Origin of the sequence: Streptomyces sp. NBC_01525 (genome assembly GCF_045040405.1) — a bacterium.
In the GTDB taxonomy this organism is placed as follows: Bacteria; Actinomycetota; Actinomycetes; order Streptomycetales; family Streptomycetaceae; genus Streptomyces; species Streptomyces benahoarensis.
Genome location: NZ_CP109397.1, coordinates 6,147,746 through 6,205,416, shown reverse-complemented (window position 1 = coordinate 6,205,416; position 57,671 = coordinate 6,147,746). Strand labels below are relative to the sequence as shown.

Genomic DNA, 57,671 nt, shown 5'->3' with positions numbered 1-57,671 from the left:
GCGGTGCCGTGCGCCGCCAGGACCAGGGGGCCGGATGCCGGGACGGCGGTCCGGGGGATGGTGAGGGCCACCGTGACCTGGCGGTCGCCCTGCGGCGCGGCCACGCCGATCCGCGCGGTCACCGTCCCCTCGGCGCTCACCACCCCGACCCGGCCGAGCAGCGAGGTGATGCCTGCGGCCACCGGTGTCGTGGCGCCGATCGGGAACGCCCGGCTGCGTGCGCCGACCGCAACCGAGCCCGGGATATCCGTAGTGATCCGCGCCGTGGCCTGCTGTTCACCGATCCAGGGCATCTGGCAGGTGTACACGAGCGTGGGCGCGGCGGGCCGCGCGGCCGCCGCCGGGGCGCCGCCCGCCCCCACGGCGGCGACGGTGGCCGCGACGGCCACCACCGGGCACAGCGCGCGCCGCGCACCCGCCCCTCGGCGCCGCTTCCAGTCCGGACCTGTCGTCGGTGTCGGTGTGCTGTGCCCGGCGGCCATGTGCCACCCCCCGTGGGTCGGTGCGTCGGTGATCCGGTCGGTACGAGATGACCGGCTGTTCCCGCAATCAGGACGCTTGTCCGGTGGCGGGTGGTTCCGGGACCGGCGCCCGCGAGGGGTGCTGCTCCCGGAAGTCGTGAGCCAGGTGGTCCTGGAGGCTGGCGTGGCGGAACTGGTAGACCGCACCGGCCCGGCGCAGTACGCCGCGCCGCCGGGCGTCGTCCAGGAAGGCGATCAGGGCCCAGGGCACGCGGCCGGTGAGCGGCAGCCAGATGCGGGCGAGGGCCACCCACTGGCCCCAGGCGGTGAAGCTCAGCCCGTATCCGAGGCCGCCGCCGAAGGCGCCCTCAAGGCCGAAGACCAGCCCGGCCAGCACCCCGCGGACCGGCCCCTGGCTGAGCCCGGCGGCGAACCCACCGGGGATCCCGAACACCAGCAGCCACACCACCATATGGACGACAACGTTCCGGCGGTTGGTGTGCAGCAGGTCCGCGGCGCTGACCGCCGTATCGGTGGCGAGGGGCACCTCCACGCGGGTCATGACGCCGAGGACCAGCCCGGCGCCCAGTCCGAGCTGGAGCGGGAGCAGGACCGCGCCCAGGGGCCCGCCGTCGAGTCCGTCGTCGAATCCGAGCGGCGCCACCACGCACCGGTCGGCCAGCACCAGCGCCAGCCCGGTCGGCACCCCGAACGCGACGCCCAGCAGGAACCGGCGGCCGAACGGCGCGGACCGCTCCCGGCCCCCGCCGAAGAGCCGTATGCGCAGATGTGAGGGGGTGACCGGTGTCCCCCGGGCGAGGCGGCCGTACACCATCCCGAAGACCAGTCCGACGACGGCACCGTGCAGCAGGCCGACCAGGAGGCCGCGGGCGGACGCGAATCCCGGGCCGTGCGCGGTGGCGACGAGGTCCACCGGGAGGTTGCCGATCCCGGTGGTCAGGCCGAAGGCGAGTGCGGCGAGGAAGCCGATCACGCGCATGCGGGTGGCGCGGGACACCGTGAGGCCCACCTCCCACCAGGCGAGGTCGCGCGTACCGCGGGCGTGCAGATCCGCGGCGAGGTGGCCGAGCCACTTCCGGGCGCGTTCGGGTTTCCACCGGCGCCCGGTTTCGGCGGCGCGGTCGTCCGGTGCGCGGTCGTAGACGGCGGGGAGGAAGGCGGCCAGGAGGTGGGCCCGCAGGGCCGCAGGGCCCTTGAAGCGTGCAGTGTCCAGGAGTTCGGCGGGGTTGCGTCCGGGGATGTCGCTGTAGACGGCGCGGGCGAGGGAGACCATCAACGGGGTGGTGAGCACCGCGCCGAGGTGGGCCGCGCCGGGGGCGGGCGGCTCCTCCCGGAGCTTGTCCAGGACCGGCTTCCACCCGTGCTTGTCCGGGTCGCCCCCCGCGGGCGGTCCGGCGGCGCGGCGCAGGTAGGAGCCGTAGTCGTCGACGGTGAGGGGGCACAGCTCGACGACGGCTGCCTTGCCGAGCACACCGGTGCCTTCCACGGCCGCGCGGTACTCGTCGGGGCGGCTGGTGAGCAGCAGGGGCAGGGTGGTGCCGCGCAGGACGCCGAGCGCCCGGGGCCGCAGCCCCTCGGCCAGTTCGTCGAGGCCGTCGAGCACGGGCAGGATGCGGCGCGCGTCGACGAGGGCACCGGCGAGGGTCCCGCCGTGCCCGTCGGGGGTGGCGAGAAAGGGGTGGTCGCGCACCAGTTGGCCGCTCATCCAGTCGCGCAGCGAGACGGTGGACGGGTCCCACGACCCCAGGCCGAAGAGCACCGGTACGGGTGCGCCGGGCTTACGGGTGGCGAGCCGGTCGAGGACGAAGCGCAGGGTGAGGACCGACTTCCCGGAACCGGCCTCACCGAGCACCACCAGGCGGCCGGACGGCACCGATGCGTGGACCGCCGCGATCTGCGTGACCCCGCCGTCCAGCGGGAGCGGTGCCGCGGTCGTGGCGGACGGGTCCTCGCGGATGTTCTCCCAGTGGTCGAACAGGTCCCGGGCGGGGGTGCACCGGAAGCGCACGTTCAGCGGGAAGGGGTGGTGCACCTTCCGTTGTTCCTGTTCCTTGCGCCACTGCTGGTCCAGATCGCGGACGAGCCGTGCGGCGGCCGCCCGCACCTCCGGCGGATCGTCCGGCTCGGGTGCGTCCGCCTCGGCGGCCGTCGGCAGGGCGGTGAGCGCGTCGGCGCCGGCCGGCAGGCCGATCAGGCCGTGGAGCGCGTCGCGCCGGTCCTCGGGCAGCGGGTACCAGCGCTCCACCCGGCTCGCCGCGAGGCGGCCGGGCCCGTCGCCTTCGGGGTGCTCGCTGACCACCCCGATCACACAGCCGTCGCTCCACACCGCGGCGCCCGACATGCCCTCCCACGGGGAATGGTCCGGGTCGTGCCCCGGCCCGTCCACGGTGATCTCCAGGAGACCGGCACGGAGATACGACAACGGGGTCGCCGAGCCGCGGGCGTGGTGGGTGTCGCGGTACCGGGACCCGGCGCGTTCCGTGGCCGCGGGGTCGCGGCGCAGCCGGAAGCGGGGGAACCCCAACGCCTCGCACGCCACGGGCGCCGTGATGCGGGCGAACCGCACCGGCGGGACCGAGGGGCCGCCGGGGAGGCCCGTCCCGTCCACGATCCGCAGGACCGCGACATCGATGCCGGTGTCCGTCCAGACCGGCTCGCCGGGCAGTTCGGCCGTGCCGCCGTCCTCGGTGACGAAGCGCAGCCGGACCGATGCGGCGTCGCTGACCACATGTGCGGCGGTGAGCACGGCGCCGTCGCTCACCCGGTAGCCCGATCCCCGCCACGGGGCCCCCGCGCTCCGTTCGGTGAGGATCTGGACCACGCGCCGGGGGTCGGGGCCGCCCGGCGCGTACGCCCCGGTGTTCACGACTCGTCGGGCTCTGCGGTTCCGGCGACATAGGCCGAGGAGCCCGAACCGTCCGGGCCGGTGAGGGTCGGCCGCAGGGCGAGGGTGAGGCGCTGGGTCGAGGTGGTGGCGACGGTCGCGTCCGCGCCGGTCTCCATCACCCAGAACTTGACCTTCGCCCCCGCGTGCCCGGTGCGCTCCAGCGCCACCGAGACCTCCAGCTCGATCGTCCCCAACTCGAAGCGGAGCGCCTCCCCTTCGGCCGCGGCGACCGCCTGTTCCAGCTCGTCCCGCAGATCCCTGATCACACTGGACAGCTCGATCACGCCACGCCCCCTTCGCCGAGCACACCGGTTGGCCAGGACTGTAGTGGCGCGGTGGGGCGCCGCACAGCGCTCCTTCGGCCGCTTCGGAAGCGGGACGGCGCGGCGGCGTACGGGCGCGGCAGGGGGCGCACGCCGGGCGCGGGGCGGGTGGGTACGCGGCCCCGGCCTGCCCGTTGGCGGCGCCGGGTACCGGACACGGTCGGCGGCGGACCGCGCACCCCTCGACCCATATGGCACCGAGTGCACCGAGAACTCCCGCACTCGGCACTCGGTGTCGTATGTAAGTCCACTTCGCCCTCATCGAACCTTCACCATCGGCCCCGTTGCCCATGAGTAAAAAGCGAGGCATGTGCGACCACGAACTGATCCCGCCGCGGGCGGACATGACCGAGGATCAGTGGCTGCGGGATGAGACCGTGCGGCCCGCGAAGGGCGCGCCGCCGCTGCGGACGACCGGCCGCACCGTGCCGTGGGTGAACCGGCGAACGCTGCTGGGCGGCGCGGTGGCGGGCGCCGCGCTCGGTGTGCTGATGGTGCCGGGCAACCACGACTGCTCCGGGCTGCTACCGGGCAGCGGCGGCGACCCGTCCCGCGGCGACCCGCTGGAAGATCGTCCTGGGCCACCACCCGTACCTGAACAACGGCAAGCACGGCAGCGCCGGACCGTACGACGGCTTCACGAGCGGGCACTACACCAGCGGCGTCCACCTCAAACCGTCGACGTCGCCACCCGGAAGGCCACCCGCGCACACCGGATCCGCACCACGACGCCGGTCGGCGGGGCGCGGGCGGGGGCGGGGGCGCCGGTGTAGCGCGGCCGTGGAGCCCGTGGCCGGGCGAGCCGGGCGCGTTTCCCGAAGCTGACGGGCATGCCCCGGCCGGGGCAGCGGGACATGCGGCGGGCCGCACCCCGGCCTAGGGTGAGCGCATGGCCGCGTCCCGGTGGATATCGGCCCTGGTCAACGGCGCGCGGCCGCGGGCCCGGGGCCCGCTCGTCCGCGCGGCGCCGCACCGCCCGGACCGGGCCGCGGCTCCGCCCCTCCCCCTTTTCCGTACGCCCGTGGCAGCCGGGCGACGGGCGCTTTGGTGACCGCCGGGAGCGGCGGGGATCCCGGCCGCCGCTACGACCCGCTGGCCGCCCCGGGGGTGCGCGCGGTGCCCGAGGAGGCGCCGGGCGTCTCGCACCATGAGCCGATCGGCCTGCGCCGCCGCCTCGACCTCAATCTCATGGGCACGTTCGACTGGGATCTGAGCAGCGGCCACATGAACCTCGACGACGGCGCGCTGAGGGTGTACGACCTGCGGGCCGACGAATGGGACGGCGAACCGCTGTCGCTGTCCGCGCGGGTCCCGCCGGAGGAGGGTGCGCGGCTGGACCGGGTGCTGTCGCTGGCGCTCCAGGACGGCGCCTCCTCGTACGGCGCGTACTTCCGGGTGCGGTACCGCGACGGGACGACGCACTGGGCGCACTCCCAGGGCCGGATCCTGCGTGACGCGGACGGTATGCCGTACCGGGTGATCGGGGTGGTGCGGGAGGCGTCGAACGAGCTGGCGGACTCGGCGCTGCTGCGGTCGTTGCAGCAGGAGCGGCAGCGGCAGACGGTGATGGTGCAGCAGACCACGGCGGCGCTGGCGCGGGCGATGTCGGTGGCCGATGTGACGCGGGTGCTGACCGGCCCGGGCGGGGCCCGGCGGTTCGGGGCGGACGCGCTGGTCCTCGGGCTGGTGGCGGGCGGCCGGTTCGAGGTGATCGCGGCGGCGGGACTGGACGGCGACGTGCCCGAGGAGATGCTGCGCTCGCGGCTGGACGACACGCTGCCGCTGTCCGACACGGTGGCGTCGCGGCGCCCCAGCTTTCTGCGCACCCGCGGCGAGATGATCGCGCGGTTCCCGCGGCTGCGCCCGTACGGGGAGATGCTGCCGCCGGGCAGCGCGTCGTTCCTGCCGCTGGTGGCGCAGGACACCGTCGTCGGGGCGCTGGGCCTGTTCGGCCACGAGCCGTCGGGGCAGTCCGCCGAGGCGCGGAACCTGGCGCTGGCGCTGGCGGGTGTGGTGGCGCAGTCGTTGCAGCGGGCGACCCTCTTCGACCAGGAGCGGGAGTTCGCGACGGGCCTCCAGGCGACGATGCTGCCGCGCCGGGTGCCGGAGATCCCCGGCGGCGAGGTGACGGTGCGGTACCACCCGGCGAGCGTGGGCCGCGACATCGGCGGCGACTGGTACGACGTGATCGCCCTGCCGCAGGGCCGTACGGGGCTGGTGGTCGGCGACGTCGAGGGGCACGACACCCACGCGGCGGCGGTGATGGGGCAGTTGCGGATCGCGTTGCGGGCGTACGCGAGCGAGGGGCATCCGCCGGAGACGGTGCTGGTGCGGGCCTCGCGGTTCCTGGCCGAGCTGGAGACCGACCGCTTCGCGACCTGCACCTACGTCCAGGCGGATCTGGATTCGGGGGCGCTGCATGTGGCGCGGGCCGGGCATCTCGGGCCGCTGATCCGGGACGGCTTGGGGCATGTGGACTGGCCGGAGATCCGCGGCGGGCTGCCGCTCGGCGTGGCCACCGCGTTCGGGCACGACCACTTCCCCGAGACGCAGCTGTTCCTGGAGCCCGGTTCGACGCTGCTGCTGTGCAGCGACGGTCTGGTGGAGCAGCCGGGGCAGGACATCTCGGTCGGCATCGACGCGCTGACGGCGGCGGTACGGGCAGGTCCCGAGGAGTTGGGGGCGCTCGCCGATCAGCTCGCGGAGCTGCTGTGGTCGGCGCCCGGGTCGGAGGACGATCTGGCGCTGTTGCTGCTGCGGCGGGTGCCGGACCCGGGCACCCGCGCGGTGCCGCGGCTGCGGCTCCATGTGCACCAGGCCGATCCGTCGGGCGCCGCCGATGTCCGGTCGGCGCTGCGGCGCACCGTGGACCAGTGGTGGGCCGGGCCGGTGATGTACGACATCGAGGTGGCGGCGAGCGAGCTGATCGCCAACGCGCTGACGCACACGGAGAGCGGGGCGCTGGTGACGATGGAGCTGCTGCCCGGGGAACCGCGGCGGATCCGGCTGGAGGTCGAGGACCGCTCCAGCCAGTGGCCCCGGCGCCGCAGCCCCGGCGAGACGGCCACGTCCGGACGGGGCCTGATGCTGGTGGAGGCGCTGTCCGACTCCTGGGGCGCCGAACCCCGCGGCTCCGGCAAGGCACTGTGGTGCGAGTTCGTGGTCCCGGACGGGGAGGGTCCCACGGACGGGGAAGGAGCCACGAACGGGGGGTGAGGGCGCCCCCGCGCCCCCGCCCCCCGGCCCGTCCCGTAGGGGCCTGGCCCGCTCCCCCGGCCGGCCCCGTACGGGGCCGGGCCGCCGCCCTACGGATCAGGAACGGCGGCCGGTCACCTCCCCTGAGGCACGCCCCTACGGCCCGTACCACAGGGTCGTGATGTTGCAGAACTCCCGGATGCCGTGGCCGGACAGCTCCCTGCCGTAGCCCGAGCGTTGGGCGCCGCCGAAGGGCAGGCCGGGGTGGGAGGCGGTCATGCCGTTGAAGTACACGCCCCCGGCGCGCAGGTCGCGGGCGAGGCGTTCCTGTTCGGCCTCGTTGCGGGTCCAGGCATTGGAACTGAGGCCGAACGGTGTGTCGTTGGCGAGGGCCACCGCCTCGTCGAGGTCGGCGACGCGGTAGAGCGAGGCGACCGGGCCGAACGCCTCCTCGTGGTGGATGCGCATGTCGGGGGTGATGCCGGTGAGGACCGTCGGCTCGTAGAACCAGCCCGCGGGGTGCTGCGGCGGGCGGCGGGCGCCGCAGAGCGCGGTGGCACCGCGGTGCACCGCGTCGTCGACCAGCTCCTCCAGATCGGAGCGGCCCTGTGCGCTGGCAAGCGGTCCGACGTCGGTGTTCTCGTCCATCGGGTCGCCGATGGTGAGCGCGGCCATCGCGGCGGTGAACCGTTCGGCGAACGCGTCGTGGATGTCGGTGTGCAGGAGGAAGCGTTTGGCGGCGATGCAGGACTGGCCGTTGTTCTGGACCCGGGCGGTCACCGCGACACGCACCGCGGCGTCGAGGTCGGCGGAGGGCAGCACGACGTACGGGTCGCTGCCGCCGAGTTCGAGCACCGTCTTCTTGATCTCGTCGCCCGCGACGGAGGCGACCGCGCGACCGGCCGGTTCGCTGCCGGTGAGGGTGGCGGCCGCGATCCGCGGGTCGCGCAGTACGCCCTCCACCGCGCCCGAGCCGATCAGCAGGGTCTGGAAGCATCCGGCGGGGAATCCGGCCCGGCGGAACAGTTCCTCCAGGTAGAGGGCGGTCTGCGGGACGTTGGAGGCGTGTTTGAGCAGCCCGGTGTTCCCGGCCATCAGGGTCGGCGCGGCGAACCGTACGACCTGCCAGAGCGGGAAGTTCCACGGCATCACGGCGAGGACGACGCCCAGCGGGCGGTAGCGCACCACCGCGCGGGCCGCACCGGAGTCGCGGACGTCGGCGGGGTCGGGGTGCTCGTCGGCGAGGAGGGCGGCGGCGTGGTCGGCGTACCAGCGCATGGTCTTGGCGCACTTGGCGACCTCGGCGCGGGCCGCCACGAGCGTCTTGCCCATCTCGGTGGTCATGGTGCGGGCGACGGTGTCGTGGTCCGCGTCCAGCAGGGCGGCGGCCTTGTGCAGCCACCCGGCGCGGGTGGCGAACGAGGTGCGCCGGTGCGCTTCGTACGCCTGCTCGGCGAGGACCAGGCGGTCTTCGAGCTCGCCCGGGTTGAGCGGTTCGAAGGTCTTGAGCGTTTCGCCGGTGGCCGGGTTGACCGTGGCGATGGCCATGAACAGCACCTCCTCGGTGGGACGGGACGATCGGCTCGGCGGTGGTACGGGCGCGCGGCCGTCTCAGCTCAGCGGCGACGGTGCCGGTGACGGATCCGGTACGGGATCGGGCCCCGGCGGGCGCGGGATCGGGGACGGCGACGGCTCGGGCCCCGGCGGCCCCGGCACGGGACCCGGCGGCGGTTCGGGGACGGGCCCCGGCGGCGGCCCGCCGGGCTCCGGTGTCGGCCCGTCCGGATCGGGAGGCGGGCCCCCCGGATCGGGGGGCAGCGGCACGGGCTCGGGCATCGGCACCGGCGCGGGGCCACCGGGGTCGGGCGGGGTGACCGGATCGGTCGCGGCGGGGCCGTACCGCCCGTGGCCCGGGGCGCCGGGCGCCACCCGGCCGCCGCCGCGGGCCCGGGGACGGTACGGGATCGGTTGCGGCTGCACGGCATGCCTTTCGGAGGTGGACTCTGCTACGTGCGCGGGTACCCCCGTATCCGAGTCTGGCCCGTTCCCGGCCACCCCGCACGCCCGGCGGGGCCCGTCCCTCGGGCCGCCCCGCACGCCCGGCCGGGCCGGGCCTCCGGCGGGCCCGCGCCCGTACACCCGTTACGGCTGCGGGTCGAGGGCGTCGTAGCGGGCGAAGGCGCGGCGGCCCAGGCCAAGGGCGGTGACGGTCAGGACGCAGGCGAGGCCGCCGCCGATGACGGCGACCGTCGGGGAGGTCAGATCGGCGGCCGATCCGGCGAGGAAATCACCGAGGCGGGGGCCGCCCGCGACGACCACGATGAAGACGCCCTGGAGGCGGCCGCGCATCCGGTCCGGCGTCGCGGCCTGCAGCATGGTGGAGCGGAAGACCATCGAGACGGTGTCGGCGCAGCCCGCGACGGCCAGGAAGAACAGGCCGAGCCAGAGGTTGCGGGCCAGGCCGAAGCAGGCGACGGCCGCGCCCCAGGAGGCGACGGCCAGCAGGATCGCCAGCCCGTGGCGGCGGATGCCGCCGAGCCAGCCGGAGAACAGCCCGCCGAGGACGGCGCCGACGGCGGGCGCGGCGGCCAGCAGCCCCACCGTCTTCGCATCGCCCGCGAACCACAGCACCGCGATGGCGGGGAAGAGCGCGCGCGGCTGGGCCAGCACCATCGCGGAGAGGTCGGTGAAGAACGTCATCCGCAGGTTGGGGCGGGTGGCGAGGAACCGCAGCCCGTCCAGGACAGAGGCGCGGCGCGGCTGCTCACCGTCGCCGTCGCCCTGCTCGGGCCGCATCGCGGGCAGCCGCCACATCGCGTACAGGGAGGCGCCGAAGGCGGCCACATCGATCAGGTAGGCGGCCTGATAGCCCCACAGCCCGACGATGACGCCGCCCAGCATCGGGCCGCCCATCATGCCGAGGTTGCTGGTCAGCGAGTTGAGGGCGTTGGCGGCGGGCAGCTGCTCGACGGGCAGCAGCCGCGGGATCATCGACGAACGCGCCGGGGAGTTCATCGCGAAGCACACGGCCTGGAGAGCGACGACGCCGTAGAGCAGCGCCACATGGTGCCGGTGGGTGAGCGCCGCGGCGGCCAGGACGACGGAGAGGACGGTGGCGCCGCTCGCGCTGTACAGGCCGAGTTTGCGGCGGTCGACGGTGTCGGCGATGGCGCCGCCGTAGAGACCGAAGACGACGAGTGGGACGAGGGAGCAGAGGCCGACCAGACCGACCGCGAAGGTGGAGTGTGTGAGGTCGTAGACCTGGAGGGAGACCGCGAGCGCGGTCATCTGCTGGCCCATCCAGGAGATCGTGTTGCCGCACCACAGCCGCCGGTAATCCGGTGAGGTGCGCAGCGGTGTGAGGTCGGCGAATATGCGTGAGCGCAGCGGTACGGGGTCTGTGGAGGATTTCGTTGCATCGGGCACGCGGAAGTAAAACATGCCCGCGGTGCCGGGCGGCGGGCAGTTTTCGAGCCCGTCGGTGCCGGTACGTCCCAGTCAGGCCGACGGCGTGGCCGGCCCGGGCCGAGGCGAGGGACACGGATTTTTTCCAGCAGAGCTTGTGCGCAACGGGCGAGCAACTCACCCTCATGGTCAGTGAGTTCATGGCGACGCACCCACCTCACCGTGATCCACCACTCGATGATCTCCGAAGACGGACCCCAACGGAAATCCCAGGATATTTCCCACCCGATGCGCCACTTCAGCGACTTGAGGGGGGAACCTTTTCGCAGTGCGAGTGCTCATATATGAGGCGCAGGTGTGCGCATGTACGCATGTCTGCATGCGCACTCACGCACACCATGAGTCATGCACGGCCTGAACATGACGAACGTCAACCTGTGCCGCCCAGGTGGCACTTGGGATCCGAGAGGTCTGCTGGATGAAGATTCGCCGCGCCCTGACGGCCGCCGCAGCGGCTGCCGTGATAGCGCCCGCCGCCGTACTGGCCGCGCCCGCCGCCGCGTTCGCAACGGAGCCGGTGTCCGAGGCCGGTCCCCGCACACCCGCCTCTCCCGACTCCCCCGATGCCGCAACACCGGCGGACCGGACGGCGGATTCCGCAACGAGCGGTCCCGCCCCGGGGAAGTCGCCGAAAGCCGCCGGGACCACCGAGGGGACCATCGGCGCAGGTGGTGCCACCGGTGGAGGCAAGGACGCCGGTGATGCCGATGGTGCGGGTCAGTCCTGCGCGTTCGAGTCCGACCAGTTGCAGGTGGCCGTCCACGGGCTGCCGCGCCGGCTGGCCGCGGGCGGCGCCTGGACCCCCTTCTCCATGACGCTCACCAACACCACCGGCAAGCCCCTGGAGAAGGTCCAGCCCTTCCTCTACGTGTCCTCCGCCGAGGATGTCGACCGGCCGTACTGGGAGCTGGAGACCGAGTACCGCGACGCCAAGACGGGGCGGTGGAAGACCTTCCATGACGCGGAGCCCGACGACCTGTTCGGCTTCTTCGCCGTCGGTCCGCGCAGCACCCTCACGCTCCAGCTGCGCACCCGCATGGTCAAGGACGCCAAGCCCGGCGCCGGGTACGCGCTCGCCGCCGGCGACTACCGCAACCGCGACGGTTCCTGTGGTTCGGCCAAGGAAGCCTGGTACGACTTCGCCCTCCTCCCCGCGGGCGCGAAGCCGACGCAGCCCCCGGCCACCGAGCCGGGTGAGCCGGGCAAGCCGGGTGGCACGGCCGAGCCCGGCCAGAGCGGCGCGTCCGGCGGCGGTACGGGTGGTTCCGGTGCCACCGGTGGCACCGGCCCGCAGGGCGGCGGCCACCTCGCCACGACCGGCTCCTCGTCCGCCCTCCCGGCGATCGCTCTCGCCGGCGGAGCCGCGATGGTGGTCGGCGCGGGTGCGGTCATCGTCGTGCGCCGCCGGAAGGGCATGGCCGGGCCGGGCGCCACGGACGTCACCGCGTGAGCCCAACCGTCGCTCCAAGAACCTGACAACCCAAGGATCCACGGCCTCAGAGCTCAATCGCACTGGCAGCAAAGGCTCCAAGGGTCCGAAGAACCAGGAAAGAGATCTTCATGAATCTGCGCCGCGCCCTGTCGGTCTCGGCCGCGACGGCCGCCCTGATCCCCGTGGCGGTGGCCGCCGCGCCCGCCTCCCAGGCGGCCCCTGCCGCGGAAATCCCGAAGTGCTCCGAGCTCGGGAAGAACAACAACGCCTTCGTGGGCCGCACGTTCGGCATACCCGAGTCGATCACTCTCGGCACCGACTGGACGACCTACACCGCCACGCTCACCAACGCCTCGGCGAAGAATCTGAAGTCGTTCGAACTCAGCGCCGAGCTGGGCAGCTACGTCTACAACGAGGGCGAGCACGACCTGAGCCCGTACGGCGATCTGCAGTACTGGGACACCTCGCAGCGCGCCTGGAAGACGCTGCGCCAGGCCAATGGGAACGCCGGCGGCACCGTCCCCGGCCCGAAGACGCTGAAGCCCCGCGAGTCCGTCCACGTGCAGCTGCGGTTCAGGGTGGGCAAAGACCTGCCCATGGACCATGCGTACGACGCGTTCACCGGCCTCACCGGTACCTTCGCCGACCGCTACCACGACATGGACTGCACGTCCCACGGCGTTGCCGTCGGGGGTTTCTCCCCCCGCACGGGCTGAAACAGAACGTGCTGCGGTGGGACGTTGACGCCCGGGGCCGTGGCGGGCCCCGCCCAGGGCGTTGCCCGGGCGGGGCCCGAACCGATTCCCTAGAGGCCGTCCCCCAGCCCGTACACCCGCCGTGCGTTGCCCGCCGCGATCAGTGCGGCGATGCGGGCGGCGTCCTCGTACGACCAGGCGCCGGTGTGTGTCCAGCCGTCGAGGACGGTGCGCAGCGCGGTGCGGAAGACGGCGCTGCCGACGGTGTACAGCTCGGGCAGGCCGTACGCGTCGGTGGAGAAGAGGAGTTTGCCGAACGGGGTCAGTTCCAGGAATTCGGCGAGCACGGCGGCGGCGTGGGCGCCGGTGTGGCCGAGGGTGAGGCCGACGTCGGCGTACACATGCGGGTACACGGCCGCGAGGTAGGCGGCCTGGCGGTGGTACGGGTAGCAGTGCAGCAGGACGAGCGGGGTGCCGGTGTCGGCGGTGGCGCGGACGAAGTCGGTGAGCAGGGACGGGTCGGCGTGGTGCAGACGCAGGTCGGGGTCGCCGAAGCCGGTGTGGATCTGGAGCGGCAGGCCGGTGGCGACGGCGAGTTCGAGGAGGTGGCGCAGGAGGACCGGGTCGGTGAGCCGGGCCGGGCCGGGGCCGGCGAGCCAGGCGCGGGCGGCGGCGTGTACCGCGTCCGGGCCGGGCGGGCGGGCCTGGAGGGCGAGGCCGTGGCGGTAGGCGGCGACGGTCTTGAAGGCGACGGCGTGCGCCGCGGCGTCGCGTACGGAACGGGCCAGGGCGTCGGTGAACTCCTCGGCGTCCGCGGCCTGTTGGGCGGCGCGTTCGGCGAGGGTCTCCAGGCGGACGACCTCGTGCCCGGTGCCGTCGCCGGATGCGGCGGTCTCCGCGGGGCCGGTGAGCGGTCCGGGAAGTCCGGTGTCGACGAGATAGGCACCGATGCCCGCCGCGGTGAGCAGACGGCGGCGGGCCTCGTCGGGGCCGAGTTCGGCGCGGCGGGCGAGGTAGTCGGCGGGCGGGCAGTGCGGCGGCAGGCCGAGGGCGGGCGGGCACCAGCGGCGGACCGCGAACCCGGCCTGGGTGTCGAGGTAGCTGGTGCCCGGGGCGGGCGGCCGGTCGGACTCGGTGAGGTATCCGGCGAACTCGTCGGCCTCCGGGTGGTGGCGGATCACGCCGTGGCAGTGGTGGTCGACGAGCGGCGGCAGGCCGTCCGGCGGGGCGGGCGTCACCAGCGCCACCGGGTCTCGGCGGCGATCTCCTCATCGCCCTCGCCCGCGAACCGCGCGGCCTCCGCCCGGCGCACGGCGAGCACCGCGCCGTGCAGCACGTCGCCCATCGCCTCCCGCAGCGGCGCCGACTTCTCCAGCTGGTCGGCGGAGTCGGTGAGGGTGGTGGGAAGGCGGACGATGCCGCGGCGGCCACGCTCGCGGACGCCGAGGACGCCGGGGTCGCCGCTGACCGGGTCGGGGAGACGGCCGCCGGAGGTCAGGCCGTGGAGCCCGGCGGCGAGGACCGCGCCGACGACGAGGTAGGGGTTGGCGGCGGCGTCGAACGGCTTCAGCTCGGCGTGGCCGCCGTCCGGGTCGTCGGGCGCGCCGGTGACCAGCCGCAGCGCGGCCTCGCGGTTCTCCACGCCCCAGCACTGGTAGACGCCCGCCCAGTGCGACGGCTGGAGGCGCAGATAGCTGGCGGGTGACGGGCAGCCGAGGGCGAGGAGGGCGGGCAGTGCCTCCAGGACGCCGCCGAGGAACGCCGCCGCGTCGGGCGCCAGGCCGTGTGCGGCGGCGGGGTCGCGGTGCAGGGAGCGGCCGTCGCGGTGGAGGCTGAGGTGGAGGTGGCAGCCGTTGCCGACGAGCCCGGCGACGACGGTGGGGGCGAAGGAGGCGCGCAGCCCGTGGCGGGCGGAGACGGCGCGGACGGTCTCGCGGACGAGGACGACGTCGTCGGCGGCGCGCACCGGGTCGGCGGCGGCGGTGGAGACCTCGAACTGGCCGGCCGCGTACTCCGGGTGGAGCTGGAGGACGTCGAGGCCCTGGACGGTGAGCGCCTCGGTGATGTCGCGGAGGTAGTCGGAGAGTTCGACTACGCGGGTCATGCCGTAGGCGGGCCCGGCGCAGGGGAAGTCGAGCGGGGCCTCCGGGTCGGTGGCGGCCGGGGTGCCGGGCTCGGGGGCGCGGGTGACGACCCATTCGGTCTCGAAGCCCATCCGCAGCCCCAGGCCGTGCTCCGCCGCGCGGTCGGTCATCCGGCGGGCGAACTGCCGCTGGCAGGCGGGATGCGGGGCGCCCAGCTGGTCGTAGCGGTCGGCGGGTGCCCAGGCCCAGCCGGGCTGTGCGGCGAGCGGGGTGACGCGGTCCAGGTCGGGGAAGAGCCGCAGATCGCCGTCGGGGCCACCGATGTGGGCGGATTCGGTGATGGCGTCGTCGGAGGTGAAGACGTCGAAGACGGGGGACATGCCGACGCCACGGTGGGCGACCTGCTCCAGGCGGTGTGCCGGGACGGCCTTGACGCGGGTGATGCCCGCGTTGTCGACCCAGGTCAGGGCGGTGTTGCGGACCCCTTCGGCGTCCAGCCGCGCCGACAACTGACGTGCCTGTGCCGACTGTTGTGCCGACCGCGATTCCATGGTGCGTCCTTCACTCGCGTGTGCCGATGTCTCGGCGTCCGGTGCCCCCGGGGTGCGTACGCGGCGCGGCGCCCGGCCCGCGGGGCGGGTGGGCTCTGCGCCCGGCCGTGACGACAGGACCCGGGTCAGGGGCAGTTGAACTCGCACCATACGCACTTGCCGCCGCCCCGCGGTTCCACTCCCCGGACATCGGCCAGCCGGTCCACGAGCAGCAGACCGCGTCCGGAGACCCCGGCCTCGCCCGGTTCGCGGCGCCGGGGCAGGTTGCTGGACTCGTCCTCGACCTCCAGCCGGAGCCGCCGTTCGGCGCTGTGCGGCATCTCGACGGTGCTGACGGCGGAGCCGTCGGTGTGCAGCAGGGTGTTGGTGATCAGCTCGTCGGCGACGAGTTCGATCTCCTCGGCGCGGTCCCCGGCGCCCCCGGCGCGGACGGCGGAGCGGATCATGTGGCGGGCGACTCCTGCGGGCCACGGCGGACCTCTGCGGCCAACTCGCGGATGCCGTCGTCGAGATCGGTGCCGGGCGTCTCGACGAGGCCGTCGGTGCAGAGCAGCAGCGTGTCACCCGGAGCGAGCTGCACCGTGGTGACGGGGTAATCCAGACGGGTGAACTCGGCGGAGAGTCCGAGGGGCAGGCCACCCGCGACGGGCAGCGGTCGGCAGAGCCCTTCGGCGTGCCGCAGCAGCGGGTCGATGTGCCCGGCGCGGACGAAGCGGGCGGAGCCGGTGCTCAGATCCGCGTCGACGTAGACGCAGGTGGCCAAGCGGTCGGTGTCCAGTTCCTTGAGGAAGGCGGAGGCGCGGGCCATGACGGTGGCGGGGGCGTGCCCCTCGGCGGCGTAGGCGCGCAGCACGATACGGAGCTGGCCCATGAGGGCGGCGGCCCGGGTGTCGTGGCCCTGGGCGTCGCCGACGACGGCGGCGCGGCCGTGCGGCAGCGGGATGACGTCGTACCAGCCGCCGCCGATGTCGCGGCCGAGGCGGACGGAGCGGTGGCGGACGGCGATCTGGGCGCCGGGGACACCGGGGATGCGGCGCGGCAGCATCGCCTGCTGGAGTCCGGCGGCGAGGTCGTGTTCCTGGTCGTGGAGCATGGCGCGGGCCAGGCTCTGGGCGATGCTGGAGCCGAGGGCGACCATGAGGGCGCGTTCCTGCTCGCCGAAGTCCGACTCGCGCGGGAAGAAGATGCCGATGACGCCGATCGGGCGGCCCTGGGCGATCAGCGGGAGGTAGGCGGCGGAGCCCACGTCGAGGGGTTCGATGGCGGGCCGGATGCGGGGGTAGCAGTCGGCGAACTCGGCGCGGCTGCCGACGAAGCGCGGGGTGAGGGTGCGCACGACCTCGCTCATGGGGAACTCGTCGCCGATCCGGGTGAGCCCGAGTTCGGGGATGAAGCTGCCGGCCTTCCCCTCGGAGATCAGCCGGATGCGGCTGGATTCGACGAGCCCGAGGATGACGTTCTCGGCACTCAGGCGGCTGAGGCCCTGGTCGTCGGCGAGGACGGCGATGACGTCCTGGACGGTGCGGGCGTGGGCGAGGGCGGCGGTGGTGCGCTGGACGACGTCGGTGTGGCGGCGGCGTTCCTCGTCGACGGCGATCCGCTCGGCGGCGTGGCGGTACTCGTCCTCGGCGTCGCGGACCACGCCGATGATGCGGCAGGGGCGGCCGGTGTCGTCGCGGCGGATGCTGCCCTGGCTGTGGGTCCAGCGGAGCACGCCGTCGCGGTGACGGACGCGGAAGTAGGCGCCGTAGGAGTCGCTGCCGTCCTTGAGGGCGCGGGCGACGTGGGCGTCGAGGCGGGCGGCCTCGCCGGGCGGGACGCGGTCGGCGAGGGTGGCGGGCCGGTCGTCGTACGCCTGCGGGGGCATGTCGAAGAGCCGCAGCGCGGGCGAGTCCATGTGCAGCAGCCCCCGGTCGAGGTCCCAGTCGAATCCGCCCATGTGGTTGGGGGCAAGGGTGAGATCCGGGTGGGCGGGCCAGCCGTCCGGCACCGACACGGTGGGCCGCTTCGCTCCCCGGTCAGCCATGCCGCCACTGTCCCATGCGCCCCGGTATCAGGGCTTTCCGATCGCCCCTCCTGCACCGGCCGACCCACGCCCCCCGTGACTGACTTTCGCATCAGTCAGTCACCACAACGCGAGAAAACCCCTGCTCAAAGCGGGTTTAGATCACTTGACTCCCTCTCACCGTTGCGATGGTCTCAACGCTGCTGCTACGGTCCCGGACCATGACGGACGACGCCGCAGCCCGGGTACCGGATGACGCCGGGGCGCTCACGGAACGTGTCCGGCAGGCGATCGACGGGCTGGGATGCAGCCGCCGCGAGGTCGCCCGCCGGATCGTGATGGACCCCTCGAAGCTCTCCCGGTCGCTCAACGGCGGCCGCCGCTTCACCGTCGCCGAGATCGTCCGGATCGCCGACATCACCGGCGTCGACGCGGGCCGCCTCCTCGGCCCGGCGCAGCGCCCCGCGCCGCCGCCCGCGGCCGGTCCGGTGGCGGTGCCGGACGGCGGCCGCCCGCTCCAGATCGTCCGCGAGACCGTCCGGCTCATCGCCGAGCACGGCTTCCACGGCGTGCGGGTCGCCGACATCGCGGCGGCCTGCGGCACCAGCACGGCGGCCGTGCACTACCACTTCCCCGGCCGCGACGAGCTGCTGGAGGCCGCGGTGCGCTGGTGCATGGACGAGGACACCGCCCGCCGGGCCGCGGGCCTCGCCACGGCGGCCGACGCCCGCGCCGAGCTGCTGCATCTGATCGCCCTCCAGACGCCCCGCACCGACCAGCAGCGCCGTCAGTGGCTGGTCTGGCTGGACCTGTGGGCGCAGGCCGCCCGCTCCACCGCGATCGGCCGCCTCCACGAGCACTACTACCGGCAGTGGCGCACCACCGTCGCCGATGTGCTGCGCCGCGGAATCGGCCAGGGCGTCTTCCGCGATCTGGACCCGGAGTTCACCGCGCTGCGGCTGACCGCGCTGATCGACGGTCTGGCCACCCAGGTCCTGGCCACCGCGCCGGACAGCACCGGCCCCGACACCATGCACGACGCCCTGCTCGCCTTCGTGGCGAGCGAGGTCACCGCGGACTGAGTCCGCGCATCCCACCGGCCGCCGCCGCCCGGCGCCGGCCTCCCCTGTCCCCCTCCGAAGGGAATCCCGTGAACCACGAGGTCATCATCACCTGTGCGCTGACCGGCGCGGGCGACACCGTCGGCCGCTCCCCGCACGTCCCGGTGACGCCGGAGCAGATCGCCGCCTCAGCCGTCGAGGCGGCCGCGGCGGGCGCCGCCGTCGTCCACATCCACGTCCGCGACTCCGAGACCGGCGCGCCCTCGCGCGACCCGAAGCTCTACGCGGAGACCGTCGCGCGGATCAAGGACACCGGCACCGACGTCGTCATCAACCTCACCGCCGGGATGGGCGGCGACCTCGTCGTCGACCCCGACGAGCCGCTGAAGCACCTGCCGGGCACCGACCTCGTCGGCGGGCTGGAGCGGCTGCCGCACGTCGAGGACCTGCTGCCGGACATCTGCACCCTGGACTGCGGTTCGCTCAACTTCGGCGACGGCTCCAACCTCTACGTCTCCACCCCCGACATGCTGCGGGCCGGCGCCAAGCGCATCCAGGAGCTGGGCGTGCGGCCGGAGCTGGAGATCTTCGACACCGGTCAGCTGTGGTTCGCCAAGCAGCTGCTGGCCGAGGGCCTGCTCGACGACCCGACCGTCTTCCAGCTGTGCATGGGCATCCCGTGGGGCGCCCCCGCCGAGCCCGGTGTGCTCCAGTCGATGGTGAACATGCTGCCCGAGGGCGCGCAGTGGGCCAGCTTCGCGCTGGGCCGGATGCAGATGCCGTGGGTGGCCCAGTCGATCCTGCTCGGCGGCAACGTCCGGGTCGGCCTGGAGGACAACCTCTACCTCAGCCGGGGTGTGAAGGCCACCAACGGCCAGCTCGTCGAACGCGCCGTGCAGATCACCGAGTTGCTGGGCGCCACGGTCGCCACCCCCGACCAGGCCCGCGCCCGCCTCGGCCTCAAGCCCCGCGGCTGACCGTCCCCTTCCTCCCCACCTGGAACACCTGGAGTTCCCCATGACCGACACCACTCCCGCCCCCTGCGCCCCTGAGGACGTCCGCCGCGTCGCCTGCATCGGCGCGGGCGTCATCGGCGGCGGCTGGGTCGCCCACTTCCTCGCCCGCGGCTACGACGTGACCGCCTGGGACCCGGCCCCCGACGCCGAGGACAAGCTGCGGCGTCTGGTTGCCGCCGCCTGGCCCGCGCTGGAGCAGCTCGGCCTGGCCGAGGGCGCCTCGCAGGACCGGCTGACGGTCACCGCGACGCTCGCCGAAGCCGTCGCCGACGCGCAGTTCGTGCAGGAGAGCGCCCCGGAGAAACTGGAGCTGAAGCGCTCCCTCCTCGCCGAGCTGGACGCCGCCACCCCGCCCGGCGTGGTCATCGCCTCGTCGACCTCCGGCTACCCGATGACCGACATGCAGCCCCAGCACGGTGACGGCGCCGACCCCGGCCGCCTGGTCGTGGGCCACCCGTTCAACCCGCCGTACTTGATCCCGCTGGTCGAGGTCGTCGGCGGCGAGAGCACCGCCGCGGACGCCGTCGCGTGGTCGTCGCGCTTCTACGACGTGGCGGGCAAGTCCGTCATCACCATGGACCGCGAGCTGCCCGGCTTCATCGCCAACCGCCTCCAGGAGGCGCTGTGGCGCGAGGCGCTGCACATGGTCGCCAACGGTGAGGCGACGGTGAAGGACATCGACGACTCGATCACCGAGGGCCCGGGTCTGCGCTGGGCGTTCATGGGTCCCTGCCTGACCTTCGCGCTGGCCGGCGGCGAGGGCGGCATGGGCCATATGCTCGACCACTTCGGCCCGTCGCTGAAGTCGCCGTGGACCCGCCTGGAGGCCCCCGAGCTGGACCGCGAGCTGCGCGACGCGATGGTCGACGGCTGCGAGGAGGCCGCCGGGGAGCGGACGTACGCGGATCTCGTCGCCGAGCGCGACCAGGGCGTCATCGACGTGCTGCGCGCCACCGGCCGCCTGGGAGGCACCGCCCGATGACGGCCCCGCTCCCCCTCTTCCGGCAGACCGTCCGGGACGAGTGGATCGACTACAACGGCCACCTCAGCGAGGCGTACTACGTCCTGGTCTTCGGCTTCGCGACGGACGCGCTGATGGCTCAGACCGGGCTGGACGACGCCTACCGCACGCGGTCGGGCTGCTCGCTGTACACGGTCGAGGCGCATGTGCGGTACCTCGACGAGGTGGCGCGCGGCAGCGAACTGACGGTCCGCACCTCGGTGCTGGGCGCCGACGCGAAGAAGGTGCGGTTCGCGCACGAGATGTTCGTGGGCGAACCGGGTGACCACCCGGTGGCGACGGAGGAGCTGTTCGCGCTCCACGTCGACCAGGGCACGGGCCGCTCCGCGCCGCTGCCCGAGGCGACACACCGGACGCTCACCGGGCTCGTGGTGCCCGCACCCGCCTGGGCGGGACGCGGCATCCGCGAGGTCTGACGCTCCGCCGCCGGGGCCCTCGGAGGACATCCTCCGGGGCCCCGGAGGATGCGGTTCCGGCCCCGGCGCACGCGCCCCCGGGTACGCCTCCGCGCCCGAACTCCGGCCGCGACAAGGGGATTTGGAGGAGACGTCCCCCACGAAAGGCAAGTAGGAAAGTTTCCTAACAATGACGGGCCGACGTCTTGACCCGTACATGACCCGGCGTCAGGATTCCTCGGGAACGGCTCCCCCGTGCCGAACCAGGAGACGGACATGACGCCCACCCCCCGCGCCAAGAAGCCCCTGCACAAGAACCCCCGTATCGGCATCCCGGCGGCCGCCGCCGCCCTCGCGCTCGCCGGCGGCGTGCTGATGTGGTCCCCCGCCGGGCGCGCCGACGCCTCCACCGACCACGCGGCGGGCGCCTTCACCGTCGTCGCCGCCGGGGACATCGCCGAGCAGTGCACCGCCGACAGCAGCGACTGCGAACACCCCAAGACCGCCGCGCTGGTGAAGAAGATCAACCCGAAGTTCATCATGACGATGGGCGACAACCAGTACGACGACGCCCGCCTCAAGGACTTCACCCGCTACTACGACAAGACCTGGGGCGCCTTCAAGAACAAGACCCACCCCATCCCGGGCAACCACGAGACGTACGACCCGGACGGCGAGTTCAAGGGCTACAAGGCGTACTTCGGCGACATCGCCTACCCGAAGGGCAAGCCGTACTACAGCTACGACGAGGGCAACTGGCACTTCATCGCCCTCGACACCAACAACCTCACCTCCGCCGAGCTGAAGTGGTTCAAGGACGACCTCAAGTCCACCGCCAAGAAGTGCGTAGCCGCCTACTTCCACCACCCGCTCTTCTCCTCCGGCGAGCACGGCAACGACCCGGTCAGCCGCCCCGTGTGGAAGGCGCTCTACGACGCCAAGGCGGAGCTGGTGCTCAACGGCCACGACCACCACTACGAGCGGTTCGCCCCGCAGAACCCGGACGGCAAGCGGGACGACAAGAACGGCATCGTCGAACTCCTCGGCGGCATGGGCGGCGCCCACCCGTACAAGATCGAGGAGGTGCAGCCCAACAGCCAGAAGCGGCTGACCAACACCTTCGGGGTGGTGAAAATCGACTTCACCGACACCGGCTTCTCCTGGGACCTGGTCGGCACGGACGGCAAGACCAAGGACAGCAGCCCGTCCTACACCTGCCACTGATCCCGAAGGCGGGCACCGGGCACCATGTATCTCGCGACCACGGACGCGGCCACCACGGCGACCAAGGTGACGCGGGGCCGCGTCGGCGGGCCGGTACTGGCCCTCGGCGCGGTCAGCCTCGTCACCGACATCTCCTCGGAGATGGTCACCGCCGTGCTGCCGCTGTACTTCGTCATCCAACTCGGCCTCTCCCCCCTCCAGTTCGGCTTCCTCGACGGCCTCTACAACGGGGCCACCGCCCTCGTCCGGCTGCTCGGCGGGCACGCCGCCGACCGCGGCGGGCGCCACAAACTCGTCGCCGGATGGGGCTACGCCCTCTCCGCGCTCTCCCGCCTCGGACTGCTGCTGTCCGGCGGCGCCACCCTCGGCATCGGCGCCTCCCTCGCCGCGGACCGCCTCGGCAAGGGCGTCCGCACCGCCCCCCGCGACGCGCTGATCTCGCTCAGCGCCCCGCCCGACGCGCTCGGCCGCGCCTTCGGCGTGCACCGCGCGATGGACACCACCGGCGCGCTGCTCGGCCCGCTCGCCGCGTTCGCGCTGCTGTGGGCCACCGCCGACGCCTACGACGCGGTCTTCGTCGTCAGCTTCTGCGTGGGGCTGCTGGGCGTGCTGATGCTCCTCGTCCTCGTCCCCGACCGCGCGACGGCGCCCGTGCCGCCGCCCGCCGCGCCCCGGCCGCGCGCCGCGCTGCTGGCCCCGCTGCGCGACGCGGCGTTCCGTCGGATCTTCGCCGCCGCCGCACTGCTGGGCGCCGCGACCATCGGCGACTCGTTCCTCTATCTGCTGTTGCAGCGGCGGCTGGAGTTCGCGGTCAGTTGGTTCCCGCTGCTGCCACTGGGCGCCGCGGCGGTCTATCTGCTGCTGGCGGTGCCCGCCGGGCGGCTCGGCGACCGCATCGGCCGCCGGGTGCCGTTCCTCGTCGGCCACGCCGCCCTCCTCGGCGGCTACCTCCTGCTGCTGACGACCGGCGCCGGACTGCCGCTGCTCGCCGCCGTCCTGCTGCTCCTCGGCGTCTTCTACGCGGCCACCGACGGCGTCCTGATGGCACTCGCCGGACCGGTGCTCCCGGCCGAACGCCGGGCGAGCGGCATGGCGCTGCTCCAGACCGGCCAGGCGCTGTGCCGTCTGCTGGCGGCCGCCGGGTTCGGCGCCGCCTGGACGCTGTGGGGCACCCGCCCGGCGCTGATCGCCGCGTTCGTCGCGCTGGCGGTGGCCCTGCTCGCGTCGGCCCTCCTGCTCCCCCGCACGGAAAGGCACCTCACGCCCGCATGAACCCGCCTCAACGCCCGGCCCGATCCGCCGAGTCCGCCGAGTCCGCCGAGTCCGCCGAAGGGCACGAGACCCCGGGCGGGGAGCCGGACGCCACCTCCCCGGGCGTCCGGCCCGCGCCCTCCGGGGCCGCGGCCCGGTTCGCCGCGCTGCCGCTGCGGATGCGCGTCCTCGCGCTGGCCGTGACGGGGGCGCTGCTGGCCGGTGTCGCCGTGGCCTACACCGTGGGCGCGGCCCGCCGGGCCGAACCGGCCGACCCCGTCTCGGCGTTCGGCCTCGACCACGGCCAGCTGTACTTCCGCTCCACCGGCGCCGGTTCGGGACAAATCGCCCGGCTGCCCGCCACCGGCCGCACCGCCGTCTCCCCCGCCACCGCCCGCGAGCCGGGGCAGCGCACCACCGGCGGTCCGCGCTGCGACCGCTTCTACGCGGCGGCCCGCACCGGGCTGTGCCTCCAGCGCCGCCCCGGCATCCCGCCGCGCTCGTACGCCGTCGTCCTCGACGAGCACCTGCGCGAGAAGCGCCGGATCGGGCTGACCGGCATCCCCAACCGGGCGCGGGTCTCGGCCTCCGGCCGGATGCTGTCCTGGACGATGTTCGCCACCGGCGACTCGTACGCCACCACGTCCTTCTCCACCCGCACCTCGATCCTCGACACCCGCACCGGCTATCTGATCAAGAACATGGAGGGCGTCCCCCTCACCCTCGACGGCCGCCGCTACCACGCCCCCGACGTCAACTACTGGGGCGTCACCTTCGCCCGCGACGACAACACCTTCTACGCGACGGTCTCCACGGCCGGCAAGACCTACCTCGTCAAGGGTGACCTGCGCACATGGCGGGCCCGTACGCTCCGCGAGAACGTCGAGTGCCCGTCGCTCTCCCCCGACAACACCCGCCTCGCGTTCAAGAAACGCGTCCGCGACGGCGCCCGCGACCCGTGGCGGCTGTACGTCCTCGATCTGCGCACCTTCAAGGAGCACCCGCTCGCCGAGACCCGCAGCGTCGACGACCAGGCCGCCTGGCTGGACGATGCCACCCTCGCCTACGCGCTGCCCGGCAAGGAGACCGGCTCCAGCGACATCTGGACCGTCCCCGCCGACGGCCACGGCTCCGCCGCCCGCCGCATCCCCGACGCCTCGTCCCCGGCGCGGCTGCCCTGACCCGTACGCGTACCGGCGCCCGGACGGCGCACAATCGAAGGGTGAGTGACACGGAGAGGGACACCGGACGGACCGCCGATACGCCATGCCCGGCGGCCACCGGCGACGAGGGCGGCGACCCGGCCTGCTGGCTGGACCGGGTCTGCGAGGTCTGCGGGCGGATCGAGGACCGGGCGGATGGCGGGCGGGACGGCTGCCGCTTCTGCGCCGAGGAGGCGGCGGGGCGGGCGGACGCGGAGTCGGCGCGCACGGGCTCGCCGGAAGCCGCGTCCGGACGGGAGAGAGCCCCGGGATCCGCGTCCGGGCAGGGCAGCGCACCGGGTGCGGCCGGGCCCGAAGCCGCCGCCGCACCCCCGCCTTCCGCACGGCGCCGCGACCGGGACGCCGACGGACGGGCCCGCAACGCGCGGCCCCGCGACGGGCTCGGGCGTCCGCTGCCGTACGGCGCCCCGGGCGTGGCCCGCCAGCCCGAGGGCGTCGTGCGGACGCCGGACGCGACGCTGACCGAGGCGCAGCGGCTGCTCGACGCCGGGATGCCGTTCCATGCGCACGAGGTGCTGGAGGACGCCTGGAAGACCGCCCCGCATCCGGAGCGCGCGCTCTGGCGCGGCCTGGCACAGCTCGCCGTCGGCCTCACCCATGCGGCCCGCGCCAACGCCACCGGCGCCGTCACCCTGCTCGACCGCGGCGCGGCGGCCCTCACCCCGTACGCGGACACCGCCCCGTACGGCATCGACGTCGCGGCCCTGACCACCTGGGCCCACGACCTGACGGCGCGGCTGCGCGGCGCCCCGACGGACCCGGTCCCGGCGGCCGGTTCGGCGCCCCGGCTGCGCGCCTGAGCCGGGGCGCCTACGGGAGGCGGCGGACGGTTCCGATGACTGGGGCCGTGGCGGGAAGCGGCGGACGGGGCCGTGGCGGTGCGCCGGTGAGGGGCCTGCGCCACGGCCCGCGCCGCCGCCGGGCCCGTCCCCGTTACGGCGTGTGCGATCCATCCGTCTCGTCCGCCCGGCGGCGGAGGTGCTGCCGCCGGGCGAGCACCGCGCCCATGGCGAGGAGGGCGGCGCCGACCCCGCCGCCCCACAGGGCGAGCGCGTCCCGCCAGGGCGAGTTGCCGTCCTCGTCGGTGCGGGCGGTGTGCGCGGCGGGCTCCGCGTCGGGGCCCTGCGCCACCGCGCGGGTCATCGAACTGATCGGCTCCGCGGTGCCCACGCTCGCGAAACCCCAGTCCAGCAGCGCGGCGGCCTCCTTGTAGACGCCGTTGGCCTCGCCGGACCGCGGGTTCATGACCGTCACCAGCAGGGTGTGTCCGTTGCGCCGGGCCGCGGCGATCAGGGTGTTCCCGGCGTGGGTGGTGTAGCCGTTCTTCACCCCGATGATCCCCGGATAACGGGGCATCCCGCTCGCGCCGGACAGCAGCCGGTTGGTGTTCTCGATGCGGGTGACGCCGTTGGCGGTCGGGAAGTCGGCCCGCGCGGTGGAGCAGTAGCGCGCGAAGTCGGCGTTGGCGAGCCCCGCCCGGGCGAAGACCGTCAGGTCGTACGCGGACGAGACCTGGCCCGGGGTGTCGTACCCGTCCGGGGACTTCACGGTCGTGTCCTTGGCGCCGAGCGCCCGGGCCTTCGCCTGCATCTCGCGGGTGGTGGTCTCCCAGCCGCCGTTCATCGATGCCAGGACGTGCACCGCGTCGTTGCCCGACCGCAGGAACACCCCGCGCCACAGGTCGGCCACCGAGTAGCTGCTGCCCGCCTCGACGCCGACGACGCTGCTGCCGGAGCCGACACCGTCGAGGTCGGCGGGCTCGACCCGGTGCACCGCATCCGCCGCGAACTTCGGCAGCGCGGTGACCGCGAACAGGGTCTTGAGGGTGCTGGCCGGCGGCAGCTTGCGGTGCAGGTCCTTGGCGGCCAGGACGCTGCCGGAGTCGGCGTCCGTGACGGCCCACGACAGGGCGGACAGGCCCTCCGGGAGGTTCGGCACTCCGGGTGCGTCGGCCACCTGTACCCCGGCGACGGCCGGAGCGGGCGGGCGGTGCGCGTCGGCCGCGAGGGCCGGGGCCGGTATACAGGCCGACGAGACGCCGGTGGCGACGAGCACCGCCACTGCACCGGCCTTCCGGAACAGGAACGCATCGAGTGACATAACGATCACGCTATGGAGATGCCGGGCGTCCCGCAGGGCGGCTGGGCCAGTCGGACGAAAGACGGACCGTCACGGCGCGCCCCCACGCACAACGACCCGCCCGGTGCGACGGGGGATGCACACCGGGCGGGTCTCCACACCTTTCTACCGCATCGCAGAACACTTATGCCTCGGAAAGCGTGTTCGTCGGCGGCTCACCACGTCACAGGCAGCGAGATCAGGCCACGTGCGCGCAGGGTCCGGCGGTGGGTGAGCGACGCGCGCGGAACGTCCAGCCTCAGTCCGGGGAACCGTTCGATGAGCGCGGACAGCGCGACCGCCGTCTCCATCCGGGCGAGCGGCGCCCCCAGGCAGTAGTGGATGCCGTGGCCGAGGGCGAGGTGGCCGGAGAGATCACGGGCGAGGTCGAGGCGGTCCGCGTCGGGGAAGCGGGCCTCGTCGCGGTTGGCGGAGCCGACGGAGAGCAGCACGCAGTCGCCCGCCGGGACGCGGACGCCGCCGATGTCCAGGTCCTCGCGCGGGAACCGCCGGATGGCGAGCGGCCCCGGCGGATCGAAGCGCATGAACTCCTCTACCGCGTTCGGCAGTTCGGCCGGATTGCGGTGCAATGCGCGCAACTGCTCGGGGTGGTCGAGGAGGGCGAGGACGGCATTGCCGACGAGGTGGACGGTGTTCTCGTATCCGGCGAAGAGGATGAGGAAGGCCAGGGAGGTCAGTTCGTCCTCGGAGAGCCGGTCGCCGCCAGGCGCGGCGCCGCTGTCCGGGGCGCCGTCCGGGGTCCCGTCCGGGGTGTCGCGAACCGCGATGAGTTCGGAGAGCAGGTCGTCGCCGGGCTGGGCGCGCTTGGTGGCGATGAGGCCGGTGAAGTAGGCGAGCAGGTCGCCGATGGTCTGCTTCACCAGCTCCGGACGGGAGGGATCGGGGGTGACCAGCCGGTCGGTCCAGGCACGGAAGTCCCGCCGGTCGGCGCGGGGTACGCCGAGCAGGTCGCAGATCACGATGATCGGCAGATGGCCCGCGTAGTCGGCGATCAGGTCGGCGCGCCCGGCCGGTTCGACGGCGTCGAGGAGGTCGTCCGCGACGCGGCGTACGGGTGCGCGCAGCGCCTCGACACGGCCCGGGGTGAAGGCGCGGACGACCAGTCGGCGGACCCGGGTGTGGTCCGGCGGGTCCATGTTGAGGAGGTTGGCGTCGAGCGCCGGGGGCAGCGCGAAGCCGCGGTAACCACCGGGCGCGGCATGGCGTTTGTCGAGGGAGAGCCGCGGGTCGGCGAGCGCGGCACGGACGTCGTCGTAGCGGGTGACGAGCCAGGCGGGTTGTCCGTCGGGGCCGGTGATGCGGTGGACGGGGCCGCTCGCGCGCAACGCGGCGTACGCGGTATGCGGATCGTCGAGGAGAGGCGTCACGTCAACGGGGTCTGCGGGGCCGGTCTCGGCGGTGTTCTGCATGGTGTCCGACTTTAGGGCCCTCCTCCGGGGGGGTCTTTCCGGTGCGGTCGTCGGGGGCGGTGCGTCCGGGGCGGTGCGTCCCCGACGGGTGGCGACGAACGACCGCTCCGTATCGGGTATATGACGTGTCGTCGCAGAGGGCGGAGTCACGCGGCCCGGCCCATCGGCGGGTGGTCCCGGAGGGTTCCGGGCGGCGGCTCGCCCCGAGTCGGTCCCGGCCGGCGCGGTCTCGACGCCGGAACCGGGCGTGTTGCCGACGCGCGTGCCTGCGGGTGAGGCGGGGGCACGGCGGCAGGTCAGGTCACTCCTGCGGCCGTGCCCCCGTGCGTCACTCCTCGGGACAGACCTTCATCACCGCTTGCAGGGACTGGATGCTCTCCCGCAGTTCCTTCGAGCTGAGGAGGGCGGCCCGGACGTCGGGGTGGACGTCGGGGCCGAGGCCGTCGCCGTCGCGTTGCTGGGCGTCGGCCAGGGTGCGGAGCGTGTCCGCCCGGCCGCGTATCCCGGAGGCGACCGTCGTGTCGGTGGCCTTGGCGGCCGCGGCGTCCAGATCCGTCGCGGTCCGCCGGAAGCTGGCGGCGAGGTCGTCGGAGGTGCGGACGGAATCGTGGCGGCGGTCGGGCGTGATGGCCGCCTTGGCCTCGGCGCATCCGGCGGGTGTGCTGTTGCTCGTCGCGACGACCACGCCGGTGGCGGCGGCCGCGGCGACGCTCACCGCGGCGACCGTGGCACCGGCCTTGGTGGAGAGGGTGGCGGTGACCTTGCCGATGTATCCGGCGAGTTTGCCGCCGTGCGTCACGGCCTGGCCCGCGGTCGGGGCGAGGACCAGCAGCGCGGCGGCCGCGGCGGCCTTGTCGCCCTCCAGGAGGTTGCGGGTCAGCTTCTCCTCACGGGTGTAGTGCTCGGCGTCCTGCTGTCTGCCGCCGCGAGTGGCGGCGACCTTGCCCAGGACGTAGAGCTGCAAGGCGATCTGGCCCCGGCCCGCGGCCAGCGCCATCGGTACGGCGGCGTGGACGAAGCGGACGGTCAGGGACCACTTCTTGGCGTCCCGCAGGGCCTGGGCGACGGTCAGATAGAGATGGGCGTCCGGGGGCGGCGGTCCGTCCTCGGCGGCGAACGCCGTCATCAGGCCCTCCGCGGCGACGGCCGCATCGGCGGGCGGCCACTCCTGGTGGCGGACGGCTTCGGCGGCGTCGCCGGTGAGGTGGTAGGTGTCGCCGTACCGGACCACCAGTCGGCGGTCGCACAACTCCCGCCCGGCGTCCGCGTCCTGGGATCCGCCGGTGACGGGCTCGAACCATGCAGCGGGCAGCGGCGTCGCGAACGTCTCCAGGGCGACCAGGACCCGGCGGGCCGGTTCACTCAGCGCGACCGCCAGCGCCTCGGCCTGGTGCAGCGGCGTGAGCTGTTCCGGGTCGACGAGGGGTGGCCGGTCGTGGGGCTCCTCGGCGATCCTGGCCCGCCACTCGTCGGATCCCTTGATGAACGCCGCGTACCGGCACAGGCGTTGGGGACGCCCCTCGGACATTCGGTAGACGTGGTCGAACTGGAGGTTCTGCAGGCCGACCGGCCCGAGTGGCAGCCCCAGCTCGGCGCCGAGGAGTTCCGTCGCGGCGTCCCGGGAGAGCGGCTGGACGTGGTGGACGGCGGAGGAGTCCGGCAGCGTCGCGTACCGGGAGGTGAGCAGGAAGGTGCAGCCGGGGAAGGTCTGGCGCAGCCGGGTCAGGTCGGAGCGGCCGAGCGGGCAGTCGATGAGGGTGAGATGGACGGCGGTGACCTCGGCGACGGCGGTGCGCAGCAGCGACTCGTCGACCTCCCGCAGGAACTCCTGCCCGAAGAACACCCCGGCCAGCCGCCGTTCGACGGACGCCAGGGTGGTCTCCGTGCCGGTGAGCGGGCGCAGGATGTGGCCCCGTCCGCCGCGCGCCGCGAGGGCGGCGTGCACCGCCTCGGTGACGGCCTTCTTGCCGACGCCCGGCTCACCGTGGAGCTGCGCCGCTCCCTTGTCGGTCAGGTCGGCGAGGACCTGCGTCACCAGCTCGTCGCGGCCGAAGAGCGGTGCAGGCGGCGCGGTGGACAGCGGGAGAGCCGGGCGCAGCGGGAGGTCACCGAGACCGGGGGTGACGACGTATCCGCCCTGCTGGTAGGTGATGTTGTTGCGGTTGCCGACCACGACGAGGCCCTTGTTCTCGCCTACCGCGACCGGCGGAAGAGGGGCACCCTCGGGCGGTGAGGTCCCCGGCTCGGACGTCTCGGTCATCACGGCCGCCCGGGCGTCGGAGCGGCGGCGAACGCGCCGGGCGGGGTGGTGCTTTCGGAGCGTGGCGACATCGTGGACCCCCGTGGTCGACTCGTCGGTCGCGGGCACCCGCGCGCCGCTGTGTGGGACGCGGCGGCCGGTGGCCGGAGCGGTGCGCCGGGCACCGTCGGGATCAGTACAGCCCGGCCCCGCGCGGGCGGCAAGCCTTTTGCCGGGTCTGACATCCGAAAGGGTGTACGCACCCAAAGGAGCGTCGGAAAGGGGAAGTTGAGAAGCCCCCGGGCGGCCGGGGCAGTGGTCCGCTCCCCCGGTCGCGGGCGGCGCTCCCGGCCCGAAGCCGGGAGGAGGCGCCGCCCGCGGCGGAGGTGGTTCGGGCGGCCCGGACCCCCGTACCGGGCCACCCCGTCGGTGTGCCGCCGTCAGTGGCGGGCCGCCGCGCTGCGCTGGCGCAGCTCCGTGAGCACGGTGTCGATCAGCGGTGAGTGGTAGACGTCGGCGACCAGGGCCAGATGCTCGTACTCGGCGGCGAGCAGGCCGTCCCCGCCGCCGTGGGCGACGACGACGGTGTCGGCGCCGTGCGGGGGCACATGGCCCACCGCGCGGTTCTCCAGGCCGCGGCGGAGTGCGGCGGCCTCGGCGACGGCCGCCCGCTGGCGTGCGTCCGGCACCACGGCGCGGGCGCGCTCCCCGGCGATGTCGAGGGTGTCGGACTCGACGTGGCGGCGCAGGGAACGCTGGACGTCGCGGATCTCGGCCATCCGGCGGTTGGCCCGCCACTCCAGGTCGGCGAAGGGCCACCGCCCCGGCCAGGCCCCGCGTTCCATCGTGACCTCCGGGTTCTGCTCGGTGACCTGCCGCCACAGCGGGGTGAGGCGGCGCAGGCGGCGCCAGGCCGTCACCCGGGGACCGGCCGCCGGGAGGGCGAACCCGGCGAGGACGAGGAGCGCCGCGACCGAGGCGCTGAGCGGGGCCACACCGTTGGAGAGCCAGGGCGCGGGGCATCCGGCCCAGGACAGGGCGAAGCCGAGGAGTTTCGCGGCGCAGTAGACCAGCCCGAGGCGGCACCCGGCGGACATCACCCGCAGGCCCCGGGTGAGCCAGGACGCGCCGAGGGTGGCGGCGTAGCGCAGGCAGAGCGAGCCCAGGGCGGCCAGGCTGGCGCCGAAGATGGCCAGGTAGAGGCCGAGGAAGAGCATCACACCGGGGGCGCCGGTGTAGGCGGTGCTGAAGTCGCGGGGGTGCTCGACGGCGTCGGGGCGGCCGACGGCGAAGCCGGTGACGGCCACCGCCCACAGCACCGCGACGGCGGCGATCGTGGCGCGGGCCCGCGTACGGGCGCGGTGTCGGGCCGCGTCGCCCTCGCCCGCCGCCCAGCGGGCCAGCATCACCTGCGCGCCGACGGCGAAGACCATGACGGCGGAGTAGAGGAAGACCATGGCGAGGTTGGCGACGCCCAGCAGGCGGTCGAAGGCGCGGTAGAGGCTGGGCGCGGAGAAGAGGAAGACGGTGGCGACGCTGCCGGTCATCACGCAGGCCAGGCCCAGGTCGGCGTTGGCGCGGTCGCGGAGCCAGGCGGTGGTCTTGTAGCCGACGATCATCCAGGCGACGGCGGCGAAGCAGAGGTAGAGGACGTCGAAGAGGTCAGGCACGGAGGTCACCGCCGTCGTCGCGGGAGGGCTCGGCCGGTGCGGAGCCTGTGCCGCCGTCGGCCGGGCCGGGACCGTCGTCGGTGGCCGCGCTGTCCGGGGTGTGCGGTGCGGCGGGGCGGCGGAGGTGCTGGAGGGCCGGGCCGAGGGCGGCGGCGAGTTCGGCGGCGCGGCCGTGCGGCGGTGGCGGCGGATCCTGTGCGGGCGGGGCGAGGCGTTCCATCAGGAGGGTGCCCAGGACCTCCGTCTCGCGTTCGGCGGGGTTGTCGTAGCCGTGGTGGCGGGCGAGGCCCGGGGTCAGGCCCATCCGGCGCAGGGCCGTCGCCGCGTCGACGGAAGGGGTCCACAGCCGCAGCGCGTCCTCGGTGAGCGCGGGGTCCCGGTCGTGGCCGAGGAGGAGGTGGCCGAGTTCGTGCAGCACGATGTGGGCCTGGTGCCAGGGCGAGGTGCGGCTCTCGTAGAAGACCCAGTAGGCGTCGTCGGTGGCCGCCGTCATGCCGGAGGCGGCGCCGTCGAGGCTCATCGGCACCAGGTGGACGGGGGCTCCGACGCGCGCCCCGACGAGGTCGCACAGGCCCCGCAGATCGACCGTGGCGGGCAGCGCCAGCTCCTTGACGAGCCGCTTGCACCGCCTGCGTATCCGCCCCACTCGCATGATCATCCCGTCGTCGTGCGCCCGCCGCCAGGTGGCGAAGAGCCGGTCCGGTCCGTCGGCCCGGGGCAGATCAACCGTCATCGGCGGCACCGCCCCTGCCCGGCAGGTCCATCTGGCGGCGGAACTGGTCGATGATGGTGGTCAAGCTCTCCTGGACGTCGGGCGGCAGGCCCACCGAGCGCAGCGCGATGGCGCGGACCCGCTGATCGCGCATGGCGGCGAGGAAGCGGACCTCCTCCTCCACCCGCTCGGCCTGCGGCTGCGACAGATCGCCCAGGAGATATCCGGCCGGGACGCCGAAGAACTTCGCGAGGGCGCGCAGGACTTCGGGGGAGGGGTTGCTCCGGCGGCCGTTGCGCAGCATGGAGAGGTACTGCTCGGTCAGGCGCACCCCGCCGTACTGCGCCGCGTCGCCGCTGATCTCCTCGGCGACATGGGCGTTGGTGTACGGCGCGCCGGGCGGGTGCATGTGCGTGAAGAGGCGGCCCAGCCGGTCGGCGAGGGTGCCGCTGTCCTGGCGCGCCGCGTCGCCGCGTGCCGTCCCGCTCCGCGCGTCCTTGCCCGCCACGTCCCCTTCGGTCCCGTTCTCCGCGCGCTCCGTGTGGTCCTTCGCAGCCATCCCGCCGCCCTTTCCCCCGTGTCCGGCCGTTCCGTGGCGGGCGGCGCGTGCCGTCGCCCGGCCCGTGCGCGGCCCTCTCCACGGACCCAACGGCGAGTTAAGTCTGCCGTCGGGACTCCTGGGCACATCCTGTCACGGTCCGATCACCCGATGCCAGGGGCCGCCGCTACCGGACGGCGGAAAGGACCGTGGCTCTTGGGGGATTGCTCCGTGCGGCCGCCGATCGGTAGGGTCACCTCGCGCGGCTCGTCCGGCCCTTAACCGGGAGTTGAGTCCCCGGCTTCACCGGGGGCGTGGAGCCCGGTCCCCCGACGCATCGCGGCCCCGGTGGCTACCCCCCGTACGGGGGCACCCAGGAGGGGGTGCCCGCATCTCGGCGGGGGCGGTTTCATGGCGGGCAGTCGCCGCGGCAGCTCTGCCGTCCGGCGTCGGCCGGCGCCCCATTCCGTGAGTCCCGCCCGGCCCTCCCCGCGTATCCCCGCCTGACGGAGAGGACCTTGCCCCCCATGCTCCCTGCCCTCGTACGCCCCGCCCGGCCCGCGCCCGCCGATCGCGCCACTGCCCCGGCCCCCGCCGCACCCCGCGCCGGAGGTGCCGCGTGCCCCGCATGACCCTGAACGTGTACCGGATCGACCCCACGACGTCCGCCCGGACCGAAGTCCGTTACGTGGACGTGCCGTTGGGCGGGGCGCCGCCGCACCCCGCGATCAGCGCCGCGTTCCCGCCGTGCCGCTGCGCGCGCTGCCCCCGCCACCAGGAGCCCCGGCCGGGCACCGGGCGGCACGGCACGGCCCACCACTGACCACTGCCCCCCTGACCGCCTCGCGGCGACCCTCACGGCCGCGTCCCGGGATGTTCCTCCCCCGCCCGGGACGCGCCGCCGCCGCGGGGCCCATCTGCCGACCGTCCCCCTGAAGGCGGTCGGCCCGGGAGGGGCGGGCCCGGGAGTTCCCCCGACTCCGCCCTGCGGGCCCGCCCCCTCCACCTTCGCCTCTTCCCCAGCACCGGACGGTTCGCCGTCCGGTGCTTCTTGCCGTTCCGGGCACCGTGCGGGAAGCCCATCAGCCGTCAGTTAACAGCGAGTTGATGGTTCGTTACGACAGAACTGATCTACGCCCCGGACTCTGGTCCGCGTGCAACCACTACGGCAGAGCAGCCCAGGACAGGACACCGTCCACGGTGTCCTGCGGCGACGTGCCCGGAGCCATCCGGACCGGCCGTTCCTCTCCTTCCTGGACGAGTCGGGTGCGGTCACGACGATCAGCTACGGCGAGATGGACCGCCGCGCCGAGCGGATGGCCGACCTTCTGGTCAGCCGGGGCATCGGGCCCGGCAGCCGCTTCCACGTCCATCTGACCAATCGCCCCGAGTTCTTCGACGCGTGGTTCGGCGCGGCGAAGGCGGGCGCCGTCATGGTCCCCACCAACCCGCTCTCCACCGCAGCCGAGCTCTCCTATGTCCTCTCCCACGCCGAGTGCCGGCTGAGCCTGACCCAGCCCGAACTGCTCACCGCCGCACAGGTCGCCGCCATCGACTCGCCCTGCTGCGAGCAGCTGCTGGTGACCGGGTCGGAGTCGCTGGAGCGGGCGCTCGCCACGGCGTCTGCGCGGCCCGCGCAGACGGTGGACGATCCGTCCGCGCCGCTCGGGGTGCTGTACACCTCCGGCACCACCAGCCGCCCCAAGGGCGTCGTCGTGCCGCATGCGGCGTATCTGCACTCCGGTGAGGTGGTGGCCCGGCAGCTGCGGTTGCGGCAGGAGGACCGGCAGCTGATCGTGCTGCCACTGTTCCACGGCAACGCGCAGTACTACTCCTCGATGTCCGCGCTGGTCACCGGCGCGTCGCTCGCGCTGACCCCGCGGTTCAGCGCCTCCCGCTGGTCCGAGCAGGCGGTACGGCTCAACGCGACGGTGGCGAGCCTGTTCGCCGCGCCGATCCGGATGATCCTGGCGCAGCAGCCGTCGGCGCACGACACCGGGCACCGGCTGCGGGCGGTGCTGTTCGCGCAGAACGTCACCGACGCCCAACTGGCGGAGTTCGAGGGCCGGTTCCAGGTGCCGCTGCTCCAGCTGTACGGCATGACCGAGACCGTCGCGCCGCCGCTGATGAACCCGCTGCACGGGCGGCGCCGCAACCAGAGCATGGGCCGCCCGGTGTCCGGGGCGCGGCTGCGGGTGGTCGACGAACGGCTGCGGGACGTCGTCCGCGGCCAGAGCGGCGAACTGCTGGTGGGCGGCGTACCGGGGCGCACGCTGATGGCCGGCTATCTGGGCGATCCGCAGGCGACGGCCGAGGCGATGGGCGGCGGCTGGCTGCGGACCGGGGACCACGTCCGGGTGGACTCCGACGGGTTCGTGCACTTCGTGGACCGCGGCAAGGACGTCATCAAGCGCGCGGGCGAGAACGTGTCGTCGAGCGAGATCGAGCGGGTCGTCAACGCGCACCCGGCGGTCTTCGAGTCGGCGGCCGTAGGGGTCCCGGACCCGATCCGGGACGAGACGGTGAAGGTCTTCGTCGTCCTCAACGGTCAACACCCCCTCGCCGAGGGTGAGTTGATCGAGTGGTGTGCGGCCAGGCTGGCGTCGTTCAAGGTTCCGGGGTGTGTGGAGGTCGTCGAAGGACTGCCGCGCACCTCGGTAGGCAAGATCCGCAAGCATCTGCTTCGCGGTCGCTGACCGGTACGGGCGCTGACGACGCCCGCACCGGTGGATATCCATCCATCAACATGAGGAGTATCCATGGAGTTCAAGCGCGCCGTCGGTACGCGCCGCACCACCCGCTACTACCAGGCATGGCGCCCGGTGGAGAAGGAGAAGGTCCAGAAGATCCTGCACGCCGCGCGGCTCCAGTCGCACCACGGCAACGCGCAGGAGGTCCGTAAGGCCGTCGTCATCACCAAGGGCGAGACCCCGGACGCGGTGCGCGACGGTCTGATCGACGCGGTCTACAACCAGCCGCAGGCCCACCAGGCGCCGGTCGCCATCGTGTGGTGCACCGACATGGCCGGGTGGGAGCCGCTGCGTCCCACGCTGCTCAAGCTGATCGAGTCGGGTTCCCTCACCTCCAGCTACGGCTGGAGCGAGGAGTTCGTCGACAGCGTCGTGATGAAGACGCCGGACTTCAACGTGCTTGCCGGTGACGTCGAGTTCGCGAAGTGGCTCAGCGCCTTCGAGTGCGGTCTCGGTGTCGGCTCGGCGCTGCTCGCCGCGACGGACGAGGGCCTGGGCACCGGTCTGGTCACCGGCCGCCGGGAGCAGATCCGTGAGCTGCTGAAGATGCCCGAGAGCGTCATCCCGACCCAGATCCAGCTGGTCGGCTACTCCGCCGAGAGCACCGAGGCCGGTGGCCAGCGGCCCCGCCCCGACTTCGAGGACCTGTACTTCGACGGCACCTGGGGCACCAGCTACGGGAACGACGAGTCCGTCGTCGCCGAACTGTCCGACGCCGGGATGATCCAGGCCGCCGCGCCGCTGCCGCACCGCAAGGCGGAGCTGCGTGCCCTGGCGGGGATGTTCGGTCTCCCCGAGTGAGAACCGAGCTGATGTCGGAGGCTGCGGTGGCGCCCGGTTCCCGGGTGCCGTCGCGGCCTTCGGCCCACCCCGACGGCTGCGCGGGAGTCCGCCGCCTGGCCCAGGCCCGCATCCCCACCGCCCACGGCGAGCTGCGCTGCGTGGCGTACGCGGCGGGGGGCGGCGTGGAACATCTGGCGTTCGTGGCGGGCGAGGTGTCCGGGGCGGCCGACGCCCTGGTGCGGCTGCACAGCGAGTGCGCCACCGGGGACCTCATGGGGTCGCTGCGGTGCGACTGCGGCGCGCAGCTCGACGAGGCGCTGCGGCGGGTCGCGACCGAGGGCACCGGCGCCGTGGTCTACCTCCGCGGCCACGAGGGCCGCGGCATCGGCATCGCCGCCAAGCTGCGCGCCTACCAGCTCCAGGACACCGGCCTGGACACGGTGGACGCCAATGTGGCCCTGGGGCTGCCGGTCGACGGCCGGGACTACGGCGCGGGCGCGGCGATCCTCCACGACCTGGGGATCACCGGCGTACGGCTGCTGACGAACAACCCCGACAAGGTCGCGGCGCTCGCCCGGCACGGCGTGCGGGTGGCCGACCGGGTGCCGCTGCTCGCCCCGACGCACGGCGAGAGCCTGCGCTATCTGCGGACGAAGCGGTCCCGGATGGGGCACCTCCTCGACGGCCTCGACTCCCCCGCCGCGGCCGGAACGCCCACCGGCCCCGGCAGCTCCGACCAGCCAGCAACCATGACGACGGCGTCGGCTCCTGCGACGGCGCCTGCTGAGGAAAGACCATGACCGACACTGCCTTTCACGAACTGATCACCGTCCAGCGGTACGCGGCGCACCTGTCGGACCTCGACACGAAGGACCGCGACGCCCGGCTCAACACCATCGCCGAGTTCGCCGAGTTCGTCGGCCGGACGCCGGACGAGATGATCGCGGAGATCTTCAACGAGGAGACCCGCAAGTACCGCAAGCGCGGTTTCTACAGCGACCGGGTCAAGGAGTTCTCCGCGGCGCTCGACGGCCCGCGCAACCGCCAGCTGGCCCGCGGCAACGTCATCCGGTCGTTCTTCATCGCCAACGGCCGCCGGATCCCCCCGGAGCAGCCGGACTGGATCTGAACGCCGGTGCGGGCCCGTCGCGGGACCCGCACCGCCCGGTCGCCGCACACCACGGGGCGGCCGGGCCGACGCGCCAGGGCGTGTAGTTCCGGTCTTCGTGGGCCTGTGACGCACGAAGACCGGAACTACACGCCCTGGACCGCCGACCCCTCGTGCAGCGGCGCCCGCCCGCGGTACCGGCCCACCTGAAGGGAGCAGACCCTTGCTGCCCACCCAGAGGCATCCACTCGACGACCTGCTCGGCATCCGCTACGAGGAGGTGTCCGCGGGGCGGGTGCTCGCCTCGCTGCTCCTGTCCCCGCGCATACACGGCGCGACGGGCACGGTGCACGGCGGCGTACTGGCGGCGCTGACGGAGAGCGCGGCCTCGGCGGGCGGGACCCTCAACACCGGGGAGGGGGAGGCGGCGGTCTGCGCGGACACCCATATACACCATGTGCGCCCGGCGGTGAGCGGAACGCTGCACGTCTGCGCGGTGCCCGTCCACCGCGGTTTCACCCAGCAGCTCTGGTCGGCGGAGGTCTTCGACGACCGCAACCGGCTGGTGAGCTGCGCCACGGTGCAGTTGCTGCATGTGGCGCGGGACCGGGCGGCCGCACCGGCCCACTGACGGTCCGCCGAGCCGTACGGCCCGCCCCCGGGAAGCCCGGGGGCGGGCCGCGGCGTGTCAGACGTCCGGGGTCTCCGCCCGGCGTCCCCAGGCGCTGGCCATCAGCGGCCCTCCGGCGAGCGGTTCCAGGAAGCGGGTCGGCGCCGACGGCCAGGCGGCGCCAGCCGGGGGCGAGGCCGAGGCGGTCGCAGATGTCGGCGGTGCCCGGGGCGTAGAGCGCGGAGATGTTCCGCAGCCGGGCGCGTTCCGCGTGCCACGCCGGGTCGCGTACACAGCTCATGGGCGGTCCTGTCGTTCGAAGGTGACGGCCAGTCAGGGGCAGATCGCCTCGGCGCGGGCCAGGTGCCCCGGGTCGCCCGCGTCCAGGTCGGCGTCCGGCCGCAGCCGCGCCCGCCGGTCCGCGACGCGGAAGACGTCCGGGACGGTCTCCGCGCAGTGGCCGGTGCAAGGAGTTCGGTGATGTGGGTCTCGCTCACCGGGGAGGCGAAGTCGGCGAGGGGTCGAACGAGCCGTCCCGTTCGGCGATGGCGTCGACGAGGTCGTTGACGGTCCGCTCGGTGAACGGCCGCATGTGGTTGATGCGGGAGGCGGACAGGGCCCGGACCACGAGGCGGCGCTGGTGGGTGTGGCGCGGCAGGTCGGCGAGGGCGAACACCTGCATCGCCTCGGGCACCGGCTCCTCCAGCGGCCAGGCAGCGCTGTAGGCGCAGGAGAACGCCTCGTAGTTGCGGTTGACCTCCTTCACCCCCTCGTACGAGGTGACCTGCACGGAGTCGAGTTCCGGGGAGTGGACGACGGGGCAGCGGGCTCGGTCGGCGGCCGGCTGCTGCCAGGGGGTGGGCGGCCTTGCCGTCGTACGGTTTGAAGGCGTACGACTGCTCCCCCGGGGCGGCCGTCGGCTGCCCGCTGACCGTGCTGTGCGGCGACGCGGACCCGGCCTGCGCGGTGTCCGAGGCCGACGCCTGGCGCCCGCACACCACCGGCGCGTTCGGCGTCTCGGTGTACCCCGGCGGTCACTTCTCCCTCGACGCGCAGGCCGCCGGCGTCGCCGCGGAGATCACCGGGGCGCTGACCGGCCAGTCCGCTCGGGCCTGCCCCCCCGGTCGGAGGGGCTCACGGTGCGCCCCTCCAACTGGGGGTACTTACCGCACACGCCCTTCGGCATGCTCATCCGCGATGGCCGACGACCAAGGAGAACAACGGTGATCAGCCGGCTGCGGCCACATCGCTATGGGTGGATGCCGCAGGACACGAGCGGTCTGGAACAACTGACCTGCCGGGAGCGGGAGGTCCTTCTCCTGGTGACCCAGGGCCTGTCCAACGCGGAGATCGCCGAACGCCTGGTGGTGTCGGCCGCGACCGTCAAGACCCACGTCGGACGGATGCTCGCCAAACTCCACCTGCGCGACCGCGTCCAGGCGGTGATCTTCGCGTACGAGTGCGGTTTCGTGCGGGCGGGACGGGACCGGACCGGTTGAACCGCCGGGCGGGGCGGCACGGGTACCGGCGGGGCGGCCGGACCGCCCGGCCGCTCTGCCCGGCCCGCTTCGGTCGCCTCAGCAGACCAGCCGCATGTCCCGTGGGGTGTCATCGGCGAGCAGGATCATCCGCTGCAACTCCCGCAGTTCCCGGGACGGTTCGAGGCCCAGTTCCTGCCGGATGGCGTCGCGGGCGCAGCGGTAGATCCGCAGCGCCTCGGCGCGCCTGCCCGAGCGGGACATGCAGAGCATCAGCTGCTGGTAGAACGCCTCGTGCAGCGGGTGCCGGGCGAGCAGGGAGTACAGGACACCGGCCATCTCCTGGTACCGGCCCAGGGCGATGCCGGACGTCACGAAGAGTCCGGCGCATTCGATGTGCGCCTCCTCCGCCCACCGTGCGCAGCCCCCGACGACCGGACCTCCGGCGACGCCGTCCAGCACCGTCCCGCGGTGCAGCGACAGCGCGGCGCCGAGCAGGTCGACGGCCCGCTCGTGGTGCCCGGAACGGGCGGCGCGGCGCCCGTCCCTCAGCAGGCACTGAAAACGGTGCAGGTCCAGTTCGCCGGGGTTGAGCCGCAGGATGTAGCCGGGTGCGGTGGTGGCGATCGGGGTGCCGGGGCGTCCCGGGCGGGTGAGGATCTTACGCAGTTGGGAGACGTGGACATGGAGGGAGGCGGTGGCGCGCCGGGGCGGGGCGCTGCCCCAGATCTCGTTGCTCAACTCGTCCCGGGAGACGACGTGGTTGGCCCGGATGAGCAGCGTCGCCAGCAGGACCTGCATCTTCGGTGCGCTGACCGGCGCGACGGCCAGATCATCGGTCACCCGCAGCGACCCCAGAATTTCGTACCGCACGAATGGCTCCTTGCTCTCCAGCTCACATTCCGTCATTTCCCGTGCACGCCGACGGTCGCGGTGCGGAAAGGGTTTCCGGCGCCCTGGATTTCACTCCTCCGGGCACCTGGAACGCACTTCTCGCATTCCCATTTTCGAAACCTTCTCGCGGGGAAACGCGGTGGGCAGCAAGTGTTCTGACGCACCACGTGCGCATCCGACCTTACTCTTTGCCGCCGAGCATACCGTCGCCGCTCGATAACTTTCCGTCAACTTAGCCGTGCGGCACCCCTACCGTGAACCCCAGTCTCACCAACCGAACCCCTAGGGAGACACCCCTAAATAGGGGTCCCGGGTTATTTTCCGCCGGTGGACAAGCATCGCGTAAATATCGCGAAGGAAGGGTTCATGACGTCCGGCGGCGGCCTCCGGGCCCGCCCACGGAACGGGCGGGAGGCCGTCACCATGGCCCCGTGTCAGTCGTACGCGTAGAAGCCACGGCCCGTCTTCCGGCCGAGCAGTCCGCCCTCCACCATCCGCAGCAGAAGGCGGGGCGGCACGTAGGACGGCTCCTTGTACTCCTCGTACCGGCTCGACGAGGGGCATCGCGGCGACGGGGTGGAAGCAGTGGGTGCCGATGGCCCCAGGCGCTTGCCGCGTGCGAGGGTCTCCTCGGGGGTGGGCTCCTGGACATCCACCTGGACGCAGGTGACCACGACAGGGTCGCCGGTGCGATCTCCGGCGTCGGCACCGGGCCGACGGCAGGGATTTCCGGACTTCCTTGTCCTCGGCGCCGCCGAACATCCCGACGTCCTCGGCGCGGAGATGAGCGGCGAGATATTCGCTCGGCAGCTCCAGCCGTTCGAGTTCTTCCGGTGCGGCTCCCCCGAGCAGAGCGTCGGCCAAGGAATCCACGACTTTCTTCCTCCCCGGCGATGCGCACCCACCGCGCGATCCGCGGGCCGAAGAATAGCGAGGCCATTTACGTGGGGCGGGGCAGTGGCCCGCGTATGCCTCGCCGGCCACCAACGGCCCGGCAAAGACTCCCCGTCGAACCGTAACGCTGGGTAGCCCCACACGATGCCCTCAAACCCCTATCGCCCCCTACAGTCCGTGTCCCCGGAATAAGGGGTCCCGGGGAATTTCCGAGAAACCTTCCACAAATTCCGGTACCCCTTTCCGGGGGTCCCGGTTCCGTACCCCCTTGAGTCCCCTGACATCCAGAAAGCGTGGGCTCCCTGTACACCGCATACGCGGCGGATGGCGGGGAGCGCAGGGCTCAGCGATGCCCGGCAAGCTCCAGCAACCGGGAGAGCAGTCCGGCCTCACGGAGCCGCTGCAAGGGCAGTTCCCCGAGTATTTCCAGCACCTGCTCATCATTCAGTCCGGCCGCCAGATCGACCGGGGCAGCAACGTTCCCGGCAACAGCGGGGGTTGATGCCGCGACGGCGCCCGACTCCTCCTGCGGAACCGCCTCCGGGAGCGGCCCCGCGGGCTCGGTGAGCGGGGCCGCCGGGGGGAGGGCGACCGGCGGGAGGGGCTGGCGGACGGCGGTGGGGGCGAGGGCTTCGGCGATGTCCTCGGGGCGGAACCCGGGTCGGGTCGCGAGATGCACGCTCATCCGGGCGGCGCGGGCCCGCAGCGTCGCGGCGGTGTCCGCCGGGGACGTGGCGGGCTCGGCGTCGGCCCGCCGGGTACCGGCGGCACCCGGCCGCACCCCGTCCACGGCCGCACCTGGCGCGGGCGCGGGCCTGCGGGCCCAATCGGACAGCACCAGATGGCAGGTCCCGCCGTCGCCGTACGCGCCGACGCCCGCCAGCACCGGTTCACTGCCCCGGCGCGACAGCGGCACCACGGCCCGGCCCGCCCCCTCCGGTGCGCCGGTCCACGCCGGTGCCTCACCGGTCACATGGGCCGAGGCGCGCAGACGCAGCACCGTCTTCAGGAGCGCGGCGGCGGCACCCTCCGGACGCGGACCGGCGTCGGCGGGCAGCGGCTCCCGCACCGGACGGCCGCCCGACCCGGCGGGGACCGCGCTCCGCACCGGGCTTGCGGTGGCGGCCAGTTCGACGAACCGGACCGCTGCGGCGTCGACCCGGGCGTGGGCGCGGGCCCGGCGCGCCGCCTCTTCCTGGGCGGCGCCCGGCCCGGCGGTGGCGCCGCCGTCGTGGTTCACGGCGCCGCCGCGTATCAGGCAGTGCACGGTGTCACCGTCGGCCAGCGCCCGGCGCAGCGTCTTGAGGACGAGGAGCCCGCCGTCGGCGTCCTCCGCCATGACGCCCGAGGACGCCCGGCGGACGGTGATCCCCCCGGCCAGCGCCTCCTCGCACTCGCCGCCGCGCAGCGCGAGACAGGCGAGGTGGACGGCGGTCAGCGCCGAGGACCGCGCGGTGTCGACGACCAGGCTCGGACCGCGCAGGCCCAGGGCGGCGGAGAGCCTGCTCGCGAGGGTGGAGCGGTCGGCCCCGGCCGCGCCGCGCCCGGTGGACCGGGGGCACTCCGAGGCACCCATGAACACGCCGGTGCCACTGCCCGCCAGGCCCTCGGGGAGGATCCCGGCGCTCTCCAGGGCCTCCCGGGCGAGGTCGACGGAGAGCCGCTGCCGCGGGTCGGGGGCGCCGACGTCCTCGGCGGGCACCCCCAGCGTCTCGGGCCCGAACCAGCGGGCCGCGCCGCCGGACCGCCTGCCGCCGTCCGGCCCGCCGGACGCGTCGGACGCCCCCGGGCCGTCGTGGAGCAGCCGCCAGAAAGTGTCGGGGCCGTCCACCCCGGGGAATCGGCAGGACAGTCCGACGACCGCGATGGCGTCGGCCTCCTCCGGCGCGGTCCGCCCCGCGCCCGTGTCCACCTCGGAAGCGATACCCATCTCATTCCTCTCGCCCGCCGCGCGCCGCGGCCGGATGTCCGGCAGACGGACCGGCCGCCCTGCCGCCGTTCCGCTTGTACCGCCCGCCGCTGTGTCCGTGTTCCGGGGCGGCTCGCGCCCCGCTCGCCCAACTCGGTGATCAGGACCGCCGTGCGCCCGATTCGGTTGCCTCCCGCACCAAGCGGGAAAGGCTCCGCCCGAAGGCGTCGCACCGTCTCCTGTCGCCGCCCTGCGGTTCCCCGGAACGACGGAACGCTCCGTCCTCCGATCGCCCGGCGACGTTCCGTTTCCGGCCCGGCGGGACCGCCGCGGCACGGGCCCGGCCGCCCGCTCACCGCGCGGCCCCGATCGTCCCCCACCATTGTTCCAGCCCCCGAACCCCCCACGCAGCGCACTCCCACCCCTACCGACCCCTATAAATTCCAGGTGAACGGGGGGTGTCCCCTGAAGAGGCGTCACATCCCGGCACGCCCCGAGGGATCGGCGTCCCGCCCCTCGTCACCGCCGTCCCCGACGCCACGGCGGACGTCGGGGACGGCCCGGCAACCGAGCGGGATACGGGCGTCAGCCGGTGCACCGCACGGCGACGGCGGACGCCGCGTGGTGGGCACCGTCGAAGCCGGAGCCGAAGTCGACGCCCTGGGTGTGGAGTTTGACGGCGAAATGACCGTCGCTGATCTGGAAGGTGCCACCGGACGCCCAGTCACCGCGCTTCTTGGTCTGGTCGACGGTGAAGTCCCCCAGGGCCTTACCGGTCGCGGCGGCGGACGCGAACACCGAATAGCGGGTCGGGTGCCCGCCGACATGCTTCACGTCGTCGTCCTTGGGCACGTGGACCCGCACCTGGCAACTCCCGGACTTCACCGGCCCGGTGGCGAAGGTCCACAGCGTGTAGTTGCCGTCGTCACCCTTGTCGCCGGCCATCGGCACGGAGACGAACGAGCCGTCGCAACCGTCCTTCGTCCAGCCGCCGCTCTTGTGCGTCGTCCACCCCGCGTCGCCGTCGGCGTAGGTGCCGTGCTCCTTGTAGCCGGTGGACTTGTCGGTGCAGCCCGGCCCGGCCATCGCGGTGTAGGCGGCGGAGTCGCCGCCCGCCGGGGCTCCGCCCTGCCCGCCGTCACCGGAACCGCCCGACGCCGCACCGCCGTCGGACTGCCCCTGATGGCCCTGCGGCTGATCGGCACCGGGCACCACTCCTGCGCCACGGCCCTGCCCGTCGTACTCGGACGCGGCGGCCGGCGGCTTCCCGCCGTCGTCGTGGTGACCGGTCAACTGGGAGATGAGGAAGGGGGAGCAGAGGAGCAGCACGCCGGCGATGCCTGCGGCGGCCACCATCGGTTTGGACAACCGGCCGCCCGTCGCCACCAAGCCCGTCGCGGTGTCGGACTCGGCCGACGCGGCGGTCGACGCGGCGGACTTGGCGGCCGTCGCCCGGCCGGTGCCGGACGCCGCGTCCGTCTCCCCCGCCGTCGCGGCAGGCGAGGCGGTGTCGGGGAGACGCCGGGCGGCGGACGTGGTGTCCGCGGAGACGACGGGCACGGTCGCGCCGTCCGTGGCGGGCGGCCTGCCGGCTCCCCCGGCCGACGGCGCGGCGGGCACGTCCGCCGCGGCCGCTTCGACGGCGGTGGCCTCGCCGTCCGCCGACGGCACATCGGCCGAATTCCGCTGCGCGCCGCCCCCCTTACGGGACTCTTCCGGCTCCATGGGCGCCATCATCTCCTCTTCTGCTGTTGCTCTGCGTGGATGTGTGGATGTACGGACGGGGAGGGCCGGGCGGCCGTCCCCTACGGGACGCGTCCGGGACCTGCCGTGGTGCGCCGCTCGGGCAGCGGCCGGACCTCCGCGACGCGCGCGCCACCGCCCGCGCGCCACTGCCCGCGCGCGACCGGCCGCCCCCGTACGGCACGCGGTGGGTGTCAGGTCCCATCTTCGTACCTCCGCCGCTTGGTGCGGGGCGGGGCGACATCGCCGTCAGGCGGCTCGGGGCTGTCCAGGTCCATGGCAGTGGTCTCCTGGTCCACCGGATCCGTGGCCTCGGGCCCGGAGTCTTCGGCCACCGGTGAGGGCTCGGACCCCGCGTCCGGCGTCGACGGGCCACCGCTCAGCACCTCGAAGATGTCGGCGCCGCCCTGCGCGGTCTGCTGGTCGGACATCTCGATGTCGCCGTCGGCGCCGTCTCCGTGGGAGGCAGCCGCGGCGGGGGCGGACGTCTCCGCTCCGTCCTCCCCGATCCAGAAGTCGCGGATGATTCCGGCGGTATCCATCTGCACCTTGATCGACAGGTTGTCGTGGCCCGGCACCTCATCGGTGTGGTACTCGGGTGTCGTGTTCCAGGCCCGGCCCCGACGGGCCACACGGAAGGCGAGGAGGCGGGCATCGTCCGCGGTGAGCCCGGCGGGCAGGTCCTTCAGATCGGCCTCCGTCTTGTCCCATGCGCGCGGGCTGAACGTGTGCCGCCGCTGGGCGAGCAGGTACGTGACGGTGTCGTGGCGGGTGGCGTGCGGCGCTTCCTTGTCGGCCGGGTAGGCGTCCAGCAGCCGCGCCACCTGCGGATCCGTGGTGAGACTCTCCACAGAACGGTTGAACAGCGCTGTGACGACCGCCTCCCGGTCATCGTCGGACCGCCAGCCTCCCGGCTCGGCCGGATCCGGCATCGGTGTCTGCTGGAGGGCGGCGGCCAGCAGAGTCCCGATGTTCGGGCCGGTCCACGCGAAGCCCAGGAGACGCTCGGCGTTCCGCTCCGGCTGATGCTGCTCCTCAAGGAGGCCCCTGAGTTTCCGGAACGTCTCATCCGACAGGTCACCGGGCCTGCCGTCCATGACGATCTCGAAGCGGATGAGCGGGTACCCGTCGGCCCGGCGCTCCTTGTTGTACGTCCGGTCGACCGTGGCCTGGACCTGCTGCACCAGCTCGGCCACCGCGCGCCTGTCGCTCTCGGGAAGGGATTCCGGCACGGGCAGTGCGGCTTCGAACAGCAGGGCCAGGTCGCCGTCGTGGAGCGCGACGTGCGAGACGGAGAAGTCGAGCGTCTTCCCGTCCTGGAGCGGCACCGTGAGACGCTGCCGCTCCGCGTACACGTTCTCTTCGCTGCCCCTGGACTCCCAGGTCAGCCGCGGTTGGTGCGGGCCGGGCCGTACCCAGACGTGCCGGCCTTCAAGGGTGTAGCCCTGGATGCGGACGCCGTTGCTCTCGCCCATCCACAGGTATCCCGCGTGGGGCCGGTCGAGTTGCCCCATCTGCCAGAGGAACCGGCCGCTGTCCAGGGCCCTGGTGTGGGCGTCCTGGACCGCGTTCCACAGCGTGTCCGCACCCCAGTCCCGCGGGAAGAGGAGGTGCCGCCCGCTCCTGTCGGCATCGGCGGCCGTGTGCCACGGCGTGGCGTCGGCCTTCTCGGTGACAGGACGGACGGTCGCCTTGAGGAACCACACCACGGTGGAGACGGTGCCGTTCTGGTTACCGGCCGACGGCTCTCCGTACAAGATGCCTTTCTTAAACGGGACGCTGTCGTGGAAGAAGTGGTGGCCGCCGAGGCCCTTGCCGCGGTCTCCGTAGAGGACGAACTTTTCCAGGGTGGGAGTGATGCGCGGCATGTCGTGGGGCAGGGCAGCGGGCAGTTCGCTTCGGAAGAGGGGCGCCTGGAGGGGGCGCCCGGTGCCCGGGTCGGTCTGGTCCTCGTGCGGCACGAAGTCGAGGATGGTGCCGGTGGCGTCGACGACGCCGCGGATGCGCAGGCCGTGGTAGATGCCGTCGAACTCGGTCTCGTCGGTGGTCGTGTCGGGGGTGCCGCCCCGCCTGCGCCAGTCGAGGTATGCCTGACGGGCCGTGTGGACGACCTCGTCCTCGGTCATGGTGTCGGGGAACATCAGCACTGTCACATACGACTCTTCCGGCTGCTCGTCCGGCTTGGCCGAGGGGCCCAGGAGGTCGCCGGCCGCGCTGTGGTGGGCGACGTGGTCCCTGACGCCCGACGGCCGGCTCCGGAACGTCGCCAGGTAGGTGTGGTTGGGCCGCATCGACCCGGCGACGCGCCGCGGACGTGCGCGGAACGTCGAGTGGTTGCGCGGCGCCAGCCGTCCGGGTCGGTTGGCGTCGGGATCGCCCCACAGCACCTTGTGCCGCACCTCCAGGGGAACGGTGCCCCCGCCGGGGGCTGAGGGCCCGGACCCGGGGGTGTCGCCCACGGCGGCCTTCACCTCCTCGGGCGAGAGCAGCAGCGCCTCCGTCGGGACCACGCCCTCACGCGTCAAGGAGCTGGTCAGAGAGTCGCTCCAGCCCGACGAGGTGTGTTCGCCCGTCCTGCGTGCCTGGGCGAGCTCCGCCCGTACGCAGGATGCCCAGAGCATCGCGAGGTCGTACGACGACCACCGCAGGTTCGGGGCCGTCCGATGGATCGCGGACGGCAGCTCCGAGCTCGGGACGCGGTCCCACTTGTCGACGAAGGTCGTCGACATGAGCGAGCCGTCCTCGTCCGTGGGGCGGATCCGTATGTCCCGGTACCAGTCCGCGGCGCCGAAGTCGTGCCCCCACTCGTGCGCGATCACTTCCGTCCTGGTGTTCGCGAACCACGTGGTTTTGTTCTCCCGGCCGGAGCCCGGATGCAGATGCACCTGATGGTGGGCGACGGCCTTCTCCCCGACGAACTCCACGGCGAAATGCACCAGGTCGCCGTTGGGGAAGCGGTGCCCGACGTTGTGGTACAGCTTCAGCGCGTACGCGGACTGGCCCTTCTTCCGCTCCGCGTCCTGCGGGGTGACCCCCTCGTGGCGGGTGAGGCGCGCCCGGATGGCAAGGCGGCTGAGCCGGCTGCCGTCGCCCAGCTCGAAGCGCCGCAGTTCGAAGCGCTGGGCGACTATCGGGCCGAGCGAGGTCATCCACCGCCAGAACGCCACCGAGGGAGCGTGCACCTGGAGGGGTGGGAGCGCGGCGACGAGCGGCACCGCCTTGACCCGGATACCGGGGTGGCACACCGCCTGGCCACCCCCTTCCGGCGTGACCATGCGATCGAGGTCCGGTGCCCTCTCCGCGGAGACGATCACACCGCGGGTACCCGGGCGGAACAGCACCGGCCCCGTGACGCCTCCCGGGAACAAGGCGGACGTATCGATGGTGCCGAAGCCCTCGAAGGTGATTTCCATGTTGCCGGAAAGGTTCAGCGGCGACTGCCCCGGACCGTGCTGCCCGGGGGCCGGGTCCTGTGCCGGTATCGCGGTGTCGAACTCCAGATTCAGCTCCTCGCCGATGTGGAACGGCATCTGCGGGACGGACACCAGCCGCGTGACGGGCCCGGTACGGGTGGGCAGCAGCCGCATGCCGGCCGCGGCGACGGAGGCGGTGGCCACGGCGTCGAGGTCGCGCTCGGCGAGCAGCTCCCTGAAGTCGTCCGGGAGGGCCTTGATGGCGAGTTGGGCGACGGCGGTCAGGGCGACCCCGGCCCCCGGTGTCGCGATGCCCTGCCCCAGCCTGTCGGCTGTGCCGCGTTGCTGGTCACCCATCCGCAGGTAGAGCCGCCTGTAGTCGTACTCGTCGAGTACATCGTCCTGGGTGAGGCGGGTCAGCGGATCATCGGCGAGCAGCCAGCCCTGGCGCCAGCGCTGCTCAAGGATCTGCTCCCCCTTCAGGGCCTGGTACTCCTGGCGGATCTGATCCCGCGTCGCGAACAGCCGCGCCAGCTCTTCGTAGCGCTCCTGGTGGACACCCTCGTAGCGGAACAGCCCGACGACGTCGTTCGTGCGGGCCAGGCTGCGGTTGCCGTTGGTGTGCCGGGTGTAGGCGAACTCGGGGCCGGCCGTGTGCACGGCGGCGCCCGGGGTGAGCTCGCCGTCCGCGTACGGCACGGAGGCGTACGCCTGGAAGAACTGGTGGAGTTCGTGGAAGAGATCGCGCAGCCGGTCCGTCAGGTTGTCCGAGAGTGCGGTGGGGATGTTGTCGTCGTCCCAGCCGGAGAGCCGGGACTCGACGGCCACGAGGTGCTGGAAGACGTCCTGCGGTCCGGCGGCACCCCTGAAATACGCATCGAGCACGTGGCGGACGTCGAGCGCCTCCAGGGCCTTGCGGACGGCCTCCCTACCGCCGAAGACGTCGCTCAGCGGTGAGAAGACCTCCTCGACCGGCAACCGCATGAAGTTGTCGTCGATGCGCACCGCGGCGTCTTCCAGCAGCATCGCGGTCAGCAGCGCGTCCACGGGCAGGGCCCGCCCGGCGTCCTCGTCGGTGGGCGGCCCCACCAGCCGCAGGAACTGCCGGGCCCGCTTGACGGCCTGTTCCGTCCGGAAATCCAGCAGGGAGTCCTGGGAGGGGGCAATGCCCAGCAGGGTCCGGGCGAGTTCGGGCTCGGCCGTTCGCTTGAGATGGTCGAGCAACTGCTCGGGACCGGCCTCGGAGCGGCGCAGTTCCCTCAGGGCCGGGACGGGCGGGGGCGTGGCCGTGCCCCCGGACGGCCCGGTCTCCTCGACCGTCCACGGCGTCACCTGCTCGGCCAGGAAACGGGCCACGGCGGTGTCGCGGTGCGGGCCGTCCCAGCCGTCGATGAGCGTGGAGTGCGCGTCGAGGAACGCGTCCAGCTGCTGCTTGCGCTTCCAGTACGAGACGTATCCCTCTCCGGGCAGCCGCGGCGAAGGAGTCCGGGCGGTCTCCGGCTGCCGCGACTGCTCCCAGGTCGCCAGGTGGGTGCGGAGCTGACGCCGCGCGTCGCCGGAACGGGTGCGGTCGCCCCGCGCCCACTCGTCCGGATTGGGACGCGGTTCCAGCTCCTGGCTCAGCGGGAAGGGCACCTCCGGGCCGGGGAACGTCGCCGCGGTGGCGGACGGGGCGGGCGGCACCGGCGTGGCAGCCGTCGCGGAGCTGTGGAGCACCTCGTTCGCGTGGCCCGCGGCGGACGCCGGGGGGTGCGGCACCGCACCGGGAGCGGATGACCCACCGGTGCCGGGGCCGCCGTTGCCCGGCCCGCTGCCGCCGCCGTCGCCCGGGGTACCCGGTTCCTGAGGGCCGTCCGTGCCCGGCGCACCGGCGTGGTCGGCCGCTTCGTGCGAGGCACCCGCGAGAGCGCTGAACTCCTTGTCGCGGCCCAAGGCGGCGATGCCTGCCGCCTTCCAGCGCTGCACTGCCCTGTCCCGCAGTCCCTCACGGAGCGTTCGCCACTGGTCCTCGCGCGCGGGCACCGGGGACTTCCGGCGCAGGAACCTCAGGTTCTCGTTGATCTCCACGGCGCTCGGTTCCATGCGGAACAGGTGGTACGCCACGGCGTCGAGGTCCACGCCGTCCTCCTGCCGGAAGAAGGCGTGGAGGCCGGTGTCGGTCCCGGTGCCCGGCGGCGCCTCGTCCACCGTGAAGGTCAGGGGGAGCTCGGTGCCCGTCACCGTGTGGTGGACCGCGTGGAGATGCTCCCGCAGCTTCTGCACGGCGGAGCGGTACTGCGCGTCGTCGATGCCGCTTTCCGCCGGAGGCCGGGACACCGTGACGGTCAGCTCCATGCCGAGCTCGCCGTCCGGCGACAACACATACCGGATATCGCCGGGCACGTCGCGGTGCGGCGACAGCCACACCCGCGTCGAGGCACTGTGCGCGGCGGCGTCGCGGGCGTCCCACCGGCCGGTCGGCTGCAGGGCGTGGGGGGACGGCCGGGCCCAGACGTGTTCCCCGTCGCGCACGAACCCGTCGATGCGCACGCCGTTTCCGATACCGCGCCAGAGGTAGCCGCCGTGGTACGGGGTGGTCTCCCCCGTCTCCAGCGCATGGGCATGTCCCCGTTCCAGAGCCGATTCCAGCTCATCGGACGACCACCGCACCGGGAAGAACTCGATCAGCTCCCCACGGCCAGGGGCGTGGTCCCCGGCCGTGGCGCTCTCCGAGCCGGACGGTTCCGTGGCCGCGGCGGGCGGGGGCAGCTGCCGCACCCAGACCTTCACCACGCCGTTCGCGTCCTCCCAGGGCACCCACTGCCGCGTTGCCGGATCCCCCTTCTTGCGCGGCCGGTACGCGAAGCCGCCGCTTTCCCGGTTGTCGGCGTTCGGGAGCATCCGGGCGGGGACGCCGCGGGCCGCATCGCCGTGCCGGAGGCGGTGCAGAAAGCCCTCGGTCACGCGCGGCGCCGGTACCGACCGGCCCAGGTGGGCGGGGGGCCGCTGTCCGCTCGGCATCTCGGTGACGAGGCCGTCGTCGCCGATGCCGGAATCGCTGTCGTGGAGGTCCTCGTCGGAGTCACCGTCGTGGGTGGTGCCCGCGTCGTCGGTGATCTTCGGCAGCTGCCGTGGGTCCGCCGTCGGCACTTCCTGGTTCCGCACGGTGCCCGTACCGGACGACGAGGACGACGGCCCCGCTTCCTCCGGCCCGAAGCCCTGGGAACCACCACCCGCGGAAGGCCGCTGCGGCATGCCGCCCGGCAAGCGGGTCAGGCGGCGCCCCTCCGAGTCGATCCACGTCGCGGCCCGCCGCCGCTCCTGCCACTCCTGCTCCCTCTCTCCTCCGCGGGCTGTGGCCAGCTCGTCCTGCCGCTCCTTCGGGAGCAGCGCCAGCGCCCTCTCCCGTTCGCGCTCCGACAGTTCGTAGGCGCGCTGCCGGGCGGCCGCCGCCCCCTCGTCGAGCAGGACGTCCAGCACCTCTTGGCGTGCCAGGCGTGTGGCGTCGCGCCGGGCACGGGTCTCGGGCGTCCCCACACCGCCCTCGACGATCACCGACGGCCACTTCAGGAGGGCGTCCGCCAGGGAGAGCAGCTGCGCGTGGGCCGGGGCGTCCGGCGCCCGGCGCCGGCTCGCGATCTGCTCCACCAGCTCCTGCGACAGCTCGCCCTCGTACGCGCCGGCCATCCGGCGCTGCTCCGCGCGCCAGTCGTCGGCGCGCTTCGCGGCGTCGGGGTGCTCCGCCCACGCCGGTGCCGGGGTGAAGTGGCGCGCGGCCTCCTCGGACGCGGTGAACTCCGTCAGCAGATCGGCGTGGAGCGTGGTGAGGAAGTCGTCCAGATGCCGGCGGAGGACCTCTTCGGACGCGGGCAGCGGCCGCTGGGCGGCCAGCAGGTGCTCCTGGACCCACTCCTGACGCTCCCCGTCGGTCAGCGGGCGCAGCGGGCCGCTGTCGTCGTGCGGCAGGCCGGTCGGCGAGGTGTCGCCGCCGAAGTGACCGGCGAGCGGGCCGTCGGCGCCGAACACCGCCTCCCACAGGGTCTCGGAGCCGTGCGGTTCGCCGCCCGGGGCGTCGGTGACGCCGGCGGTGTGCCGGGCCGCGCGGATCCGGATCATCCGGTCCACCAGGTCGGTGGCGGGGTCCGGCAGGACCTCGGTGCCGGGTCCGGTGGCGGTGGGGTGCTCGGTGGCCTGCGGGGGCGTGCCGGAGTCGGTGGTGACGGGGTGCGGGACGCCCGTGGGCGGCGTGTGCTGCCCGGTGCCCTGGGCCGGTGTGACGTGGTCCCCGGCGGTGGGGGCCGATGTGCCGCCGCTTTCGGTGGCGTGAGCCGTGGGCGGCTGCGGCGTGGTGGCGGCGGTGGACGAGGTGCGGTCGCCGGTGGTGGGGGGCTTCCCCTGAGTGCTGCTGTCGGTGGTGGTGACCTTCTTGGGTGACGGCACCGCCGCGGCGTCCTGGCCCGGTTTGGGCGTGGTGCTGGTGCGGACAGGGTCGTGGCCCGCGTCGGCCTGCGAAGCGGTCCGTTGCGGGTGCGGGGCGCCGGTCTGCGGAGTGTTCGCCGACGGTGCGGCGTTCCGGCCGGGGGTGCCGACGTGCTGCTCCTGCGGGGCCGCCCCCGCGGCGCCGGTGAGGTGCGTCGCGGGGGCGGCGCCGTCCGATCCGGTGAAGCTGTCGTCCGAACTGTGGGTGGTGAAGACCGTGTCGGTGTGGGAGACCGTGCTGAAGGTGTCGCTGTCGGCGGAACCGCCCTTGCCCGCGCCCGGAAACCCGGCACCGGAGTCGTCCTTGTCTCCCCCGACGTCCTTGCCGAAGAACTCCTTGCCGTCCTCCGACCCGTTCAGGGTGACGGAGTCCGAGGTACTGGTCGTGGCGCTGCTGTCCGTGTCCGACAGCAGCGGAGCGGTCCCGTCGTTCACCGCGGGCGAGCCGAACAGGCTCTCCTTGGCGGCCTTCAAACCCCCGCCCAGTGCCGTCACCGCCGGGTTGACGGCCTGGTCGTGGACGGCCTTCAAACCCCCGCCGACCGCCGCCATCGCCGGGTGGATGGCGTGCTGGGTGATCGGCGGCATGACGTACTCACCCAGGCCACGGCCCGCGGCGCCCATCACCATGCCGCCGAGGAACGCCCCGCCCGTCGTCTCGAACGTGCCGGTGTAGGTGTAGTTGACGACAGCGTCGGAGAGCGCGTTGTTGGCGCCGTCGGTCACGGTGCCCGCGGCCAGCCCGGCGAGGCGGTAGCGGAGATCACCTTCGAGGTGGGTGCCGAGCACGTCGCGGATGGCGTGGGGGACGCCCTCGCCGAAGAGCGCCTTCCCCTCGGCGCCGAGATGCTTGGCGGCCACCTCTTCCACCGAGAGCGGCAGCTCCTTCCCGGCGCCTGCCCCGAGTCCCGTGGCCGCGCCGGTCTCCACGCCCTCGCCCACGCCCTTGGCCGCGCCCCCGCGGACCTCGCCGGTATATGCCTGTGCCCACTCCTTGCCGAATGCCCTGGCCTCGTCCGCGGTCATCGCCCTGCCCCCGGCCGACACGGGTGTGCCGCCGAGGTGCTTGGCGAACAGATCACCGGTCTTCTCGGTGAAGGCGTGCGCGATGCTGCCCTTGCCGCCCTCGGCGCCCCTGCCGAGGAGGCCCTTGCTGAACAGGCCCTTCTCGAAACCGTTGGCCAGTTCGTTCCGGGTGTTGCCGACGAGGCCGGCGAAGTCCTCGGCGAACGCCTGCCGTTCGGCCTTGCCGAGCTGGCCGACGGGGGTGACGGTCGCGCCTTCGAAGAGGTGGCCGAACTCCTTGCCGAGCGCGCCCTTGACGCCGGTGCCGATGCGGTTGCCGATCCACTTGCCGATGCCGACGCCGATCAGGTCGAACGGCGCGGCGATGGCGCCGCCGATGGCCCCGGCCACCGTGGCCTGGCTCAGGAGGTCCGTGTCGATGGCGTCGCGGTGGCCCTGGCCGATCTGGATGCCCTGGATCACGAGGTCGACCGCGCCGCCCACCCCGGCACCGATCACGGCCTGCGCCGCGATGGAGCGCAGCAACGCCGCGATCACGTTCATGACGAATTCCTGGACCACCGCGTACTCGAAGCTCAGACCGAGCATCACGCCGGGGCCGAAGAAGAAGCTGAGAGCGGCCATCGCGGCCTGGATCGCGATCATCGCGATGGCCTGGCCGATGATCGACCACTTCGTGTGCTCCACGTCCGTGGCGGTGTCACCGGCGTTCTTGGCGAGCTGCTCGCACTGTGCCGCGGCGGCCGCGAGGAGGGGGTGGTCTCCGGAGGAGAGGTACTCCACCCAGTTGCCGAACTGGTCCGCGCTCGCCCCGCTGAACTCCCCGCTGATCCGCTGGGCGACCTCGATGAAGTACTCCCCGGCCTGCCGGAAGTCCCCCGCCGTCTTCCGGTAGGCGGCCTCGGCCTCGCGGAGCACGTCCTCGTCGGCCTGCGGCCATGTCATGCCGATGGCGTTGAGGAAGGTGATGACGTCCTGGGACGGCATGAGGGCCACAGCGGATCCCTTTCTGGTGCTGCTGTGTCGCGGGCGGGGCCCGCTGCGTGGAGCATGGCGGAACGCGGCAGGAGTGCGGCAGAGGGCGCGTCGGGAACGCTTCGGACGGTGTGTCAGGGGGTGCCCGCTCCGCTCGCTCCGGCCGTCCGGACCGCGTCGGCGCCGGACGGCCGGAGCCGAGGCGCAGGCACCCCCGGGTCACGTCTCCGCGTCACCTGCCGCGAGGCGAGGGTTCGCGCGCCGTCCGTCGTCCTGAGCCGCCTCCAGCACGTCCCACGCCTTGGCGAGCTGCTGACTGTCGTTCTCGGCCGCTTCGAAGAGCCGCATGACGTCGTCGCCGTCCTCGCCGGTCTTGGCCGAGACGTCGGACATCAGCGAGACGACCTTCCGCAGCACCTCCGTGGCCGGGTCGGCGATCTTCGTGTACTGGTCGTGGATCTCGTCGTTCGTCCCCGCCCCGTTCTTGTTCAGCGTGGCGATCTGCTCGACGTCGGCGCGCAGGGTGTCGATCTGCGCGGCCAGTTCCGGGTACGCGGCGAAGATCCGCCGGAGATCCCGGGTGGTCCTGATCTCCGTCACGGGTTCCGTCCTGCCTCAGTCACGGGTTCCGTCCTCGTGGTCGTCGCATCGGCTCGGGGCGGGCGCGGGTCTCCACCGCGACCGCCCCGGCGGGCCCGCCGGGCGGCGGCGCCGTCCCCGTCGCGTCATGCTCATGTGCCGCTCCCAGCAGGGCAGTTCGCGGACGAGGACGCCGCCGCGGGCACGACGCCGCCCTTGGCGAGACCGGCCGGGTCCAGGCTCGGCCCGGTGGGCAGCAGCTGCACCAGCGGGCCCGGGACGGTTACCGGTCGGGCGTTGTCGTAGCCCAGCTGCTTGGCCGCCGCCGGGGGCAGCGGGTAGACCGTGCCGGAGTCGGTGACGAGGTAGTCGGAGGCCCCGGCGCCCGCCGAGGACAGCGCCCGCACCAGTGCGCCGCCGCCCGGCCGCACCCAGACCCGGTCCGACGGCAGGCAGCCCGCCTGGACACCGGGCTGGTCGTTGGGGGCACCGGCCGGGACATCCTTCGCGTCCAGGACGGCGATGCCGGTCGTCGGGCCCTTGGCGCCGTCGCCCGGGGTGACCTTGGCGCAGACGTCCTGCGTACGGCCCGCCACCGCCAGGCGCGGCGCGGTCGCGGGCAGGCCCTGGGCGAGCGCGTTGCCCAGGCCGGAGGACGCCTGGTGGGCCTGGAGGTCGGCGGGACCGATGCCACGCACCTCGACGGCGGCGCCGCCGTACGCCTCCTTCTGCGTACGGGGGTCGCCGCGCAGCAGGTCGAAGAGGAGCGGCGTCAGCGGCACGAGCCCTTCCTCGCGCAGCAGGTAGCGCTGGCCGCCGGAGCCGGTGAAGAGCTGGCCGACGCGGCTGGGCGCACCGGCCAGCTCGGGGCCGTCGCCGCCGCGGCCCGGCACCGGGGGCGACGCGACGTCGGTGCCCGCGGTCAGGGTGTTGAGGAAGTCGTCCTTGACCGGCAGGGGGTCCTCGTCGGCCCAGCCCAGGGCGGAGTGCGCGCCGTGCTCGGTGTCGATGCGGTGCCGCGTGCCGTGCCAGAGGAGCTGCACGCCGCCCGACGGCGCCGTCACGAGGGTCCCGGTGCCGTCATCGAGGGCCCGGCCCGTTTCCGTGCTGCCGACGGCGACGCTCAGCAGCGTCCGTTTCTTGCCGTACGCGTCGGTGGCGCGCCCGGAGCACGCCAGCCAGGCACCGGTGTCCAGGGCGTCGGGCGCGGGGACGGAGTCGGGTGCGCCGACGATGCCGACGGGGGCGCCGTGCGGGGCGCCCCCGAGGGAGGCGGCGCTGACGTGCTGCACGGTCATCCGGGTGCCGGCGATGAGCTTCGCCGACGCCTCGTTGAGCACCGGGTGCAGGGCGCCGTTGGCGTAGAGGTAGCGGCTGGTGGAGTCGTCGACGAGGACGAGAGTGCCCGGTGTCTTCCACGAGGTGGCACCGCCCGGGGAGACGACCCCGTAGAGGGTGACGCCGATGGCGGCGAGCACCGCGACGACGGCGCCGCCGAGCAGACCGCGCTTGGTGCGGGCGCTGGGCGCGTCCGGGGCGTCGGGTTCGACGCGGAGCATGCCCGCCGACAGCCGGCTCCTCACGAACAGGTGGGCCTGGACCTGGTCCCGCCTGGATTGCATGTCATTTCCCCTTCCCCGGCCGCATGGCGCGGCCGGCGGTCGCCGATGCGGCCGGATCAGCCCTTGATGGCGCGCAGTTGCTGGTAGATGCCGGCGACGAGGATCGTCAGCGGGACGAGGACGACGGCGGTCAGGGTGTGCAGCACATCGCCGATGCGGCCCCAGTACGGCACCAGGCGGCGGCCCGGCACCGTCCAGGCGGCGATGGCGGAGACGGCGCCCGCAGTGAGCAGCGCCGCGGCCAGCGTGAGCCGCGCGGGAAGGGCGACGCCCGCCGCGGTGAGGGTGGCGGCCAGGGCGAGTCCGTAGACACCGGGCACCACCATCGCCAGCCGCTGCCACAGGCTGCCGAAGTGGCGGGAGTGCAGCAGCAGAAGCACGCTCAGCACGCAGGCGCAGGCCCGGGGCGGCC

38 protein-coding genes and 4 pseudogenes (2 of these 42 running past the window's edge) are annotated in these 57,671 nt (G+C 73.6%); 19 read left to right on the top strand and 23 right to left on the bottom strand.

Annotated features, from left to right (window positions below; genetic code table 11):
- From OG422_RS26930 to OG422_RS26920, 3 genes are all read right to left on the bottom strand, one after another.
- A protein-coding gene (locus OG422_RS26930; RefSeq protein ID WP_405746527.1) for a DUF6801 domain-containing protein crosses the window boundary here: on the bottom strand, positions 1-392 show its 5' end (the start). It extends 415 nt beyond the left edge of the window; the window shows 392 of its 807 coding nt (coding positions 1-392); it begins with the start codon at positions 390-392; the stop codon falls past the left edge of the window.
- Between the two features lie 157 nt (positions 393-549).
- The gene (locus tag OG422_RS26925) at positions 550-3,303 is read right to left on the bottom strand and encodes a trypsin-like peptidase domain-containing protein (protein WP_405748009.1); all 2,754 of its coding nucleotides are present in this window, start codon (positions 3,301-3,303) and stop codon (positions 550-552) included.
- Between the two features lie 41 nt (positions 3,304-3,344).
- Positions 3,345-3,653: a trypco2 family protein gene (locus OG422_RS26920; protein WP_143941300.1), complete on the bottom strand. Its 309-nt coding sequence runs from the start codon at positions 3,651-3,653 to the stop codon at positions 3,345-3,347.
- A 347-nt stretch (positions 3,654-4,000) separates the two neighbouring features.
- Here OG422_RS26920 and OG422_RS26915 point away from each other — a divergent pair, with 347 nt between their 5' ends.
- Positions 4,001-4,465, top strand: coding sequence for a hypothetical protein (locus OG422_RS26915; protein ID WP_405746524.1), 465 nt, complete (start codon positions 4,001-4,003; stop codon positions 4,463-4,465).
- Between the two features lie 274 nt (positions 4,466-4,739).
- Entirely contained in the window at positions 4,740-6,908 is a 2,169-nt protein-coding gene (locus OG422_RS26910; protein ID WP_405746521.1) for a SpoIIE family protein phosphatase, read from the top strand.
- 135 nt (positions 6,909-7,043) lie between these two features.
- On the opposite strand, the gene OG422_RS26905 is transcribed toward OG422_RS26910, so the two are convergent.
- Positions 7,044-8,435, bottom strand: coding sequence for an NADP-dependent succinic semialdehyde dehydrogenase (locus OG422_RS26905; RefSeq protein ID WP_143944318.1), 1,392 nt, complete (start codon positions 8,433-8,435; stop codon positions 7,044-7,046).
- Between the two features lie 594 nt (positions 8,436-9,029).
- Entirely contained in the window at positions 9,030-10,328 is a 1,299-nt protein-coding gene (locus OG422_RS26900; RefSeq protein WP_405746518.1) for an MFS transporter, read from the bottom strand.
- 442 nt (positions 10,329-10,770) lie between these two features.
- On the opposite strand from OG422_RS26900, the gene OG422_RS26895 reads away from it, so the two are divergent.
- Positions 10,771-11,802: an LPXTG cell wall anchor domain-containing protein gene (locus tag OG422_RS26895; RefSeq protein ID WP_405746515.1), complete on the top strand. Its 1,032-nt coding sequence runs from the start codon at positions 10,771-10,773 to the stop codon at positions 11,800-11,802.
- 110 nt (positions 11,803-11,912) lie between these two features.
- The gene (locus tag OG422_RS26890) at positions 11,913-12,500 is read left to right on the top strand and encodes a hypothetical protein (RefSeq protein ID WP_405746513.1); all 588 of its coding nucleotides are present in this window, start codon (positions 11,913-11,915) and stop codon (positions 12,498-12,500) included.
- Between the two features lie 89 nt (positions 12,501-12,589).
- Here the strand turns inward: OG422_RS26890 and OG422_RS26885 are convergent, their stop codons facing one another.
- From OG422_RS26885 to OG422_RS26875, 3 genes and pseudogenes are all read right to left on the bottom strand, one after another.
- Complete coding sequence (locus tag OG422_RS26885) at positions 12,590-13,720, bottom strand: amidohydrolase family protein (protein ID WP_405748007.1); 1,131 nt, start codon at positions 13,718-13,720, stop codon at positions 12,590-12,592.
- Positions 13,714-15,114 (bottom strand): glutamine synthetase, encoded by a 1,401-nt coding sequence (locus OG422_RS26880; protein WP_405746511.1) that lies wholly within the window; start codon positions 15,112-15,114, stop codon positions 13,714-13,716. Before OG422_RS26880 ends, OG422_RS26885 begins: the two co-directional genes overlap by 7 nt.
- 125 nt (positions 15,115-15,239) lie before the next feature.
- Positions 15,240-17,140, bottom strand: a pseudogene (locus OG422_RS26875) (SpoIIE family protein phosphatase).
- A gap of 200 nt (positions 17,141-17,340) precedes the next feature.
- Between OG422_RS26875 and OG422_RS26870 the strand changes: the two are divergent.
- From OG422_RS26870 to OG422_RS26835, 8 genes are all read left to right on the top strand, one after another.
- Positions 17,341-18,201, top strand: a complete 861-nt coding sequence (locus tag OG422_RS26870; RefSeq protein WP_143941833.1) for a TetR/AcrR family transcriptional regulator — start codon at positions 17,341-17,343, stop codon at positions 18,199-18,201.
- Between the two features lie 68 nt (positions 18,202-18,269).
- Positions 18,270-19,157, top strand: a complete 888-nt coding sequence (locus tag OG422_RS26865) for a 3-keto-5-aminohexanoate cleavage protein (protein WP_405746508.1) — start codon at positions 18,270-18,272, stop codon at positions 19,155-19,157.
- A 40-nt stretch (positions 19,158-19,197) separates the two neighbouring features.
- The gene (locus OG422_RS26860) at positions 19,198-20,178 is read left to right on the top strand and encodes a 3-hydroxyacyl-CoA dehydrogenase NAD-binding domain-containing protein (protein ID WP_143941831.1); all 981 of its coding nucleotides are present in this window, start codon (positions 19,198-19,200) and stop codon (positions 20,176-20,178) included.
- Positions 20,175-20,633, top strand: a complete 459-nt coding sequence (locus tag OG422_RS26855) for a thioesterase family protein (protein WP_405746504.1) — start codon at positions 20,175-20,177, stop codon at positions 20,631-20,633. The genes OG422_RS26860 and OG422_RS26855 overlap by 4 nt, the downstream gene beginning before the upstream one ends.
- 255 nt (positions 20,634-20,888) lie before the next feature.
- Complete coding sequence (locus OG422_RS26850; protein ID WP_405746502.1) at positions 20,889-21,836, top strand: metallophosphoesterase family protein; 948 nt, start codon at positions 20,889-20,891, stop codon at positions 21,834-21,836.
- Positions 21,837-21,860: 24 nt separating this feature from the next.
- Complete coding sequence (locus tag OG422_RS26845) at positions 21,861-23,108, top strand: MFS transporter (protein WP_405746499.1); 1,248 nt, start codon at positions 21,861-21,863, stop codon at positions 23,106-23,108.
- A 158-nt stretch (positions 23,109-23,266) separates the two neighbouring features.
- Positions 23,267-24,268 (top strand): TolB family protein, encoded by a 1,002-nt coding sequence (locus OG422_RS26840; RefSeq protein WP_405748006.1) that lies wholly within the window; start codon positions 23,267-23,269, stop codon positions 24,266-24,268.
- A 41-nt stretch (positions 24,269-24,309) separates the two neighbouring features.
- Complete coding sequence (locus OG422_RS26835; protein WP_405746496.1) at positions 24,310-25,110, top strand: DUF309 domain-containing protein; 801 nt, start codon at positions 24,310-24,312, stop codon at positions 25,108-25,110.
- Between the two features lie 133 nt (positions 25,111-25,243).
- Here the strand turns inward: OG422_RS26835 and OG422_RS26830 are convergent, their stop codons facing one another.
- From OG422_RS26830 to OG422_RS26805, 6 genes are all read right to left on the bottom strand, one after another.
- Positions 25,244-26,410: a D-alanyl-D-alanine carboxypeptidase family protein gene (locus OG422_RS26830; RefSeq protein ID WP_405746493.1), complete on the bottom strand. Its 1,167-nt coding sequence runs from the start codon at positions 26,408-26,410 to the stop codon at positions 25,244-25,246.
- Positions 26,411-26,604: 194 nt separating this feature from the next.
- Entirely contained in the window at positions 26,605-27,858 is a 1,254-nt protein-coding gene (locus tag OG422_RS26825; RefSeq protein WP_405746490.1) for a cytochrome P450, read from the bottom strand.
- Positions 27,859-28,186: 328 nt separating this feature from the next.
- Positions 28,187-30,118, bottom strand: a complete 1,932-nt coding sequence (locus OG422_RS26820) for a hypothetical protein (protein WP_405746488.1) — start codon at positions 30,116-30,118, stop codon at positions 28,187-28,189.
- Between the two features lie 419 nt (positions 30,119-30,537).
- The gene (locus OG422_RS26815; protein WP_405746485.1) at positions 30,538-31,767 is read right to left on the bottom strand and encodes an MAB_1171c family putative transporter; all 1,230 of its coding nucleotides are present in this window, start codon (positions 31,765-31,767) and stop codon (positions 30,538-30,540) included.
- Positions 31,760-32,500, bottom strand: coding sequence for a hypothetical protein (locus OG422_RS26810; RefSeq protein WP_405746482.1), 741 nt, complete (start codon positions 32,498-32,500; stop codon positions 31,760-31,762). Before OG422_RS26810 ends, OG422_RS26815 begins: the two co-directional genes overlap by 8 nt.
- Positions 32,490-33,038, bottom strand: a complete 549-nt coding sequence (locus OG422_RS26805) for a helix-turn-helix domain-containing protein (RefSeq protein WP_143941823.1) — start codon at positions 33,036-33,038, stop codon at positions 32,490-32,492. The genes OG422_RS26810 and OG422_RS26805 overlap by 11 nt, the downstream gene beginning before the upstream one ends.
- Positions 33,039-33,645: 607 nt before the next feature.
- Between OG422_RS26805 and OG422_RS26800 the strand changes: the two genes are divergently transcribed.
- The 6 genes and pseudogenes from OG422_RS26800 to OG422_RS26775 all read left to right on the top strand — a co-directional run bounded on the left by OG422_RS26800 (position 33,646) and on the right by OG422_RS26775 (position 38,289).
- On the top strand, positions 33,646-33,840 hold the full coding sequence (locus OG422_RS26800) for a hypothetical protein (RefSeq protein ID WP_405746478.1): 195 nt from the start codon (positions 33,646-33,648) through the stop codon (positions 33,838-33,840).
- Positions 33,841-34,171: 331 nt separating this feature from the next.
- Complete coding sequence (locus OG422_RS26795; protein WP_405746476.1) at positions 34,172-35,713, top strand: AMP-binding protein; 1,542 nt, start codon at positions 34,172-34,174, stop codon at positions 35,711-35,713.
- A 63-nt stretch (positions 35,714-35,776) separates the two neighbouring features.
- Positions 35,777-36,568 carry a nitroreductase family protein gene (locus OG422_RS26790; protein WP_143943580.1) on the top strand — a complete coding sequence of 264 codons (792 nt, stop codon included), beginning with the start codon at positions 35,777-35,779 and terminating at the stop codon, positions 36,566-36,568.
- An 86-nt stretch (positions 36,569-36,654) separates the two neighbouring features.
- Positions 36,655-37,350, top strand: a pseudogene (gene ribA / locus OG422_RS26785) (GTP cyclohydrolase II); the annotation flags it as partial.
- Positions 37,347-37,679: a hypothetical protein gene (locus OG422_RS26780; RefSeq protein WP_143943578.1), complete on the top strand. Its 333-nt coding sequence runs from the start codon at positions 37,347-37,349 to the stop codon at positions 37,677-37,679. The pseudogene ribA and the gene OG422_RS26780, both read left to right, overlap by 4 nt.
- A gap of 202 nt (positions 37,680-37,881) precedes the next feature.
- Positions 37,882-38,289, top strand: a complete 408-nt coding sequence (locus OG422_RS26775) for a PaaI family thioesterase (protein WP_405746471.1) — start codon at positions 37,882-37,884, stop codon at positions 38,287-38,289.
- Positions 38,290-38,761: 472 nt separating this feature from the next.
- Here the strand turns inward: OG422_RS26775 and OG422_RS26770 are convergent, their stop codons facing one another.
- A complete protein-coding gene (locus OG422_RS26770) occupies positions 38,762-39,058 on the bottom strand; it encodes a hypothetical protein (protein WP_405746468.1) in 297 nt (98 codons plus the stop codon).
- Positions 39,059-39,548: 490 nt separating this feature from the next.
- Between OG422_RS26770 and OG422_RS26765 the strand changes: the two are divergent.
- Positions 39,549-39,767: pseudogene (locus OG422_RS26765) on the top strand (response regulator transcription factor); the annotation flags it as partial.
- Positions 39,768-39,845: 78 nt separating this feature from the next.
- On the opposite strand, the gene OG422_RS26760 reads toward OG422_RS26765, so the two are convergent.
- The 8 genes and pseudogenes from OG422_RS26760 to eccD all read right to left on the bottom strand — a co-directional run.
- Complete coding sequence (locus OG422_RS26760) at positions 39,846-40,619, bottom strand: BTAD domain-containing putative transcriptional regulator (protein ID WP_405746465.1); 774 nt, start codon at positions 40,617-40,619, stop codon at positions 39,846-39,848.
- 455 nt (positions 40,620-41,074) lie between these two features.
- Positions 41,075-41,191 (bottom strand): annotated as a pseudogene (locus OG422_RS26755) (3-hydroxyacyl-CoA dehydrogenase family protein); the annotation flags it as partial.
- A 686-nt stretch (positions 41,192-41,877) separates the two neighbouring features.
- On the bottom strand, positions 41,878-43,464 hold the full coding sequence (locus OG422_RS26750; protein ID WP_405746463.1) for a beta-ketoacyl synthase N-terminal-like domain-containing protein: 1,587 nt from the start codon (positions 43,462-43,464) through the stop codon (positions 41,878-41,880).
- A 564-nt stretch (positions 43,465-44,028) separates the two neighbouring features.
- Entirely contained in the window at positions 44,029-45,168 is a 1,140-nt protein-coding gene (locus OG422_RS26745) for a hypothetical protein (RefSeq protein WP_405746460.1), read from the bottom strand.
- 212 nt (positions 45,169-45,380) lie between these two features.
- Positions 45,381-55,079: a hypothetical protein gene (locus tag OG422_RS26740; protein WP_405746457.1), complete on the bottom strand. Its 9,699-nt coding sequence runs from the start codon at positions 55,077-55,079 to the stop codon at positions 45,381-45,383.
- A gap of 198 nt (positions 55,080-55,277) precedes the next feature.
- Positions 55,278-55,658: a hypothetical protein gene (locus OG422_RS26735; protein WP_143940391.1), complete on the bottom strand. Its 381-nt coding sequence runs from the start codon at positions 55,656-55,658 to the stop codon at positions 55,278-55,280.
- A 131-nt stretch (positions 55,659-55,789) separates the two neighbouring features.
- Positions 55,790-57,259 (bottom strand): type VII secretion protein EccB, encoded by a 1,470-nt coding sequence (eccB, locus tag OG422_RS26730; RefSeq protein ID WP_405746454.1) that lies wholly within the window; start codon positions 57,257-57,259, stop codon positions 55,790-55,792.
- Between the two features lie 56 nt (positions 57,260-57,315).
- A protein-coding gene (gene eccD / locus OG422_RS26725) for a type VII secretion integral membrane protein EccD (RefSeq protein WP_405746451.1) crosses the window boundary here: on the bottom strand, positions 57,316-57,671 show its 3' portion. 1,033 nt of this gene lie beyond the right edge of the window; only the last 356 of its 1,389 coding nucleotides appear in the window; its start codon lies off the right edge, out of view; it ends in the stop codon at positions 57,316-57,318.

Coding starts and splice junctions, on each gene's coding strand:
- OG422_RS26780 (WP_143943578.1), top strand. CDS start 37,347: ATGACCGACACTGCCTTTCACGAACTGATCACCGTCCAGCGGTACGCG.
- OG422_RS26805 (WP_143941823.1), bottom strand. CDS start 33,038: ATGGCTGCGAAGGACCACACGGAGCGCGCGGAGAACGGGACCGAAGGG.
- OG422_RS26880 (WP_405746511.1), bottom strand. CDS start 15,114: ATGGAATCGCGGTCGGCACAACAGTCGGCACAGGCACGTCAGTTGTCG.
- OG422_RS26890 (WP_405746513.1), top strand. CDS start 11,913: ATGAATCTGCGCCGCGCCCTGTCGGTCTCGGCCGCGACGGCCGCCCTG.
- OG422_RS26900 (WP_405746518.1), bottom strand. CDS start 10,328: ATGTTTTACTTCCGCGTGCCCGATGCAACGAAATCCTCCACAGACCCC.
- OG422_RS26745 (WP_405746460.1), bottom strand. CDS start 45,168: ATGGAGCCGGAAGAGTCCCGTAAGGGGGGCGGCGCGCAGCGGAATTCG.
- eccB (WP_405746454.1), bottom strand. CDS start 57,259: ATGCAATCCAGGCGGGACCAGGTCCAGGCCCACCTGTTCGTGAGGAGC.
- OG422_RS26800 (WP_405746478.1), top strand. CDS start 33,646: ATGACCCTGAACGTGTACCGGATCGACCCCACGACGTCCGCCCGGACC.
- OG422_RS26860 (WP_143941831.1), top strand. CDS start 19,198: ATGACCGACACCACTCCCGCCCCCTGCGCCCCTGAGGACGTCCGCCGC.
- OG422_RS26825 (WP_405746490.1), bottom strand. CDS start 27,858: ATGCAGAACACCGCCGAGACCGGCCCCGCAGACCCCGTTGACGTGACG.
- OG422_RS26845 (WP_405746499.1), top strand. CDS start 21,861: ATGTATCTCGCGACCACGGACGCGGCCACCACGGCGACCAAGGTGACG.
- OG422_RS26855 (WP_405746504.1), top strand. CDS start 20,175: ATGACGGCCCCGCTCCCCCTCTTCCGGCAGACCGTCCGGGACGAGTGG.
- OG422_RS26820 (WP_405746488.1), bottom strand. CDS start 30,118: ATGACCGAGACGTCCGAGCCGGGGACCTCACCGCCCGAGGGTGCCCCT.
- OG422_RS26840 (WP_405748006.1), top strand. CDS start 23,267: ATGCGCGTCCTCGCGCTGGCCGTGACGGGGGCGCTGCTGGCCGGTGTC.
- OG422_RS26915 (WP_405746524.1), top strand. CDS start 4,001: ATGTGCGACCACGAACTGATCCCGCCGCGGGCGGACATGACCGAGGAT.
- OG422_RS26870 (WP_143941833.1), top strand. CDS start 17,341: ATGACGGACGACGCCGCAGCCCGGGTACCGGATGACGCCGGGGCGCTC.
- OG422_RS26905 (WP_143944318.1), bottom strand. CDS start 8,435: ATGGCCATCGCCACGGTCAACCCGGCCACCGGCGAAACGCTCAAGACC.
- OG422_RS26850 (WP_405746502.1), top strand. CDS start 20,889: ATGACGCCCACCCCCCGCGCCAAGAAGCCCCTGCACAAGAACCCCCGT.
- OG422_RS26790 (WP_143943580.1), top strand. CDS start 35,777: ATGGAGTTCAAGCGCGCCGTCGGTACGCGCCGCACCACCCGCTACTAC.
- OG422_RS26895 (WP_405746515.1), top strand. CDS start 10,771: ATGAAGATTCGCCGCGCCCTGACGGCCGCCGCAGCGGCTGCCGTGATA.
- OG422_RS26830 (WP_405746493.1), bottom strand. CDS start 26,410: ATGTCACTCGATGCGTTCCTGTTCCGGAAGGCCGGTGCAGTGGCGGTG.
- OG422_RS26810 (WP_405746482.1), bottom strand. CDS start 32,500: ATGACGGTTGATCTGCCCCGGGCCGACGGACCGGACCGGCTCTTCGCC.
- OG422_RS26750 (WP_405746463.1), bottom strand. CDS start 43,464: ATGGGTATCGCTTCCGAGGTGGACACGGGCGCGGGGCGGACCGCGCCG.